Source organism: Curtobacterium sp. ME26 (assembly GCF_903970945.1).
Taxonomy (GTDB): Bacteria; Actinomycetota; Actinomycetes; order Actinomycetales; family Microbacteriaceae; genus Curtobacterium; species Curtobacterium citri.
Map to the genome: position 1 here is coordinate 1 of NZ_CAJCKG010000005.1, position 56423 is coordinate 56423.

The following is a 56423-nucleotide window of genomic DNA, read 5'->3' on the forward strand; positions in this document are numbered from 1 at the left end:
CGCACTCGCGCGACGCCGTGCGCCGACCCTCGGCACACCCGACAGCGGTGCTCCCCGAGCACGACGTCGCACCCCGGGTGCTGGCCCCAGCGGCGCGGGGGGACCGACCGGGGCGCCGCGGGTCGTGGGCGAGCGGCGCCCCGCCGGCCGCCGGACACGGGCGAATGCCGCCCCCCACCGGCCCGCCCAGCGCGCACCCCTCACCCCCACCCCCACCCAGCGCGCACCCCCCACCCCGCACCCCACCCAGGTACTCCCACGCCCCCTCACCCCGCCCCGCGCAGGACTAGCGTCGGACCCATGGAATTCAGGTACCTGGGCAACTCCGGACTCAAGATCTCCGAGATCACCTACGGCAACTGGCTGACGCACGGCTCGCAGGTCGAGAACGACGTCGCCACCCAGTGCGTGCGGGCAGCGCTCGACGCCGGCATCACCACGTTCGACACCGCCGACACGTACGCCAACACCGCGGCCGAGACCGTCCTCGGCGAGGCGCTCAAGGCCGAGCGCCGCCAGTCGCTCGAGATCTTCACGAAGGTCTACTGGCCGACCGGGCCGAAGGGCCACAACGACGTCGGCCTCAGCCGGAAGCACATCATGGAGTCGATCGACGGGTCGCTCGAGCGGCTGCAGACCGACTACGTCGACCTCTACCAGGCGCACCGCTACGACCACGAGACGCCCCTCGAGGAGACGATGCAGGCCTTCGCCGACGTCGTCCGGCAGGGCAAGGCCCTGTACATCGGCGTGAGCGAGTGGAACGCCGAGCAGATCCGCGCGGGTGCCGCCCTCGCGAAGGAGCTCGGCTTCCAGCTCATCTCGAACCAGCCGCAGTACTCGATGCTGTGGCGCGTCATCGAGGGCGAGGTCGTCCCCGCCTCGAAGCAGCTCGGCCTCAGCCAGATCGTCTGGTCGCCGATCGCGCAGGGTGTCCTCACCGGCAAGTACAAGCCGGGCCAGCCGGCACCCGAGGGTTCGCGCGCCACGGACGAGAAGGGCGGCGCGGACATGATCAAGCGGTTCATGCGCGACGAGGTCCTCGAGGCCGTCCAGCGCCTGCAGCCCGTCGCCGACCAAGCGGGCCTGACGCTCGCACAGCTCGCGATCGCGTGGACGCTGCAGAACCCGAACGTGGCCTCCGCGATCGTCGGCGCCTCGCGTCCCGAGCAGGTCACGGACAACGTCGAGGCCGCGGGCGTGACGCTCGACGCCGACGCGCTCGCCGCGATCGACGACGCGCTGGGGGACATCCCCGAGCGCGACGCCAGCAAGACGGCGAGCCCGGAGCGGCGTCCCGCGTAGCACGCGACCCCCAGGCGGACGGGAGGCGCGGTGCCAGCTGGCACCGCGCCTCCCGTCCGTCGTCGGTCCGTCCGAACGCGAACCCAAGCCGACCGTCCGGACGGACGGTCCACTCCACCGCTGACCAGCCGAAACCCTGACGGGTCGTTCACAGGTGAACGGCACGTGTCGCGGGCCTGGCAGCCTCCTGGCAGACCCTGTACCCCGACCAAACCGTCTCCCCACGTGCCCCCGAAGAGGGGGCATGACCCGAACCGACACCCCCGTTCTGGTGCCCCCCGGCACAGGCTCGGTGCCGACCCCCGTCGCGTCGTCCGCCCACCCAGCGGCGACCGGCACCCTCACGGCACCCGCCGTGCGGCCGGCCCTCGTCCCGCGGCTCCTCGCCACGGCGAAGCAACTCGCCTCCTTCGGCACCATCGGTGCCGTCTGCTTCCTCATCGACCTCGGCGTCTACAACCTGCTGCGCGCGACCGTCCTGCCCGACGGTCCGATCGCCGCGAAGATCGTCTCCGCCGTCGTCGCGACGGCGATCGCCTGGCTCGCCAACCGGTCCATCACCTTCCGCTCCCAGCGGCAGACCGGCCGGCGCGAGACCCTCCGCGAGGGGCTCCTCTTCGCGGCCACGAACGTCATCGGCCTCGGCATCGCCGCGGCCTGCCTGTTCGTCTCGCACTACGTCCTCGGTTTCACCTCCACCCTCGCCGACAACGTCGCCGGCAACGGGGTGGGTCTCGTCCTCGGCACCGTCTTCCGGTTCGCCGCGTACAAGGCCCTCGTCTTCCGTTCCACAGACGCTCACGCGAAGGAGCACGCCGCATGACCATCTCCGCCACGCTGCTGACGGCCGCCGGGCCGCTGCTGCAGCCGAACGAGGGGACGGGCCCGTCCGGGAACGTCCCGAACCGGGGCACCACGGACGTCCCGACGGGAGGCTCGGGGCAGGCCCCGCACGTCGCCTGGTCGCTGGGCGAGTGGATCGGCTACTCCGCGCTCATCGCCATCTCCGTGCTGCTCACCGTGATCGCACTGACGACGCTGTGGTGGATGCTGCACGCCTGGCGCTCGCGCGACGCCCTCAAGTCGACGAGCTTCAGCCAGACGCCGCGTCCGGCCGCCCACCGCTTCACGCTCCTCGTGCCCGGTCGGCACGAGCAGGACGTGATGGGCGAGACGCTCGACATGCTCGCGCGCCAGGACCACCCGGACTACGAGATCATCGCGATCGTCGGTGAGGACGACCCGGAGACCGACGCCGTCGTGCGCGCGGCCGCGGCCCGCCACCCCGAGCTGATCAAGGTCGTGGTGGACGACACCGCGCCGAAGAACAAGCCGAAGGCGATGAACCTCGCGCTGCAGTACGCGACGGGCGACATCGTGGGCGTGTTCGACGCCGAGGACGAGGTCTACCCGAAGCTGCTGTCGCTCGTCGACTCCCGCTTCCAGGAGACCGACGCCGACGTCGTGCAGGGCGGCGTGCAGCTCATGAACTTCAAGTCGAGCTGGTGGTCGCTGCGCAACGTGCTCGAGTACTACTTCTGGTTCCGTTCGCGCCTGCACTTCCACGCCGGGTCGAAGTTCATCCCGCTGGGCGGCAACACCGTCTTCGTGACGAAGGAGCGGCTCGAGTGGTCGGACGGCTGGGACGCGCACTGCCTCGCCGAGGACTGCGAGCTCGGTGTCCGGCTCTCCGCCGACGGCGCGAAGGTCGTCGTGGCGTACAGCCCCGAGGCGGTCACCCGTGAGGAGACCCCGCCCACGTTCGCGTCCCTGCTCAAGCAGCGGACGCGCTGGAACCAGGGCTTCCTGCAGGTGCTCGGCAAGGGGGAGTGGAAGAAGCTGCCCTCGTTCCGCCAGCGCTTCTTCGCCCGCTACATGCTGACGATGCCGTTCATCCAGGCCGCGACCGGTCTGCTGATCCCGCTCAGCGTCCTGATGATCCTGTTCGTCAAGGTGCCGACCCCGGTCGCCCTCATCTCGTTCATCCCGGTGGCGCCGACGCTCATGCTCCTCGCCGTCGAGGTCGTCGGGCTCAACGAGTTCGGCCGCATCTACAAGGAGAAGGTCCGCATCCGCGACTACGTGAAGCTCGTCCTCGGCCTGGTGCCGTACCAGGTGTTCCTCGCCGCAGCGGCCGTCCGTGCCGTCGTCCGCCACGTCAAGGGGCAGAACGGCTGGGAGAAGACCGAGCACACCGGCCAGCACCGCACGGCCTCCGCGACGCCCGAGGTCGTGGGCTTCGCGAACGCCGTCACCACCGACACCGACACGCAGCAGCGTGAGCTCGCCGGTTCGTCCGCAGGAGGTGCCCGATGACCGCCAGCATCACCCACACCACCGGGATCCCGGTCCGTGGCGCGGAGTCGTTCTCCGGCGTCCGCGGCTGGTTCCGCGTCCACGCAGCGAGCCTCGGCTGGCTGCTCCCCGTGCTCGCCGTCACGGTGATGGTGCAGCTCTGGAACATGTCCGGTACGCCGCAGCGCATCGACGACGAGGGCACGTACACCGCTCAGGCGTGGGCGATCACGAACCTCGGCGAGATCACCCACTACACGTACTGGTACGACCACCCGCCGCTCGGGTGGATCCAGATCGCGGCCTACACCTCGGTGACGGGGGCGTTCGCCCGCTACCCGTTCGCCGTCGAGGCCGCACGCGAGGCGATGGTCTTCTTCGCCGCGGTGTCGAGCATCCTGCTGTTCGTGCTCGCCCGCCGACTGGGCGCGGGCCGTGCGACCGCCGCGGCCGCTGGTCTCGTGTTCGCCCTGTCGCCGCTGGCCCTGCAGTACCACCGCACGGTCTACATCGACAACGTCGCGACGCCGTGGCTCCTCGCCGCGTTCGTCCTCGTCCTCAGCCGGCGCCAGCAGCTGGCCGGGTTCGCCGGTGCGGCCGCGTGCCTCGGCATCGCGGTGCTCTCCAAGGAGACCTACCTGCTCGCGCTGCCGTTCCTCATCTGGATCGCGGTGCGCCGGGCCGACAAGAGCACCCGTCGGTACACGCTGAGCGTCGCCGGTGCCGTCCTCACGGTCATCGGCGGTGGCTACCTGCTGCTCGCCGCGGTCAAGGGCGAGCTCCTGCCGGGCGCGGGCCGGGTCAGCCTGCTCGAGGGCATCACGTACCAGCTCGGTTCCCGCACTGCGTCGGGGTCGATCTTCGACGGCGGGAGCCTCGCGAACCAGGCCGCCGCGCAGTGGTGGGCGCTCGACCCGGTGTTCATCGTCCTCGGGTCGGTCGCCGCGGTCGTCGGGCTCTTCCTGCGCCGTGTCCGCCCGATCGCCGCGATGCTCGTGTTCCTGCTCGCGATGATGTTCCGCCCGAACGGGTACCTCCCGGTGCCGTACGTGATCATGCTCCTGCCGTTCGCGGCGCTGCTCGTCGCGTACACCGCCGAGCGTGCGGTCCTCGCGCTCGTCGGCCGGACGCGCTCGAACGCCCGGACCCGCGTCCGCGGTGCCGCTCGACGCGGCCTCGGGGCCACGTGGGCCGTCGTCACCGCAGCGGCCGTCGTCGTCGCGGTGCCGCTCTGGGGCACGCAGCTGCGCGGGTTCCTCCTCGGGAACCTCGACCTGCCGATGCAGCAGGCGGAGACGTGGGTCGGCGACAACGTCCCGAAGTCCTCGCGGCTCCTCGTGGACGACGCCATGTGGGTCGACCTGGTCCGGGACGGGTACAACCGGAACAACGTGATCTGGTACTACAAGCTCGACACCGATGCCGCCGTCCAGCGCCAGTCGCCGAACGGGTGGAAGGACTCGGACTACGTCATCACGACGGACTCGATGCGCACCGGCGGGAACTCCTCGCGGGACGTGTCGCTGGCCATCCAGAACTCGACGAGCGTCGCGACCTTCGGCACCGGCGACCAGCAGGTCGACGTCCGCCGCATCCACGCCGAGGGGGAGGCCGCCGCGAACGAGGCGATCACCACCGCGACGAACGGGCGGAAGACGATCGGCACCGAGCTCGCCGCCAACCCGGCCCTCGACGCGGACGCCGGCACGAAGTCGCAGTTCGGCGCCGGCCAGGTCGACTCGCGGGCGGTGCTCGCCCTCGGGCAGGTGCTCGCCGACCAGTCCGTCGAGGTGTCCCGCTTCACGCCGCTCACCGGCGAGACCGGTCAGCCCTTCCGTCGCCTGGTGCTCCAGGCCGGCGACCGGGCGGAAGCCGAGCGGGCGGCGGCCACGTTCCAGGCCATGAGCGGCGGACTCCGCCCGGCCGACGTCGAGCGGGACGGGGAGCGCGTCGTCGTGACGTACGCGCCGACCGACCCCACGACGACACCGACGAGCGCGTCCTGACCCGACCCGCCCGCCGCGAGCGGGCGGAACCGGAAGGCGCGGGGCGCGACCCCGCACCGGTTCCGCCCGCTCACCGGGCCGACCCGGGTCCGTCCCCGGCGCCACCGTCGCGAGCGGGCGGAACGGGAGGCACGGGGCGCGACCCCGCACCGGTTCCGCCCGCTCGACGGGTGGGTCCGACCGGCAGCCCCAGTACGACCAGGACCGACGCCGGCAGCGCCGGCAGCCCCACCACGACCAGCCCCACCACGACCAGCACCACCACGACCAGCACCAGCCAGCAGCACCCGACCCGAAGGAGCACCACGATGAACGCACGCACCTCCGCACGCAGCACGACGGGCACCGCCGCCCGCCGCACCGTCCGCCGCCCGGTCGTCGTCGGGGGGATCGCCGCAGCGCTCGTCGCCGCGACCGTCGGTCTCGCCACCCCGCAGACCGCCACGGCAGCCACCGCGGGTGACGAGGGCTGGCTCCGCGTCGGCCACCTCTCCCCGGACACGAAGGGCGTCGACGTCGAGCTGACCAGCCTGTCCGGCGGCAAGAAGGTCTTCGAGCTCGACGACGTCACGTACGGCCAGGTCAGCCCGTACCAGGAGCTCCCGGTCGGCACCTACGTCCTGTCGATGCGCGCCGCCGACGCCCCCGACTCCACCCCGGTCATCTCGACCGACGTGACGGTCCAGCAGGGCGACGCGAACACGGTCGTCGCCTACGGCAAGAACGACGACCTCAAGACCACGGCGTTCACCGACGACCTGCAGCAGCCCGGCGACGGCAAGGCCAAGCTCCGCCTCGTGCAGGCGGCGACCACCGCGAAGGAGGTCGACGTGAGCACCTCCGAGGGCACCGCCATCGCCGAGGACGCCGCCTTCGGCACCGCGACGAAGTACGCCACCGTCGACGCCGGCAAGTGGCAGCTCGACGTCTCGGGCAGCGGCCAGCGCGGCACGGCCGACGTCGACCTCGCGGGCAACACCGTCTCGACGCTGTTCGTCCTCGACGACAGCAAGGGCGACCTGACGGTCGTGCCCGTCACCGACGCGGCCGCCACCGCGGCCACCCCGGCCGGTGGCGTCCAGACCGGCGGTGGCGGCGCAGCCGCCGACCGCCCCTTCACCGAGTTCACGCACGCGGTCGTCAAGGCGTTCCGCTCGCTGTTCCACTGACGGGCGGGCCGCTGCCGGTCACGTGACCAGCAGCGGCCGTCCGGGAGGCGCGGATCACCGCCGCCGATCCGCGCACGTGCTCCGCGCCTCCCGTCCGACCTCCCCGACCACCCAGGAAGGTGCAGCCGGTATGACCCGCAGGACCTGGATCCCCATCACCGCCGCGGCGGCGCTCGTCGTCGCGGTCGGTGTCGCACTCGTCGCCGTGCGTCCGTGGAACGACGCCGCCCCGCAGGCCGGCGGGACGTCGAGCGCCACCTCGTCGCCCGCGCCCGACGTCGACCGCAGCGCGGCGCAGCTCCGCACGGACTTCCTCGACGACTACGTGCAGGGCGGCCGCGTCGTCCGCACGGACCAGGGCGGTGACACCGTCAGCGAGGGGCAGGCGTACGGCCTGCTCATCGCCTACGCGAACGACGACCGCGAGACCTTCGACCGGATCTGGTCGTGGACGCAGCGGCACCTCCTCACGGACGACGGGCTGCTCGCGTGGCGCTGGACGCCGGACGACGGCGTCGCCGACGAGCAGTCCGCGAGCGACGCCGACCTCGACGCCGCGCGTGCCCTCGTGCTCGCGGGGGAGCACTGGGGGGACGAGCGCCTGACCACGGCCGGCACGACGATGGCGGCCGCGATCCTCGACCACGAGACCGCGCAGACCGACCTCGGCACGATCCTGCTGCCCGGCCCCTGGGCCGACACCGAGCCGTACCGGTACAACGCCTCGTACGCGTCGCCGGCGGCCTTCCGCATCCTCGAGCGCGCGACCGGGGACCGTCGCTGGACGGCCCTCGAGGAGGGCTCCACCGCCGCGACCGCAGCGGTCCTCAAGGGCAGCGACCTGCCGAGCGACTGGTCGCAGGTGCACGCCGACGGCACCGTGGACGCGATGCCCGCGACCGGCGACCAGGGGAGCGTCGTCTACGGCTGGGAGGCCATGCGGCTGCCGCTGCGGTACGCCGAGGCGTGCTCGGCGGACGACCGTGCCCTCGCCGGGTCGATCGCCCCGACGCTCCGGCGGACCACGCAGCTCGCGGCACAGCTCGACCTCGGCGGCACCGCCGTCACCGGTGACACGAGCGGCCTGGCCTACGCGGCCCGGGCGGCGGCGGAGCACGCGGCCGGGTCGACGTCCGCGGCGACGGCGGACCTCCGACGGATGGACCGCACCGCGGCGACCACGCCGACGTACTACGGCGACGCCTGGGCGGCGCTCGGCGCGACGATGCTGACCTCGGACGTCCTCGGCGGATGCGCGACGGACGCGGGAGGCGCCTCGTGAGCGGGCGTCGTGCGGCGACCCCGTCGCCGCGCGGCACGCGCCGACCCGGAACCCGCCGGCTCGGACGCCGCGGCGTGGTGCTGGCCGGGGTCGTCGCCGCGGTGCTCGTCGGCGGCGGGATCGCCGGCGTGGCCGTCGCGACCACCGGCACCGGCCCCGCGGAGGGCCCGGTCGCCCGCAGCAGCGCCTCGGCGTCCACCGACCCGGGCGCGGCCGCGAACGGGTCCGGGACGGACGACACCTCCGGCTTCCAGGACCCGGCCGCACCGGCAGCGCGGTCGACCGCGACCCCGGTGCGCGTCGAGATCCCGGCGATCGGGGTGTCGTCCGGACTGGAGGACCTCGGTCGCGGTGCCGCCGGCGAACTCGACCCGCCGAAGGACTGGGACAGCGCGGGCTGGTTCGCCGACGGCATCGTGCCCGGGCAGGTCGGTCCCGCCGTCATCGCCGGGCACGTCGACAGCCCGACGAGCGCCGCGGTGTTCTTCCGTCTCGACGAGCTCGTCGCCGGCGACCAGATCCACGTCGGCATGTCCGACGGCACCACCCGCACCTTCACCGTCGAGCGTTCCGAGCGCGCCGCCAAGTCGGCGTTCCCCACGAGCGACGTCTACGGCAGCGCCCCCACCCCGCAACTCCGCCTCATCACGTGCGACGGCACGTTCGACACCGCGACCGGGCACTACACGGACAACCTGATCGTGTTCGCAGACCTCACGGCCGGCTGAGCACCGGTTCGCTGACACACTTGACCCGACCCGCAAGGAGCACCATGAGCACGTCCCTGGTCATCATCCCGACCTACGACGAGGCGGAGAACGTCCGCCCGATCGTCGCCCGCACCCTGGCCGCCACCGACGACAGCGTGCACGTGCTCGTCGTCGACGACAACTCGCCGGACGGCACCGGTGACATCGCGGACGAGATCGCGGCCAGCACCGACCGCGTCCACGTCCTGCACCGCACCGTCAAGGACGGGCTCGGCGGGGCGTACCTCTCCGGCTTCGCGTGGGGCCTCGAGCACGGGTACGACAAGCTCGTCGAGATGGACGCCGACGGCTCGCACCACCCCGAGTACCTGCCGTGGATGCTCGAGCTCGCCGACTCGAACGACCTCGTGCTCGGCTCGCGGTGGATCCCGGGCGGCGAGGTCGAGAACTGGCCGTGGTTCCGCGAGCTGCTCTCCCGCGGTGGCAACCTCTACACCCGCCTGGCGCTCGGCATCGCGGTGCGCGACGCGACCGGTGGGTTCCGCGTCTTCACGTCGCGGGCCTTCGAGCGCATCGACCTCGCCGGTGTCGCGTCGAAGGGCTACTGCTTCCAGGTCGACCTGTGCTGGCGCGCCCTCGAGGCGGGACTGCGCGTCGTCGAGACCCCGATCACGTTCACCGAGCGCGAGTTCGGCGTCTCGAAGATGAGCGGCAACATCGTGCGCGAGAGCCTGACGCTCGTGACGAAGTGGGGGATCGACCGTCGACTGCGCGAGCTCCGGTCGGTCGTGAAGGACCACCGCCGGCTGCCCTCGGTGCGGACGAACGCGCACGCGGTCGCCGACCGGACCGCCTGACGCCGGACCCGTCAGGACGCCGAGACCCCCGTGGACGTGTCCACGGGGGTCTCTCGCTGTCGCTGTCGCTGTGGCGTCCGGCGTCAGCGCACGACGACCACGCCGCGGGACGCGAACCGCACCACGCCGGCCTCGACCGTCGCCTCGCCGAAGCGGTAGAGCTCCTCGCCCGTCGAGTCCGGGACCGGCACCTCGGCGGCGTCGTCGGCGAGGTTCACCACGACGTGCACGGGCGCCCCGTCCGGTCCGAGCAGACCACGGGTGAGCACGAGCCAGCGCTCGTCCTCGTCGAAGCGCACGGCGTTCGCCTCGTAGCGGTGGTCGACGAACGCCTGCTCGGTCCGGCGGAGGGCGACGAGGACCCGGTAGGCCCGGAGGACCGTCGCACCCCGCTCCGAGGTCACGTCCGCCCAGTCGAGCTTCGAGTTCGTGAACGTGGTCGGGTCCTGCGGGTCCGGCACGGCGGACTCGTCCCACCCGTGCTCGGCGAACTCGGCGATGCGGCCCTTCGCGGTGGCCTCGCCGAGCGCCTTCTCCGGGTGCGAGGTGAAGAACTGCCAGGGGGTCGACGCCGCGAACTCCTCGCCCATGAAGAGCATCGGCGTGAAGGGGCCGAGCAGCGTCAGGGCGGCCGCGATGACGAGCGACTCGTCGTCGAGCGTGGCGGCGAGCCGGTCGCCGGCTGCGCGGTTGCCGATCTGGTCGTGGTTCTGGTTCGCGACCACGAGCGCCGTCACCGGTGAGGTGCCGCGGTCGATCGGCCGTCCGTGCCGCTTCCCGCGGAACGACGACCAGGTGCCGTCGTGGAAGAACCCGTGCTCGAGGACCTTCGCGAGGGCCGACAGCGGGGCGAAGTCGGCGTAGTAGCCGTTCGTCTCGCCGGTCAGCGCCACGTGCACGGCGTGGTGGAAGTCGTCGGACCACTGGCCGGTCAGGCCGTAGCCCGCGGCCTCCTGCGGACGGAACATCACCGGGTCGTTGAGGTCCGACTCCGCGATCAGGGACAGCGGACGGCCGACGAACTCCGAGTAGGCCTCGGTCTCCGACGCCATGTCCTGCAGCACGTGCGGCCGGGTGGTGTCGCGGATGGCGTGCACGGCGTCGAGTCGCAGACCGTCGACGTGGTGGTCGCGGAACCACATCCGGACGTTGTCGAGGACGTACCGGCGGACCTCGGGCAGCTCGACGTTGACCGAGTCGCCCCAGGTGTTGCCGAGCCCCTGCAGCAGGTACGGCCCGTAGAGGGGCAGGTAGTTGCCGGCGGGCCCGAGGTGGTTGTACACGACGTCCTGGATGACGCCGAGGCCGAGCGCGTGCGCGGTGTCGACGAAGCGGTCGTAGGCGTCCGGGCCGCCGTACGGGTGGTGCACGGCGAACCAGCCCACCCCGTCGTAGCCCCAGTTCCACTCGCCGTTGACGGCGTTGACCGGGAGCAGCTCGACGAACTCCACCCCGAGCTCGACCAGGTGGTCGAGCTTCGCGGCGGCCGCGTCGAGCGTGCCCTCGGGCGTGTAGGTGCCGATGTGCATCTCGTAGATCACGCCACCACGGACGGGCCGACCGGTCCAGGCGTCGTCGGTCCAGGCGAAGCGCTCGGGGTCGACCACCTCGGACGGGCCGTGCACGCCGTCGGGCTGGTACCGGCTGCGGGGGTCCGGTCGGACGTCCTCGTCGTCGTCGATGCGGAAGCCGTAGCGGGCGCCCACCACCGGGGCGACCTCGTCGGTCGACCACCAGTCGTCGTCGCCGTGGGTCATGGCGTACTCGGTGCCGTCGACGACCAGGCGCACGCGCTCCGGGTTCGGCGCCCAGACGGCGTAGCGGGCGGGAACGGTCATGCGTGACCCTCCAGGATCTCGATCTCGGCCTGCTGGTCGGAGACGGTGGCACCGTCGGGACCGGCGCCGGAGGCGGTGGTGGTGCCTGCGCCGGTGGACGCGGGGGCTGATGCGGCGACGGCGTCGCCCGGGGTCGTGCTGTCCGCGACCTCGGCCGGCACGAGCAGCGCCACCGGGAGGTCGGCGAGCAGGTCGGCGAGGGCGATGCCGCGCGACGCGGGGAAGCGGCGGCCGGTGAGCAGGTCGACGCGGTCGAGCGGGACGGGGTGGACGAGGGTGTCGGCCCACCCGCCCACGCGCTCCAGGCCGACGGGCAGCCGGGTCGCGACCGTGACGGCACCGCCGCGGTCGAACGCGAGGACGTGGTCGGCGGCGACACCCGTGGCCTCGAGGCCGAGGTAGCGGGTGAAGAGCTCCGGGTGGTCGCGACGCAACCGCAGGGCACGGCTGACGACGAGGAGCTTCGCGGCGCCGTCCGGCCCGACCGCCGGCAGCCGCTCGGGGCCGTCGTCCTCGGGTCCGTCGAGCGTGGCGAGCACGTGCCGGAGCTCGGCGTGGTCGACCGGACGACGGTTGTCGGGGTCGACGAGCGAGCGGTCCCACCCCTCGGTGCCCTGGTAGACGTCGGGGACGCCGGGCATGGTGAGCTGCACGAGCTTCTGCGTCAGGCCGTTCGACCAGCCCGCCGCGTCGACCGTGCGGTCGAGCTCGTCGAGGACGGCGACGACCTCGGGGTCGTCGAACGCGGCGTCGACGAGCGCGTGCATCTGCTCCTCGAAGGCCTCGTCCGGCTCCGTCCAGGTCGTGCTGTCGCCCGCCTCGCGCGACGCCTTCTCAGCGTAGGCGTGGAGCCGCTCACGGCTGGCGGGACGGGCGCCGACGATGGCCTGCCAGAGCAGGTCGGCGAACACGGCGTCGTCGAGCGGGGCGAGGGACTGCAGGCGCGCGAGGGCCGCGGTCCACTCGGACCCGAGCTCCGCGAGCACGCTGATGCGGGCGCGGGTGTCCTCGCTGCGCTTGGTGTCGTGCGTGGTCAGCGTGGTCATGGTGTGCGGCCAGCTGCCCTGACGGTCGCGCTGCGCCTGGTGGAAGTCCTCGACCGACACCGCGAACAGGCTCGGGTCGGCGCCGACCTCGCTCAGGGTGGTCAGGCGCGAGGTCCGGTAGTAGGCGGTGTCCTCGACGCCCTTGGCCATCACCATGCCGGAGGTCTGCTGCAGTCGGATCGCCGCGGCGTGGCCGGGGTCGACCAGGGCCGGCGCGATGCGGTCGATCACGTCGTCGAGGTCCGGACGCGACTCGGCGGCTCGCTCGAGCGCGTCGATGAGGTGGTGGACGCCCTCGGGCAGGTACGTGCGGTAGACCTCGAAGGACGCCACGACCTCGGCGACCGCGTCGACGATCCGGTCCTGCGGCAGGTCGGGGACCTCGGGGGCGAGCAGGCGCGCCAGGCGGGCGACCTCGCTGCCGAGGATGCCGTCGGCGATGCCGCGTCGGGTGTCGTGCGTCAGCTGCTGCCAGTCGGCGGGCTCCGCACCCGACGCCGCGGTCAGGGCCTCCTCACCCGCCGGGTCGACGAGCACCCGGTCGACCAGGGCCAGCGCGTCGTAGCCGGTGGTGCCGTCGACGGGCCACGACGACGGCAGCTGCTCGCCGGGCTCGAGGATCTTCTCGACCAGGGTGTAGGCACCGCCGGTCAGCTCGTGCAGGTCCTGCAGGTACCCGGCGGGGTCGTACAGGCCGTCCGGGTGGTCGATGCGGAGGCCGTCGACGAGTCCGTCGCGGAACCAGGCGCCGATCGCGGCGTGCGACGCGGCGAAGACCTCGGGCTCCTCGACGCGGATCGCCGCGAGCGTGTTCACCGCGAAGAACCGGCGGTAGTTCAGCTCGTGGTCGGCGCGCTTCCAGTGCACGAACTCGTAGTGCTGCCGGGCGTGCACCGTCTCGACGTCGTCGCCGTCCTGCACGGTGCCGGGTGCGGTCGGGTAGGCGGTCTCGCCCACGAACAGCTTGCCGTCGCGCAGTTCCACCGCGTCGAGCAGCCGGTCGTCGAGGACCGGGACGCGGATGCGGCCGTCGCCGGCCTCCCAGTCGACGTCGAAGGCCCACGCCACGGCGGAGCCCTGCCCGGACTCGAGCAGCGACCACCACCAGGGGTTCGCCTCGGGCGTCGCGACGCCGACGTGGTTCGGGACGACGTCGACGAGCACCCCGAGCCCGGCGGCGTGTGCGGCCTCGGCCAGGGCGCGGAACGCGTCGTCCCCGCCCCGTTCGGTGTCGACGTGGGTGTGGTCGACGACGTCGTAGCCGTGCTGCGAGCCGGGCTCGGCCTGCAGCACGGGCGACAGGTAGACCCAGTCCGCGCCGAGGTCGCGGATGTGGTCGACCACGCCCTGCGCCGTCGTGAGGTCGAAGTCCGCGGTGACCTGCAGACGGTAGGTGGACGTGGGGACGCGGCGTGCGGTCACCTGGTGGCTCCTGTGGTGTCGGGTTCGTCGTGCTGGTCGAGCTGGTCGTGCTGGTCTGGCTCGTCCGGGGACGCGGTGGTGGCACCGGGTGCACCGGCGACGGTCTGGTCCGTGGCCGACGCGGCGGGTGCCCCGGCCGGGTTCGTGGGCGTGGACTGCGGCGCTCCGGCCGACTCGTCGAGCGGCACGCTCCGGACCTCGTGGTCGGGCTCCGCTCGGAGCACGATCATCGAGCGCGCGGGGACGTCGAGCGGGGTCCCCGCGTCGAGGACCGTCTCGCGGGCACCCGGGTCGGCCGTGTCGATGCGCACGGTCCAGCCGGGGGAGTACTCCTCCGGGGGAAGGGTGAACGTCACGACGTCGTCGTGCGCGTTGTAGTAGGTCAGGAAGGCCACGTCGGTCACCCGCTCGCCCCATCGGTCCCGCCCGCGGATGCCGTCGCCGTTCAGGTACATGCCGACGCTCTTGCCGAAGCCGGAGTCCCAGTCCTCGGGGTCCATCGCGTCGCCCGAGGGGGTCAGCCACACCACGTCGGGCAGCGGCTCGCCCTCGCCGCGGCGGACCGGACGGCCGTTGAAGTAGCGGGTGCGCCGGAAGGTCGGGTGGTCGTGACGCAGCTTCACGACGTCGGCCGTGAACTGCACGAGGTCGTCGTCGGCGTGCTCCCAGTCGATCCAGCTGATGGCGGAGTCCTGCGCGTAGACGTTGTTGTTGCCGTGCTGGGTCCGCCCGAGCTCGTCGCCGTGGGCGATCATCGGCACGCCCTGGCTGAGCAGCAGGGTCGCGAGGAAGTTCCGCCGACGCTGCAGGCGGAGCGCCGCCACCTCGGGGTCGTCCGTCGGCCCCTCGACGCCGGAGTTCCACGAGCGGTTGTGGCTCTCGCCGTCGTTGCCGTCCTCGCCGTTGGCCTCGTTGTGCTTCTCGTTGTAGGCGACGAGGTCGTACAGCGTGAAGCCGTCGTGCGCGGTGATGAAGTTGATGCTCGCCTTGGGCGTGCGGCCGTCGTGCTCGTAGAGGTCGGCCGAGCCGGAGATGCGCGACGCGAACTCGCCGAGCGTCGACGGCTCGCCGCGCCAGAAGTCGCGGACGGTGTCGCGGTACTTGCCGTTCCACTCGGACCACTGGGGCGGGAAGTTGCCGACCTGGTAGCCGCCGGGGCCGACGTCCCACGGCTCCGCGATGAGCTTGACCTGCGACACGATCGGGTCCTGCTGCACCAGTTCGAAGAACGCGGCGAGCCGGTCGACCTCGTAGAACTCACGGGCCAGGGCAGCCGCGAGGTCGAAGCGGAAGCCGTCGACGTGCATCTCGGTCACCCAGTACCGGAGCGAGTCCATGATGAGCTGCAGCGAGTGCGGGTGCCCGACGTTGAGCGAGTTGCCCGTGCCGGTGGTGTCGTTGTAGTACCGCTTGTCGTCCTCGACCAGGCGGTAGTACGCGGCGTTGTCGATGCCCCGGAACGACAGGGTCGGCCCGAGGTGGTTCCCCTCGGCGGTGTGGTTGTAGACCACGTCGAGGACGACCTCGATGCCCGCACGGTGCAGCTCGCGGACCATCGCCTTGAACTCCTGCACCTGCTGTCCCCGGTCGCCGGAGGACGAGTAGTGCGAGTGCGGGGCGAAGAACCCGATGGTGTTGTAGCCCCAGTAGTTCGACAGCCCCTTCTCCTGCAGCGTGGAGTCGTTGACGAACTGGTGCACGGGCATGAGCTCGAGCGTCGTGACCCCCAGGCGCTTGAGGTGCTCGATGACCGACGGGTGCGCGACGCCGGCGTACGTGCCGCGCTGCTCCTCTGGGACGTCGGGGTGCGTCTCGGTCAGGCCCTTCACGTGGGCCTCGTAGATCACCGTCTCGCCGTAGGGGATGCCGGGTGACCGGTCGCCCTGCCAGTCGAAGAACGGGTTGATCACCACGCCCTTCATCATGTGCGGGGCCGAGTCCTGGTCGTCGGTCGAGTCCGGGTCGCCGAACGTGTACGAGAACAGGGCCTGGTCCCAGTCGATCTCACCGCTCGTCGCCTTGGCGTACGGGTCGAGGAGCAGCTTGTGCGGGTTGCCGCGCAGGCCGTTCTCCGGGTCGTACGGGGCGTGCACGCGGAAGCCGTACTCCTGCCCGGGCGCCACGTTCGGCAGGTAGGCGTGCCAGACGTGTGCGTCCACCTCGACCAGGTCGACGCACTCCTCGTTCCCCGCGTCGTCGAAGAGGCAGAGTTCCACGCGGTCCGCGACCTCGCTGAACAGGGCGAAGTTCGTGCCGCTGCCGTCGTAGGTCGCCCCGAGGGGGTACGGATTGCCGGGCCAGGTGTGCAAACGTTCCTCCAGGTGTGGGTTCCGCAAACGTATCGGCGACGCGCCTCCGCGTCCGCAGACAAGGCCCAGCAGTGGACACCGCACGGCGCGCCCCCGCCTGTGGAGGGACCGCCGAGTAGCCTCGCGCGCATGGCAGACATCGTGCAGCAGATCGCAGACAAGGTGCGCCCCGTGGGCGTCTCCACGAACTACGGGGAGCCGGTCGAGGTCGGCGACCAGACCCTCATCCCGGTCTCCCTCGGCTGGTACGGCTTCGGCGCCGGCGGCGACGGCGAGAACGGGGGCGGTGGCGGCGGTGGCGCGTCCATCCCCGTAGGTGCCTACGTGCGCCGCCCGGGCCAGGACCTGCAGTTCGAGCCGAACCTCATCTCGCTCCTCGCCGTCAGCATCCCCACCATCTGGGTGACCGGCAAGGCCCTCGCGAAGGTGGTCCGCGCACTGAAGAAGTAGCGCACCGACGGACGGGAGGCGCGGTGCCGGCTGGCACCGCGCCTCCCGTCCGTCACCTGGGTACGTCACGCGGTCGTGGCCGCGTCTAGACTGCTGGGACACACACGGGAGTCCGGGACCGCCGGGCTGAGAGGGAGCGAGTGGCGCTCCGACCGTCGAACCTGATCCGGGTCATGCCGGCGCAGGGAGGAGTCAGCAATGATGTCTGCGACCACGCAGTCCGCAGTCCCGTCCACCACCCCTCGGCGCTCGCTGCGCTGGCGGGTCGTGGACATCGTCGTCGCGAGCGTGCTCGCCGTAGCGATCGGCGTCGTCTTCAAGCTCTGGGAGTTCGGCTACGAGCCCCTGAGCACCGTCGCGGGTCTCGTCCTGCCCGGCACCCAGTCGCTGTTCGGCGGCGTCTGGCTGCTCGCCGGACCGGTCGTCGCGATCGTGGTCCGGAAGCCGGGCGCCGCGCTCTACGCCGAGATGGTCGCCGCCTCGGTCGAGGCACTGCTCGGCACCCAGTGGGGCTGGCTGACGCTCGAGGCCGGCTTCGTGCAGGGGCTCGGCGCCGAGCTCGTCCTCGCACTGTTCCTCTACCGGTCGTACAAGCTGCCCGTGGTCGTGCTCGCCGGTGCCGCCGCCGGGCTCGCGCTCGGCATCAACGACACGGTGCTCTGGTACCCGGGCCTCGACGCGGCGTTCAAGGCGGTCTACGTCGTGTGCGCGGTGATCTCGGGTGCCGTGATCGCCGGTGTCGGGTCGTGGCTGCTCGTCCGGGCGCTCGCCGCGACGGGCGTGCTGTCCTCGTTCGCGGCCGGTCGCGAGCACGCCGCCGGTGAGCGGACCAGGCGCGGACCCCGTTCCGCCGCGTGACCGTGTCGTCGTCGGCCGCGTCCTCGTCGTCGGCTGCGGCACGCGTCGCCTTCGCCGACTGGGGCTGGCGGTACGCCGGGCGTGACGCCTGGGCGGTCCGTGGGCTCGACCTCGTCGTCGAGCCGGGGGAGCGGGTCGCCGTCGTCGGCCCGTCCGGTGCGGGCAAGTCGACGGTGCTCCGGGCCGTGGCGGCCGTCCTCGCCGACGAGCCGGACCCCGACGACGACACCGCCGCTGCCGTGCAGGGCTCGGTCCTGGTCGACGGCGCCGACCCCCGCGCGGTCCGCGGGCGTGTCGGCCTCGTCATGCAGGACCCCGAGGCCCACACGGTCATGTCGCGGATCGGCGACGACGTGGCCTTCGGGTGCGAGAACACCGGGGTGCCGCGCGAGGAGACCTGGGACCGCGTCCGGCACGCGCTCCGGGTGGTCGGCCTCGACCTGCCGCTCGACCGCTCCACCGGCCGGCTCTCCGGCGGCCAGCGGCAGCGCCTGGCGCTCGCGGGGGTGCTCGCGATGCGGCCGGGCGTGCTCGTGCTCGACGAGCCCTGCGCGAACCTCGACCCGGACGGGGTGCGACAGGTGCACGACGCCGTCCGCGCGCTGCTCGACGACACCGGGGCGACCCTGCTCGTCGTGGAGCACCGGATCGGCACCTGGCTCGACCTGGTCGACCGGCTCGTGCTGCTCGCAGCCGGCGGCGGGGTCGTCGCCGACGGCCTGCCGGCGGCGGTGCTCGCGGAGCACGGCGACGCGCTGACGGCGGCGGGCGTGTGGGTGCCCGGTGCGGAGCCGTCGCGGGGGTCCTCCCGAACCGGCGCGCGCACGTCCCGCCCGCTCGTGGACGACCCGTCGGCGGATCGAGCGGGTGGAACCGTTCCCGACCCGTCGGCCCCTGCGCGCACGTTCCGCCCACTCGCGGGCGAGCGGGGCGGGCTCGGCGGCGACCCGGTGCTCCTCGAGGCGCGCGGGCTCGCGACCGCCCGCGGGGGCGTGCTCGGACGAGCGGGTGGTCCCCCGGTGGGCAGCGGCATCGACCTCGACGTCCGTGCGGGTCGGGTGCTCGCCGTGACCGGGCCGAACGGCGTCGGCAAGTCGACGCTCGGCCTGACCCTCGCCGGGCTCCTCCGACCCGCCGGCGGTGTCCTCCGCGCGACGCCCCACCTGACGGGGGACGCCGGCGACCGGCCCGTGCGCTGGACGAGCCGACAGCTCGCGCGGCGGATCGGTACGGTGTTCCAGGACCCCGCGCACCAGTTCGTGGCGCGATCCGTCCGCGAGGAGCTCGCCGTCGGCCCGCGCACCCTCGACCTCGACGACGTGGACGCCCGCGTGGAGGAGCTGCTCGACGCCTTCGCGCTCCGGCACCTCGCCGACGTCAACCCCTTCACCCTGTCCGGCGGGGAGCAGCGACGGCTCGCGATCGGTACGGTCGTCGCCGCGCGTCCGCCGGTCGTCGTGCTCGACGAGCCGACGTCGGGACAGGACCGGGCGACCTGGCAGGCGGTGGTCGACCGGCTCGGAGCGCTGGCGGACGCCGGGACCGCGGTGGTCGTGGTCACGCACGACCGCGACCTGGTCCGGGCGCTCGACGCCGACGAGGTCGTGCTCGCAGCGGACGGCGTCCGTGCCGTGCCGCTCGGCTCACCGGACGCGCCGCCGGACACGGTGCCGGACGTGCGGTCGGCGCCGGCCACGGGGGTGGCACGGTGACCGCCCCGGGGACCGCGGCCGGCGCGTCCGGACGAGCCGCGCCTCCCGTCCGCACGGAACGTGGCGTCCGCGGGGTGCAACCGGTCGCCTCGATGCTCGGCGTGCTCGCGCTCGGCCTGTGCCTCGTGCTGAGCCTCGACGTGGTGTCGGCCGCCGTCGCGCTCGTGCTCGAACTGCTGCTCCTGCCGCTGCTGCGCATCCCGGTCCGGACCCTGCTGCTGCGGACGTCCCCGGTGCTCGTCGCCGTGCCGCTGACCGCGCTGAGCATCGCGCTGTACGGACGGCCGTCGGGTCGGGAGTGGTTCGACCTCGGGTTCGCGCACGTGACCGACGGGTCGCTGGTGCTCGCCCTCGCGACCGCCCTGCGCGTGCTCGCGGTCGGGCTGCCGGCCGTCGCCCTGTTCGTCCGGGTCGACCCGACGGACCTGGCGGACGGGCTCGCGCAGCTGCTGCGGCTGCCGGCGCGCTTCGTGCTCGGTGCGCTCGCCGCGGTCCGGATGACGACGCTCCTCGGCGAGGACTGGCGCCAGCTGGCGATGGCGCGACGGGCGCGGGGGACCGCGGACCAGGGCCGGCTGCGGCGGGGCGCCTCGATGGCGTTCGCCCTGCTCGTGCTCGCGCTGCGGCGGGCGACGACGCTCGCGGTGGCGATGGAGTCACGGGGGTTCGGCGCGCCCGGACGCCGCACGTGGGCCCGGCAGGCGCGGTTCGCCGGGCCGGAGTGGACGATGGTCGCCGTGCTCGTCGGCATCGGCGTCGTGTCCGTCGGGGTCGCGGTCGCCGCGGGGACCTGGCGTGCCTGACGTCGACCGGGCGCTGGTCCAGGGGCTGGCCGCCGCCGCGTCGGGTGCGGCGACCGCGTCCGGGCGCCGGCTCGTCGTGCTCGTCGACGGACGGTCGGGCACGGGCAAGACCACGCTCGGAACGGCGGTGGCCGCGGAGCTCGGCGCGGCCGTCGTGCACCTCGACGACCTCTACCCGGGGTGGGACGGCCTCCGTGCGGCTGCCGACGCGGTGGTCACCGACGTGCTCGGTCCCCGGTCCGGGTACCGGCGCTGGGACTGGGTGGCCTCGGAGCCTGCCGAGTGGGTGTCGGTCGACCCGGACGTCCCGCTCGTGGTCGAGGGCTGCGGGGCGCTCTCGCGGGCCTCGGCCCCGCTGGCGTCGCTGCGCGTGTGGCTCGAGGCGGACGACGTGGTCCGGCGGGACCGGGCGATCGGCCGCGACGGCGAGGTGTTCGCGCGGGAGTGGGAGCGGTGGGCGGCGCACGAGCGGGCGTTCATCGCCGCCGAGGATCCGGCCGCGCTCGCGGACGTGGTGGTCCGGACGTAGCTGCGGCGCGGCGGCGCGCGAGCCTCGGCTGGGCGGACATCCCTCGTGGTCACGAGCCCGAGGAACGTCCGTCAGCGCGAGCCTCGGGCAACGCTCAACCGCTGCGCCCCCCGCTCGGCCCGCCGCGCGGCCGCCACCGGGTCCACCGCGGCGACGGCGGCCACGATCGAGAGCACCGCGTACACCCCGACGTAGGCGCAGAGGATCCACGGCGAGCCCCCGCCCACCTCGACGAACACGGCCGCGAGCAACGGCGTCAGCCCGACCGAGAAGATCGACCCGATCTGGTACCCGAGGCTCATCCCCGAGTAGCGACGACCGGTCGGGAACTGCTCGGCGAACCACGCGGCCTGCGGACCGTAGATGCTGTCGTGGAAGACGCACATCCCGACCAGCGCGACGAGCGGCAGCAGCACGAGGGGCCCGGCGTCGAGGAACGCGAAGAACGGCCAGACGAGCACACCGATCCCGACCGCCGACGAGATCGCCAGCACCCGCCGCCCGACCCGGTCGGACAGCCAGCCCCAGAACGGCGTCGACACGAGCGACACCGCCGAGACGACGAGCACGGCCTGCAGCCCCGCCGCCGACCCCTCCTCGCCGCGCTTCGCGAGCAGGTACGTGAGCGAGTAGGTCGTGAGGATCGAGTAGAGCGCCGGTTGCACCAGCCGCAGCCCCGCGGTGACGAGGATCGCCCGCGGGTGCCGTCGGATCGCCTGCCACACCGGGAACCGCTCGACCTGCCCCGATGCGCGCAGCTCCTGGAACACCGGCGCGTCCTGCACCCCGAGCCGGATGACGAGGCCGACCGCCACGATCACGGCCGAGAACAGGAACGGCAGCCGCCAGCCCCAGGCCAGGAACGCCTCGTTGCCGAGCAGCGTCCGCACGAGTGTGAAGACCCCGGTCGCCAGGAGCATCCCGCCCGCCGAGCCCATCTGCGTGAACGCCCCGAACAGCCCGCGGTGGCGCTCCGGAGCGTGCTCGACCGACAGCAGCGCCGACCCGCCCCACTCCGCGCCGGCCGCGATGCCCTGCAGCAGTCGCAGCACCACGAGCGCGACGACCGCGCCGACGCCGATCGTCGCCGCGGACGGGATCACCCCGATGAGCGTCGACGCGATGCCCATCAGCACCAGCGACGCGACGAGCAGCTTCTTGCGGCCGATCCGGTCGCCGAGGTGCCCCGCGACGATGCCACCGAGCGGCCGCGCGACGAAGCCGACACCGTACGTCGCGAACGACGCGATCACCCCGACCGCGGGCGTGACGGACGGGAAGAACGTCGGCGCGAACACGAGCGCGGAGGCCGTCGCGTAGAGGTAGAAGTCGTAGTACTCGACGGTCGTCCCGACGAACGACGCGAGGGCGACGCGACGCCGGGTCGCGTTGGTGGACGGTGCGGTGGGACGGACGGGAGGCGCGGCTGCGGTCGTCTGGGTCGGCATGCCTCAGGAGCATGGTCGCCGCCCGGCCGCGTCGGAAGACCGCCCGTAACGCGAGGTCACGTCACTGTCTCCGACCGGCTGCTCCCGGACACCATGGGACGCATGAGCGATGCACCGACCCGTCCGCTGCGCTTCGCGGCCTTCGTCATGAACACGACGTCGCACATCCAGCACGGCCTGTGGCGACACCCGGACGCCCGTCAGGCCGACTTCGACGACGTGACGCTGTGGACCGACCTCGCGAGGACGCTCGAGCGCGGGAAGTTCGACGCGATGTTCTTCGCGGACGTCGTCGGCACGTACGGCCCTGCGCGCGGCGACTACGCGACGAACCTCCGCGAGGGGCTGCAGATCCCCTCGAACGACCCGTCGGTGCTGCTCTCCGCGCTCGCCGTGTCCACGGAGCACCTCGGGCTCGCGTTCACGTCGAGCGTCATCCAGGCGCACCCGTTCGACTTCGCCCGCAAGGTCTCGACGCTCGACCACATCACCCGCGGCCGCATCGGCTGGAACGTCGTCACGAGCGCCCTCGACAGCGCGGCCCGGAACTTCGGCGCCGACCGGCTCGAGGAGCACGACGAGCGCTACGCCTGGGCCGAGGAGTACCTCGAGGTCTGCGCCAAGCTGTGGGAGGGCTCGTGGGAGGACGGCGCCGTGCTCAAGGACCCGGTGCGCGGGTACGCCGACCCGGAGAAGGTGCACCGCATCGACCACCACGGGAAGCGCTACGACGTGCAGGGGCCGCACCTGTCCGCGCCCTCGCCCCAGCGGACACCCGTGCTGTTCCAGGCGGGGTCGTCGCCGGCCGGGCGGGCCTTCGCCGCGCGGAACGCCGAGGCGCAGTTCATCCTCACCTCGAACCGCGATGCCACCGAACAGCTGATCCGCGAGACCCGCGACCTCGCCGTCGCGGCCGGAAGACGCCGCGACGACCTCGCGTTCTTCCTCGGCCTGACCTTCGTCACCGGCTCCACCGAGGCCGAGGCGAAGGCGAAGGAGGCGGAGATCGACGAGTACCTCGCGGCCGACGGCTTCCTCGTGCACTCGAACCTCGGCTTCGACCCGGACACCGGCGAACCGCTCGACCCGGCGACGCCCCTGTCCGAGGTCCGCACGCAGGCCGGGCAGTCGCACCTGCAGTGGCTCCGCGAGGCCGCCGGCGACCGTGAGCCGACCATCGCCGACCTTGCCCGGCTGTCCGCGAAGCTCCGCGCCCGGGTGGTCGGGACGCCCGAGCAGATCGCCGACGAGCTCGCTGCGTGGCAACGGGTCGGGGTCGACGGGGTGAACGTCATCAACTGGACGCTGCCCGGGTCGTACGAGGAGTTCGTCGACGACATCGCGCCGACCCTGCAGGAGCGGGGGCTCATGCAGTCCGAGTACCGGGAGGGCACCCTCCGCGAGAAGCTCTTCGGGCACCCGCAGCTGACCGACTCGCACCCGGCCCGGCGCTGGCGGGGCGCGTTCTCCGGCGGTGCGAACGGCACCGGCGCGGACGAGGCGCGCGACGCCGTGGGGGTGACCGCATGACGGACGCGACGACGACCGCCGGTGGCGGGCCGCGCCTCTCCCCACCGACACGGCCGGATCGCCGCTGGCGCGTCGATCCGGTACCGGCGGCGGGGGCCCAGTCCGATCGCCTGACGTCCCTGCGGGAGCGGTTCGCGCCGATCGTCGAGCGGATCCGGGCGGGTGCCGTCGACCGCGAACTCGCGTCGGGCACACCGGGCGAGCGCGAGCTGCCGCACACCGAGGTGCGGGCGCTGGCTGAGGCGGGCTTCGGGCGGTTGCGCGTCCCCGAGGACCGCGGTGGGTTCGGTGTGACGCTCGTCGAGCTGGTGCACCTCGTGGCGGACCTCGCCGCGGCGGACTCGAACATCGCGCACCTGTGGCGGGGGCACTTCGGGTACACCGAGCTCGTGCTCCTGCGACCGGATTCGCCCGCCCGTGACGAGTGGCTGCAGCGGATCGTCGACGGGGCGATCGTGGGGAACGCGACCTCGGAGCGGACCGGCACGACGCTCGCGGACATCTCGACGACCGTCGCCCCCGACGACTCGGGCACGTGGCGGCTCCACGGGCGGAAGTTCTACTCGACGGGCACCCTCTACGCCGACTGGATCTACCTGGCGGCGGACCGCGACGGCGAGCGCGTGACCTTCGCGGTGCCCACGGACACGCCGGGCGTGACCGGCATCGACGACTGGGACGGGTTCGGGCAGCGGCTCACCGCCTCGGGGACGACGGTCTTCGACGGCGTCGCGGTCGACCCGACGGTGGTCTCGGCGTACCGGGACGCCCCGCTGTCGCACATCCAGGCCTTCTACCAGCTGTACCTGCTGGCGGTCCTCGCCGGGATCGGGCAGGCGGTCGTCGACGACGCCGTGGCGTTCGTCCGGCCGCGCACCCGCACGTACATCCACGCGAACGCGGCGACCCCGGGTGACGACCCGCAGGTGCTGGCGGTCCTCGGACGGCTGTCGGCGGGAGCCTTCACGGCGCGGTCGCTCGTCGCGGCGGCGGCGGGGCTGCTCGACGAGGTGGTGGCGACGAACGAGCCCGGGGTCGGCGTCGACCACGCGCTGCTCGACGCTGCCGAGAACGCCGTGTACCAGGCGCAGGTCGAGATCGGGCCGCGCGTGCTGCGGTCGGCGTCGGAGTTGTTCGAGGTCGGTGGGGCCTCGGCGGCGGACCGGACACGGGCGCTCGACCGGCACTGGCGGAACGCCCGGGTGGTGGCGTCGCACAACCCGGCCGTCTACAAGGAGCGGCTCGTGGGGGAGTACGTGCTGCACGGGCGGGGGCCGGTGGACGCGTGGGAGCGGTACCACGAGGTGGGGCCGACGCGGTTCTGAGCGCTCGTCGCGGCGCCGAGCCCTGTCCTGTCCGCCCTACGCCCAGCCGAGCTCGTGCAGGCGCTCGTCGTCGATGCCGTAGTAGTGCCCGATCTCGTGGACGAGGGTGGTGTGCACCTCGTCCCGCAGCTCGTCCAGGGTGTCGCACTCCGCGAGGTGCTGCTTGCGGAACACGACGATCCGGTCCGGCAGCTCGCCGAAGCCGTACTGCCCGCGTTCGGTCGCCGCGACCCCGTCGTAGATGCCGAACAGGTCGGAGCCGTCCTCGGGTTCGTCCTCGACGACGAACACGACGTTGTCGAGCCCGTCGACCATCTCGTCGGGCAGCCGGTCGAGCTCGTCGGTCACGAGCTGCTCGAACGCGTCGGCAGACATCTCCATCACGATCCGATCGTGGCACACCGGGATCGGAGGACGACGAAGGCCCCGTCCGAACGGACGGGGCCTTCACGTACTGGGGTGAATAACGGGTCTCGAACCCGCGACCTCCTAGACCACAACCAGGCGCTCTACCAACTGAGCTATATCCACCATGTTCGAACCGGCGGACCGGCGCGACCACTCAATAGTAGTACACGCCGGAGGTCCCGCAGAACAGGCGTGTCGTCACTCGGTCGCGGGCTGGGCGAGTCGCGGTTCCCACCGCTCGACGACCTCGGCGGCGACGGCGCGCACGTCCTCGGTGGTCGGCCCGGGCTCCGCGACGAAGCCGGCACGGCGGTAGTACTCGAGCTCGCGGATCGACTCGAGGATGTCCGCGAGGGCACGGTGCCCGCCGTGCTTCTCCGGCGCGTTGAAGTACACGCGCGGGAACCAGCGGCGGCACAGCTCCTTGATGCTCGACACGTCCACGCTGCGGTAGTGCAGGTGCCCGTCGACGCGCGGCATGTACTTCGCCAGGAACGCCCGGTCGGTGCCGATCGTGTTGCCAGCCAGGGGTGCGCTGCCTTCGGCAGGGACGTGCTGGAGGATGTACTCGAGCACCTGGTACTCGGCGTCGGCGAGGGAGACCCCGTCCGGGATCTCCTCGATGAGCCCCGAGGTCGTGTGCATGTTCGTCACGAACTCGTTCATGTTGTCGAGCGCCGACTGGTCGGGCTTGATGACGATGTCGAAGCCGGCGTGCACGGGGACCAGGTCGAAGTCGGTGATGACGACGGCCACCTCGACGAGTTGGTCGACCTCGACGTCGAGGCCGGTCATCTCGCAGTCGATCCAGACGAGGCGGTCGTTCGCAGTTGCCATGCCCTCGATCCTATTCCGCGCCGGTGACGCTCCCGGTGCCGGACTGCCGTGCTGTGGAGGGTGCGCCGCTGCCGGCGTGCACGCGGGTCCCGCGAGCGGGCGGAACCCGCTCGCCCGGGCCGGCCAGGCGGCGGGATCTGCCTGCTCGTGCAGCGGGCGGTCCCGGTGGATGACCCGTGCCTCCCGTCCGACCGTCCGCCCGGAACCCGCGAGCGGGCGCAACGTGCTCGACCCAGCCCCCTCGGCCGCACGATCCGCCCGCTCGTGCAGCAGGCGGTCCCGATGGGTGACCCGTACCTCCCGTCCGACCGGGCGGAACCCGCGAGCGGGCGCAACTTGCGCTGCCGGAGCCGCTCGCACACCGCATCCGCCCGCTCGCAGGAGGGTAGCGGCCCCCCGGCGGTGGCCGTCGGCACACCCGGGCCCCGCCCAGGACGCGAGCGGGCGGAAGCGGCGCGCGTCACGACCGAGAGTCGCCGTTCCCGCCCGCTCGCGTCCCGCGGGTCAGCCGCACACACCTCGCGACCACGCGCGCGGACGAGACGGCCACCGACGACCGGAACGGGCAGTCGCGGACCCTGTCGGGAGGCTCGCCCCACCCTCCCCGTCGTCCCGCCCCCGCCAGCCGGTCACCTCGACCTCGCGAGCGGGCGGGAACAGTGCGCGTCGCGACCGCGACCAGCAGCTTCCGCCCGCTCGCGCCCCGACGGCTCGGGGCCCGAGCCCCTCGCCCCGAGCGCACGAGCGCGCCGCCTCCATGGGGCGCCCCCGAACGACGAACGGGCGGAACCGACCGCCGGACCTTCGGTCCGACCACCGGTTCCGCCCGTTCGCGGAAGGCCGCAGCTCACCCAGCAGCGTCTCCGCCCACGCCGCCCACACCGCCAGCCCACGGAGCCAGCCCACGTCCCCCGCACGCGCGAGCGCGCGCCCGCCCCGCCTCAGACCATCTCGCCCGCCGAGATCGCCTCGGCCTCGACCCGCTCGGGCTCCGCCCCGTCGTCCACACGTCGGAGCACCCGCGTCGTCACGACCACGACCACGAACGCCACGGCCACCGACACCCCGGCGAAGACGTACGCCGCCGAGGGGGAGTACGCGTCCGCCAGCAGGGTCGCCACGGGCGGGGCGATCGCACCGCCGATGAACCGCACGGCCGAGTACGCGCTCGACGCCACGGAGCGGGGGAGGTCCGTCGCCTCCATGACGCACTCGGTGAGCACGGTGTTGAGGACACCGAGCACGAGTCCGCCGATGACCACGCAGACGATCAGTCCGACCTGCGACGTCACGACGACCGCGGCGGCGAACAGGTCGAGGGCGAGCAGCGGCAGGGCGATCTTCAGCACGGTCGTCCGGCGCATCCGGGCGGTCAGGGCCGGCGCGACCCACACCGAGGTGATCGCGAGTCCGACGCCCCAGCCGAAGAAGGTGAAGCCGATGCCGAGCGCCCCGAACTCGAGCGGGAACGGCGTGTAGGCGAGCAGCACGAAGAAGCCGATGTTGTAGAAGAGCGCGGTGACGGCGAGGGCCGCGAGCGCCGGCTGTCCGAGCGCCCGGAACGGCGCCGAGAGCTTCGTGGGCGTCGGCTTCTCGAGCCCGGACGACTTCAGGAGCACCACGACCGCGATGAACGCGATCGCCATGAGGGTGGTGACGCCGAAGAACGGGCCGCGCCAGCTCACCGAGCCGAGCAGCCCGCCGACGAGCGGGCCGACGGCGATGCCGAGGCCGAGGGCCGCCTCGTAGAGGATGATCGCCGACGCGGTGCCGCCCGAGGCCGCACCCACGATCGTCGCGAGCGCGGTGGAGATGAAGAGCGCGTTGCCGAGGCCCCAGCCGGCGCGGAAGCCGATGATGTTCCAGACGCTGCCGGAGGTGGCGGCGAGCACCGAGAAGACGACGATGAGTGCGAGCCCGATGAGCAGCGTGTTCTTCGCGCCGATGCGGCTCGACACCCAGCTGGTGAAGAACATGGCGACGCCCGTGACCGCGAGGTAGCTCGTGAAGAGCAGCTCGGTCTGCGCAGCGGTCGCGTGCAACGAGGACGCGATCGCGGGCAGGATCGGGTCGACGAGGCCGATGCCCATGAAGGCGACGACGCAGGCGAAGGCGATCGCCCACACCGCGGACGACTGCTTGAGGATGCTGCCGGATGCAGCGGGTGCGTGGGCGTTCACGCGGGGATCTCCGTTCTGGTGGTGGTCGTGGCGGGCGTGCGTGCGGCGACGATGGCGGCCGCGCGGTGCAGCACGTCCCACTCGTCGTCGCCGAGGTCGGCGAAGACCGGCCCGACCGTCTCGGTGATGGTGGCGCGCCAGGTGTGGAGCCGGTCGCGCCCGGTGTCGGTGAGCTCGATGAGCTGGCCGCGGGAGTCGTCCGGGTCGACGCTGCGCGAGACCAGGCCGTCGGCGAGCATGCCGGCGACGAGCTTGGTCATGGTGGGCTGCGCAACGCGCGAGGCGGCGGCGAGCTCGCCGAGGCGGAGCGGCTGCTCGGTCTCGAGGATCCCGAGGGTCCGCCACACGGCGGCCGAGGTCGGGTTGCCGGTGGCTCGTGCGGCGGCGCGGATCAGCCGGTTGACGGAGACGAGGAGCGTCTCCACCGTCTGTGCCCTTGTTGATTCCACTCCGGAACTGTATAGCAAGGCTATGCATCCGTCAACAGGGGCGTCCTGGTAGAAGGGAAGCATGAGCGACATCACCATCTCCGAGGGCGACGAGTACACCGCGATCTTCCACGGCGGTCCCTTCGACGGCACGACCGACACCCGCACCGCCACCGGCGACGCGGTCGACGACGAGGTCACGGTGTACGCGGACGTCGAGGGCCTCCAGACGGCCTTCACCTACAAGGCCACCAAGTCCCGCCAGGTGCTCGACCAGACCTCGGTCGAGTACGAGTACGACGCCGCCGACTCCGACCCGGTCGACGACCTGCAGGACCGCGGCGACCGCAGCGGCGGGTTCGACCGGGAGTAGACCCGACGCCGCCCGCGTTGCACGAGCCGTGCGACTCGATCTCTGGACCTCCGCCTTCTGCGCCCCGTGCGCGGCCGCCCGCCGCGTGACCGGTGACGTGGCGGCGCTCGTCCCGGGGCTGCGGGTCACCGAGCGCGACGTGGCGGCACACCCCGACACCGCAGAGGACCTCGGCCTCCGTTCGACCCCCACGATCATCGTGCGGCGGGACGACGGGACCGAGGTCTTCCGTTCGCCCGGCGTCCCCTCGCGGGACCAGCTGCTGCTGGCGGTCGCCAAGGCGCTCTGACACCGACGCTGCCGCTGACGGCGTCCGGCCGGGAGGCGCGCCCCACCTCCGTCACGCGCGTCCGATCCGCGGGCGGCCGGCTCAGCCCCGTGGTCGCGCCCCGACGCCGGCCACCGGCTCGCCGTCCCGCTGCGACCGCGGAGCACCGACCTGCTCGGCCGTCGTCGGGACAGGGCGCACGATCCGCCGGAGCCGCCGCACGATCCGCTTGGCCGTCCGGACCGGCGTGCCGAGCCCGAGCGCGAGCGCCCCGAGCACCGAGCGGTCCGCCGACCCGAGGGCGTTCTTCCGCTCCCACGCGCGGCGGAGCGTCCCGCCGCGGCTCCGTCGCGCAGCCGGCCGGTCGACCAGTGCTCCCGCGTCGCGGAGCCGCATGAGCGCCTCCGTCCGTTCGGCCCAGTCGTCGTCGGCCGCCGGGTGGAAGTGGTTGTCGTGCATCCACTCCGGGCGGACGGTGCCGAAGCGTCCCTCGACGAGGTCGGTGGTGTCGCCCTCGAGGCCGCTGTCCACGAAGACCTCGTTGATGAGCGAGCGGGCGATCCCGAAGTCGGTCAGGGTGAGTGCCGGCACACCCCGCGCCACGGCCTCGAGCACGGCGGTCGAGCTCACCGTCACGAGCGCCACCGCCCGGTCGAGGTGCTGCGCCATGGATCCGCCGGCGACCACGAGGTTCGGCGGAGCGTCCGCCGGCAGGAGGTCGGGGTAGGGGTACTGCTCGCGGTGCGTCTGGTGCTCGCCCGCCGCCGCGCGGACCTTCACGACGACGCGCCACTCCGGGTGCCGCCGTGCGGTCTCGACGAGCCGGTCGACGATGCGGCGCCGGTCGTGCTCGTCGGCGGGCACGCTCGGCTGCGCCGCGAACACGACGGCGTCGCGGGGGTGTTCCTCGGCGCTCGGCGGGCGCGGCGAGCGGTCGACGGCGTCCGTCGCGCCCCGCCCCGTCCGCGAGCGGGCGAAGGGCAACGTCGCGAGGGCGAAGTGCGGTTCGATCCCGCCCGCTCGCGCGAGCTCGCGGTACGCGCGGACCTCGCGGTGGCTGTGCAGCACGAAGAGGTCGGCGCGCGCTCGGAAGAACACGCCCTTCCACTTGGCCGGGAAGGAGATGCCGGGGAGTCCGGTGACGAGGACCGGTCGGTGCGGGACACGACGCGACACCTCGTCGATCACGAGTTCGGCGACCGGACCGATGCACGCGACGAGCGCGGCGTCCGGCGGGTCCTCTTGCAGCCCACGGACGATCGCGTCCCCCTCGATCGGTTCCGGCGGCGCGGTCGCGAGGTGGGCCAGCCGTGCGTCGAGACCACCGAACGCCGCCCCGAGCTGTGCGCGGCTCGCGGACCGGGGCGTCGCGACGACCACGAGCTCGAGCCGCCAGTGCGCCGGTGCCGCGGCGAGCAGGTGCGCGCCCCACTTCGCGAACGAGTCCGTGTCGACCAGGCCGACCACGCGACGGACGCGGGGCGGGGTGCCGGACGGGAGGCGCGCCTCCCGTCCGTCCGTCGGCTCGCGCCGTCCGTCGCGCACCGGACCCGCGTGCTCGGTGGACCCCACCCGGTCAGGCGCCGACGCGGCGCAGCTTGGCCATCGGCGCGCGCTCGCCGGGGAACACGCGCTTGACGCCGTCCCCGAGGGCTGTCTCGATGATCCGGACGTCGCGCACCAGCGTCCGGAGCCCCTGCGGCTCGAGCGAGGCGGCGTGGTCCGAGCCCCACATGGTGCGGTCGAGCGTGATGTGCCGCTCGACGGCCGCGGCACCCAGCGCGACGGCGGCAAGCGAGATCTGGAGCCCGGGCTCGTGGCCCGAGTACCCGACCGGCACGCCCGCGTAGCGGAGTGCGAGCGTGTCGATCATCCGGAGGTTGGCCTCCTCGGCGGGCAGCGGGTACGTCGACGTGGCGTGCATGAGCACGAGTCGGCCGGTACCGAGGGTGTCGACGGCGCGGTCGATCTGCTCGAGGGTGGACATGCCCGTCGACAGGATCACCGGCTTGCCCGTCGCGGCGACGGCGGCGAGCAGCCCGAGGTCGGTCACCGACGCCGAGGCGATCTTGTACGCGACGACGTTCAGGTCCTCGAGGAAGTCGACGCTCGGCTCGTCCCACGGCGACGCGAACCAGTCGAGGCCGCGGAGCGTGGCGTGGTCGCCGATCTCGATGTACTGCTCGCGGTCGAACTCGACGCGGTGTCGGTACTCCAGGTAGGTCATCTCGCCCCAGGGGGTGCTTCGCGGGGTGGCCTTCATGTGCTCCGGCGTCGAGATCTCCGGCGTGCGCTTCTGGAACTTGACCGCCTGCAGGCCGGCGTCGGCCGCGACGTCGACGAGGCGCTTCGCGATGTCGACGTCGCCGTTGTGGTTGAGGCCGATCTCGCCGATCAGGTAGGCGGGGTGGTCGGCGCCGATGGTCGACGTGCCGATGGTGACGGTCATGGTGCTCCGTTCGCGGTCGGGGTGTGTGGGCGGTGCTCGGTCAGTGGGCGGCGACGGTGCTGGCGTGGGCGCGGGCGGCGAGGGCGTCCGCGTGGGCGCGGGCGGCGAGGGCGTCGGCGTGGGCGAGGTCGGCGAGGTCGTCGACGTCGACGGCGAGCGCGGGGTCGACGACCACGAACTCGACCCGTCCGTGGAAGCGGTGCCGGTGCTGCCGGAACGCATCCGCACGGAAGACGGTGAAGGCGCCCGTCTCGCGGTACTCCGGCTCACGGTCCTGCCGACGCGGGCGGGTAGCGGCGTCGTGGTTGACCGCGACCGCACCTCCGTCGGGAGCCGCCCGCCACAGGAACGCGTGCGACGGGGTCGCGGCGAACACGACGTCCGCGGCGCCGGACCGCACGCGGTCGACCGCACGGTCCAGGTCGGCCGGGTCCACGAACGGCGAGGTTGCCTGCAGGAAGACGACCACGTCGGGTGCGGTGCCGTCCGTCCCGAGGACGTCGAGCGCGTGCAGCAGGGCGGACTCCGACGAGGCCTCGTCGCCGGCGAGCTCCGTCGGACGCCGGACCACGGTCGCTCCGGCGTCTGCTGCCGCAGCCGCGATCGCGTCGCCGTCGGTGGAGACGACAACGGCGTCGATCGTCTCAGCGGCCCGGGCGGCGTCCACCGCGCGGCGCACGAGGGAGCGGCCGCCGACCGTGCGGAGGTTCTTGCCCGGGATGCCCTTGCTACCGGCCCGTGCCGGGATGATCGCCACGACGGATCCGGAGGAGCGCATGACCGGGACCGTACGGAGGGGCGGTGACCCTGAGACGAACTGCAGGAAGACGCGTGCCGAACCTTCCGCGACGGCGGTCCCCGGTCGCGCCCCTGCGCGTTCCCGACCGGAGGACCGAGCACGCGTCCTCCGTGCGGCCCCTCGGCGACCGACGGCGGTAGGATCGTCGCCGCCGGCCTCCGTAGCTCAGTGGATAGAGCAGGTGGTTTCTACCCACCGTGCCGCGGGTTCGATTCCTGCCGGGGGCACCGGAACGGACGAGGCCGCCATCCCCTCGGATGGCGGCCTCGCGCCGGTCGGCCTCGCACCGGTCGGCCTGAGGCCGGACCGGCAGTGGTGGTCGTGCTCAGTCGTCGTCGCCGGCTCGGCGTCGCAGCTCGCTGGCGCTGATCGGCTGCGTGTAGGGCGACGGTTCGTCGTCCCGCTCCGCCGCCGGCTCGTCCGCGTCGCCCGGGCGGGTGTCCTGGTCTGCCGTCCGGTCGAGGCCGGTCGCGGATCCGGAGGCTCGGTTGACGTGTGCGTCCGCCGCCGTGGGACTGGCGATGCGGGGTGACGACGGGGTCCGGTCCTGGTCGGTCGCGTCCACGTCGCGGGCGTCCGCGTCGTGGCCACCGACGTCGTGGCCACCGACGTCGTTCCGCGCGGCGGGAGCAGGGGTGCTCGGTCGACCCGGGGCGATGGGGGAGCCGAGCGGCGGTCGAACCGGAGCACCGTCGAGCGGCACGGTCTCGCCCTGGCCGTACGGGCGGGTGCGGTTGTCGGGGGCGGGGCGGAGGTCGTTGATCGGGGTCGTGGCGTCCTGGTCGCGGTCAGCCGACCCCGGTGCCGGCGCAGAGGGGGCGACGACGGGCTGTTGTTGCTGCTGCTGCAGCGTGGGGCGCAGTGCCGTCGTGGTCGGCGTGGCGGGCTGGGACGGCGCGTCGGCGTCCGCGGCACCGCGCTTCTGCTGCTGGTCCGCGTTCCAGTCCTGCTGACGGCCGATCAACTCGGCGTCCGGGTCCGGCGAGTCGAACTTCCAGCGCTCGAGGTCGGACTTGAAGAGCTTGCGCGCGCGGTTGGGCCGGGCGTTCCACTCGAGCAGACGGTCGCGCAGTTCTCCGAGCGACTGGTCCGTCGACGTGAAGGTCGACGAGTTGCGCTTGATGTCGGCGATCTCGTGCTGCGCCCAGTCGGCTGCGAGTGCCGCGCCGCTGACGGGCAACATGCGCAGGCGGATGTCGGCGTCCTCGGCGAGGTGGTCGGTGTACGCGCGTTCCTCGTGTCCGAGCGAGCCCCACCGCGATGCCTTCCGCGAGACCGAGACGATCCCGGCGACGGCGGCGTTCCGGCTCTCCCGGTCGTGCAGTGCGACGACGCGCTTCGTCGCCGCACGTCCGATCAGGGCGGCGATCACCCCGGCCACGACGATCGCGATGAAGGGGATGATCGCTCCGGAGAGCACCCGCCATCCCGTGTCGGACGCCGTCCAGTCGGTCAGGTCGTTCCACCAGTCCATGCGCGAACCCTACGCAGCGCGTGGGCGCGATCAGCGCAGGCCCGTCGGCGTTCCGCCGATCCCGACCGGCGGGACGTCCGTGCCGTGCCGTCGGGGCTCGTGCGCCTCAGCCCCAGCGGAGGAAGTCGACCGCGTCGTCCGCGGACCACGCGTTCGGCAGCTCCACGAACCGGCGCTCGGTGGCGACGTACCGTCGGGCGCGGTACGCCGTGCCGCCGGCGACGTCGAGGCGGTCGACGTACCCGACGATCTCGCCGTTCGCCCGCGTGACCCGGCTGAGGTCGTCGCGCACGTCGAGGACGCGGAGGTCGCCTCGGCTCCGCGCCACGGGCGTCGGGCGGGAGCGGAACGCGAGATCGGTGCTGAGCTGCACTGGTGCCTCCTTGTGGTCTGTCGTGTGGTGTACCAGCGACGGTACGGGCGACCACCGACACTCCCGAGGGCGTCGTGCAGCGCTGTGGAGGACACGTGGGGGGACACACGCCGTGCAGGACGACGACCCCGTTCACGGTCCGCCACGAGCCCGGCGAGGTAGGTTCTGCGCATGACGACGTTCGTGCTCGCAGGTGGCTGCTTCTGGTGTCTCGACGCGGTGTACCGCACGCTCCAGGGCGTGCAGGAGGTGGTGTCGGGCTACATCGGCGGCACCACGGACGCCCCGTCCTACGAGGCGGTCTGCACCGGCACGACCGGGCACGCCGAGGCGGTCGCAGTGACCTTCGACGAGTCCGTCATCCCCGCTGACGTCGTCCTCGACGTCTTCTTCACGCTCCACGACCCGCGGCAGCTGAACCGACAGGGTGCCGACGTGGGCACGCAGTACCGGTCCGCGATGTTCCCCGCCGACGCCGAGCAGGAAGCGCTGTTCCGTCGGGCGATCGACCGCGCCGGCACGATGTGGGACGGCGGCGTCGTCACGACGATCGAGGCGCCCGGGCCGTTCTTCCGTGCGGAGGAGTACCACCAGGACTTCTTCGCCAAGAACCCGGGCCAGGGCTACTGCTTGGCGGTCGCGCTCCCCAAGGTGAACAAGGTCCGCAAGGCCTACAGTCGGTACATCCTGGCGTCCTGAGACGCGGCGCCGGGGCCACGAGGAGGTGGTCGAACGATGATGGACAACACCGGGACCTGGGTGGCCGTCGGTCCGGCGGGCGCGGTCGGGAGCATCCGCCGTGCGTCGGACGGGTTCCACGTCGAGCTCTACGGTCGGACCGGACGAGGCGGCACCTACCCGTCGCTCGGGTCCGCCAAGGAGGCGGTCCACGCGGCGCTGGGTCCGTTCGCCGACCGGCCCGAGTTCCGCGCGCACTGACCACGGTCGGTCTGGAGGCGCGGGGGACTCCTCCTGCACAGCCGACGTGATCGAGATGACCGGTCACAGGACGAGGGCCGGGTCGCTGGTGTGCCCCGGCCCTCGCCGACGATCGAGTCATGAACGACACGATCACCGTCTGCGGCATCGTCGCGACCGAACCCCGCCACCTCGTCACCGACACCGGCATCGCCATCTCGAGCATGCGCCTGGCGTCCCCGTCCCGTCGCTGGGACCGCAGCACCTCGTCCTGGACCAGCGGCACCACCAACTGGTTCACGGTCACCGCATTCCGCTCCCTGGCCGCGAACGTCCACAAGTCGCTGAAGAAGGGCGACCGCATCGTGGTCACGGGGCGGGTCCGCATCCGCACCTGGGAACGGGACGGTCGCGGCGGGACCTCCGTGGAGATCGATGCCGAGGGCATCGGACACGACCTCGCCTGGGGCATCAGCAACTGGATCCGGGTGCCGCGACACAGCACCGAGTCCACTGCCGTTCCCGGCGACTCCCCGTCGGTCGACCCGCGGACGGGCGAGGTCCGCGGGCAGGTCGACCCGGACGCGGACGCGACCGCCGAGGACGAGCTGCCGGATCCTGCCGAGGCGGCACGGCACACCGCGTCCGCGCTGGGCGGGGACTTCGCCACGCCCTCGTCGCCGCTCGACGGGCCGGACGACCGTGCGCTCTCCAGCCGTGACGCGGCGTGAGCACCGGAGTCGCATCCGGCGATGTCGAAGAGAGGGGGCGCTCCGGGGCGCGGTGTCAGTAGACTTGCCGCGATATGGCTGAGTACATCTACCAGATGGTCCGCGCCCGCAAGACGGTCGGCGACAAGCTGATCCTCGACGACGTCACGATGTCGTTCCTCCCCGGCGCCAAGATCGGCGTCGTCGGGCCGAACGGTGCAGGCAAGTCGACGATCCTGAAGATCATGGCGGGTCTCGACCAGCCGTCCAACGGCGAGGCGAAGCTCACCCCGGGCTACACCGTCGGCATCCTCATGCAGGAGCCGGAGCTCGACGAGTCGAAGACCGTCCTCGAGAACGTGCAGGAGGGCGTCGGCGAGATCCACGGGAAGATCACGCGCTTCAACGAGATCTCCGCGCTGATGGCCGAGCCGGACGCCGACTTCGACGCCCTCCTGGCCGAGATGGGCACCCTCCAGGAGGACATCGACGCCGCCGACGCATGGGACCTCGACTCGCAGCTCGAGCAGGCCATGGCCGCGCTCCAGTGCCCGCCGGGGGACGAGCTCGTCACCCACCTCTCCGGTGGTGAGAAGCGTCGCGTCGCCCTCTGCAAGCTCCTGCTGCAGAAGCCCGACCTGCTCCTCCTCGACGAGCCCACCAACCACCTCGACGCCGAGTCCGTCCTCTGGCTCGAGCAGCACCTGCAGCAGTACCACGGCGCCGTGCTGGCCGTGACCCACGACCGGTACTTCCTCGACCACGTCGCGCAGTGGATCGCCGAGGTCGACCGCGGGCGCCTCTACCCGTACGAGGGCAACTACTCGACCTACCTCGAGAAGAAGCGTGCCCGACTCGAGGTCCAGGGCAAGAAGGACGCCAAGCTCGCGAAGCGTCTCTCGTCCGAGCTCGACTGGGTGCGGAGCAACCAGAAGGGTCGCCAGGCGAAGTCGAAGGCCCGTCTCGCCCGCTACGAGGAGATGGTGTCGGAGGCCGAGCGCACGCGGAAGCTCGACTTCGAGGAGATCGTCATCCCCGTCGGCCCGCGTCTCGGGTCGCAGGTCATCGACGCCGACAAGCTCCACAAGTCGTTCGGTGAGCGCGTCATCATCGACGACCTGTCCTTCACGCTGCCCCGCAACGGCATCGTCGGCGTCATCGGTCCGAACGGTGTCGGCAAGACGACGCTCTTCAAGACGATCGTCGGCCTCGAGCCGCTCGACGGCGGCTCGCTGAAGGTCGGCGAGACCGTCGACATCTCGTACGTCGACCAGAGCCGCGGTGGCATCGACCCGAACAAGAACCTGTGGGAGGTCGTGTCCGACGGACTCGACTACATCCAGGTCGGCAAGACGGAGATCCCGTCGCGCGCCTACGTGTCGCAGTTCGGCTTCAAGGGGCCGGACCAGCAGAAGCGCGCCGGCATCCTCTCCGGTGGTGAGCGCAACCGTTTGAACCTCGCGCTGACCCTGAAGCAGGGCGGCAACCTCCTGCTCCTCGACGAGCCGACGAACGACCTGGACGTCGAGACGCTCGGCAGTCTCGAGAACGCGTTGCTCGAGTACCCCGGCTGTGCCGTGGTGATCACCCACGACCGGTGGTTCCTCGACCGCATCGCGACGCACATCCTCGCGTGGGAGGGCCTCAACGAGGACGGGACGCCGAACTGGTACTGGTTCGAGGGCAACTTCGAGGCGTACGAGGAGAACAAGGTCGAGCGTCTCGGTGCCGACGCCGCGAAGCCGGGTCGGGCGACCTACCGCAAGCTCACGCGCGACTGATCCGTGGCGAGGCTCCACGTCCCGATCCGCCTGCGGTGGAGTGACATCGACGCGTACGGGCACGTCAACAACTCCGCGGTGCTGCGCCTCCTCGAGGAGGCGCGCATCGCGGGGTTCTGGGGACACGACCCGTCCGACGTCGACGAGGACGGCGACCTCGCGGCGCCGATCATCGACGGTCGTCCCGGATCGGGCACCATGACGGTGATCGCGGCCCAGCGGCTCGAGTACCTCGCCTCGATCCCGTACCAGCGTCGTCCGCTCGACGTGCAGCTGTGGATCGGGCGCACGGGTGGCGCGAGCATCGACGTCTCGTACGAGGTGTGGTCACCCGCGGGCGTCGAGCCCACCGTCTTGTACACCCGGGCGACCACGGCCCTGGTGATGGTCGACACGGCCACGGAGCGCCCGCGTCGGCTGACGGATGCGGAACGTGCCGCGTGCGCGCCGTACACCGAGCCGCCGGTGGTGTTCGCCCGCCCGTAGCGGAAGCGTCCGGCGCGCGCCGCCGCCACACAACGGGAAGCAGCTCGTGCCACGAGATCGCGTGGCGCGGGCTGCTTCCCGTTGTGCGCAAGCACTCCGAACCGCGAGTGTCGGCGCTCAGCGCGGGACGCGCAGCATGCCCTCCTGCGCCACCGACGCGAGCAGCCGTCCGTCGCGCGCGAACATCCGGCCGAACGCGAGCCCCCTCCCGCCCTGCGCGCTCGGTGACTCCTGCGCGTAGAGCACCCACTCGTCGGCCGGAGCGTCCCGGTGCCACCACATGGCGTGGTCGAGACTCGCGCTCTTCACGCCCGGGGTGCCCCAGGCGACGCCGTGCCGCCGCATGATCGGCTCGAGGATCGACATGTCGCTCGCGTACCCGAGCACGGCACGGTGCAGGGCCGGGTCCGCGGGCAGCGCCCCCTCGACCCGGAACCACACCGCCTGGTGCGGCACCCGCTCGCCCTGCACGTCGACGAACACCGGCCCCTCGACGTGCCGGAGGTCGATCGACCGCGCCGCCCAGGCCTGCGCGACCGGGTGGTCGATCGCCGAGAGGATCGACGCCGCGGACGGCAGGGTCTCCGGCTCGGGGACGTCCACGGGGAAGGGGTCCTGGTGCTCGACGCCCTCGTCCGGGCGCTGGAACGAGGCGATCATCGAGAAGATCGGCACCCCGCGCTGGTACGCCTGCACCCGCCGGGTGGCGAACGAGCGACCGTCGTGGATCCGCTCGACGGCGAAGGTGATCGGCAGCTCGGTGTCGCCCGGCCGCAGGAAGTAGCCGTGCATCGAGTGGATGTCGCGGTCCTCGATGGTGTGCTGGGCGGCGACGATGCACTGCGCGAGCACCTGGCCGCCGAAGACCCGTCCACCGGGCGACCAGTGGCTGGCACCCGTCAGGATCGTCTCACCCGTGCTCGCGCCGGTGTCCTGCAGGCGGAGGGTGCTGAGGAAGTCGGGTTCGCCGTTCACACCCGCAGTCTACGAACCCGCCGCCGGTAGGATCGGTGGCGACATGGGCACCTCGTTCACGCTTCCCGACACCGCTTCGCTCGGTGACCTCCGCACCTACCTCGGGCGGGCCGCCCGGATCGAGGACGGATCGGTCCGGCTCATCGCGGACTCGCGTGTCCTGGCGGTCTACACGGCGATCCTCTACCCGCTCGGCCTGCTCGACGAGCTGCCGACGGTGCTCGGGCTGCGGACGTTCTCGCTCACGCAGCCGGTCACGATCGACGCGGTCGTGCCGCTCGCCTCGCTGCAGGAACGCCTCCGTGTGCTCGCCGAGGAGCAGGACGCCGCCGGTGCTGACGGCGCGGACCCGACCCGCGCCACACCGGTCGAGGTCGAGCTGCCGCACGAGGTCAACACCGTCACCTGGGCTGCGATCTCGCCGCCCCGCGGCGGGTGGGTGCCGCTGCCCGACATCTCGCCGGAGCTGCTCCGTCGTGCCGCCCGTGACGGCATCGCCGAGGTCGCCGACGCCGTGCCGTCCAACGCCGGGGAGGCGATCGTGCGTCGTATCCGTGCCGAGGTGTGGGGTCGCCCGGTGCCTGGCATAGAGCACGTGCCGGCCGCCGCCGGGTTCGCGGGGGAGAGCCTCGGCTTCCTCGGCCACGACCCGGTGCGGCTGTTCGAGGCCGGTCGGTGGAGCCGCCTGACGACGTCCCGCGGTCACGTGCTGGTCAAGCGGCGCGCCTGGGGCCTCGCCGACTGACACCGGTCGACGACCGGTTCCTGTGGGTACCGGCCCTCCGTCCACAGGTGGTCCGCCCGCACCCCGGCGCCGGAGCGGTCGTGGTTGGGTGACTGCATGCAGGTCTTCCTCACCGGCGCGTCCGGCTACATCGGTTCCTCCGTCCTCCGCGCCCTCGTCGCCCACGGCGACCGGGTCACCGCGCTCGTCCGCTCCGACGAGAAGGCGCAGGCGGTCCGCGACGCCGGCGGCAGCGCGGTCGTCGGCGACGTGACGGACACGGACGTCGTCCGTCGTCTCGTGCACGACGCCGACGCGGTCGTGCACACGGCGTCGGCCGAGTCGGTCGACCCCGGGTTCACGGCGACCGTGCTCGAGGCGTTCTCCGGCTCGGCAGGACCGTTCGTCCACACCGGGGTGTCTTCACGTTCGGCGACTCCACCGACATCTCCGAGCAGTCACCCGTCTCGCCGCCGGCGCTCACCGCGTGGCGTGCTCCCGTCGAGGCGACGGTGCGAGCCAGCGACGTCCGCACCACGATCGTCGCGCCGGGCATCGTGCACGGCCGGGGCGCGGGGATCCCGGCGATGTTCGTCGGTGACGGGGAGCACGAGGTGCGGCTCGTCGGCGACGGTTCGCAGCGCTGGACGACCGTGCACGTCGACGACCTCGCCGAGCTCTACGTCCTGGCCGTCCACCGCGGTGAGCAGGACGGGTACGTCGTGGCGGCGAGGGGGGCCAACCCGACCGTGCGCGAGATCGCCGAGGCGGGGGCGCACGGTTCCCCCGTCGTCGCCGAGAGCGTCGATGCCAGCCGGGAGCGTCTGGGCACTGACTTCGCCGACGCGCTGCTCCTGCACCAGGAGGCGTCCGGCGCGCATGCACGCGCGGCCTTCGGCTGGCGACCGTCGCGGCCGTCCCTGCTCGAGGACCTGGCCGACGGTTCGTACGTCCGGTAGACCGCACGGCGGGTGGGCGGAGGCCGCGTCGTGGACTCCACCGCAGCCACCGGCCGGACGGGAGGCGCGTGGCGGGCGCGGCCCGTGCCTCCCGTCCGGCCTGTGGTCGCGTCCGGCCGGGAACGACGGCGACCACCGGGCCGAGACGCGTCGCGACGCGACGCGACCGTCAGTCGAAGGTGTTCGTCATCGCATGCGCCGCACGGTCGAGGTACGCCCACAGCTCGGCCTCGTCCAGCGGAGCCAGCTCGAGCGACTCGACGGCGTCGTGCATGTGGTGCAGCCAGCGCTCGCGGGCCTCCGACGTGATCCGGAAGGGGTTGTGGCGCATCCGGAGCCGGGGGTGCCCGCGCTCCTCGCTGTAGGTCCCGGGGCCGCCCCAGTACTGCTGGAGGAACGCGGACAGCCGCCAGATCGCACCCTCGAGGTCGTCAGCCGGGTACATCGGCCAGATGACGTCGTCCTGCTGCACGCCCTCGTAGAACCGTCGGACGAGCCGGTCGAAGGTCGGCGCGCCGCCGATCCGCTCGTACAGCGACCCCGTGGCGGCGGCGCCGCCCAGCCCCACGCGCAGCGTGATCGGCTGACCGGGGACAGGCGTGGTGGGGTCGCTCACTGGTGGTCCTTCCCGGACTCCTGGTCGTCGGTGCGGATGGCCCGCCCGAACAGGTTCCCACGCTTCCCGCGGGACTTGGTGGGTGCCGGCGTCGGCTGGGTGCGCACGGTGCGCAGGCCGTTGATGGAGGTGGCGTTCTCCCACCCCTCGGGCATGATCATCGCCATCGCCGGCAGCGTCACGCCGAGCTCGTCGACGGCGCGCTTCAGGCGGACGCGCATCTCGCGGCCGACGACGTCGAGTTCGGACGCGCGGGTCTTCACGACGAGCCGGAGCACCATGCCGGCGTCAGTGATGGACTGCAGCCCCCAGATCTCGGGCTTCTCGACGATCCGCTGCCGCCAGCGGGGTTCCTGGGACATCGCGACCGCCGTGCGGAGGAGTGCGTCCTGCACGGCGTCGATGTCGGTGTCGTAGGGCACCGTGATGTCGACGAGCACTCGTGACCACCCCTGCGACAGGTTGCCGACGCGCAGGATCTGACCGTTCGGGACGAACCACAGGATGCCGTTGACGTCGCGGATCTGCATCACGCGCAGACCGACGTTCTCGACCACGCCGGTCGCGGGGCCGGTGTCCACGACGTCGCCGACGCCGGCCTGGTCCTCGAGGATCATGAACACCCCGGACAGCAGGTCCTTCACGATGCTCTGCGCGCCGACCGCCAGGCCCGCGGCGACGACCGAGGCGCCACCGACGATGCCGACTGCGGCGGTCGGGAACGTCGTGGAGATGATGATCGCGAGCGCGATCACGGCGATGACCACCGTCGCGAGGTTCTCGAGCACGCTGCCGAGCGTGCGGGTCCGCTGCACCACGCGGGCGGTCTGCACCGGCGAGGCGATGAGCGCCTGGGTGTCGTCGGCGCCCTGCCGTTTCTTCACGCCGTTCACGATCCGGTCGACGACCTGCTTGATCGTGCGACGGAGCAGCAGCCGGACGATGATCGCCACGAGGATCGTGATGACGATCGTGATCGGGGTCTGCCAGGTGTCCACGAACTGGGTGAAGGCGTTCGACGCCCACTTCGAGACGTCGTCGGTCGTGTTCGCTGCCGAGTTCATCATCCGGACGATGCTAGAGGGCGGGGCCTCGGTGTCCCGTGAGGATCACCGAGGCCCCGCCCGCCGGCAGCGCGTGTCGCTCCGGTCAGGCGTCGGCCGCCTGGACCCGCAGCGCCCGCTCGGTACCGGCGACGTTCTCCGTCACGATCCGACGCAGCGCCGGGGTCTCCGGGTGCGCCTCGAGCCAGGCGTTCGCCGCGTCGCGGAGCTCGACCGAGGCGAGCGGCGCCGGGTAGAGCCCGGTGACGATCGTGTCGGCCATGTGGTAGCTGCGCTCCGCCCAGATGCGGGTGAGGGCGTCGAAGTAGCGGGACACCAGACCCTCGAGGACGACGGGGCTGTTCGTGTGCTGGAACCCGACGGTGGTCTGCCGGACGATCGCGTTCGGCAGCTCGTCGGAGTCGACGAGCGACGTGAACGCCGCGAGCTTGCCCTCGGCGGTCGGGATCGTCGCACGAGCACGTGCGGCGGCCTGCTCGCCCGACGCGGTCTTGTCCGCGGCAAGCTCGGCGTCGACCTCGGCGTCACCCGCGGCACCCGCGAGCACGAGGCCCTCGAGCAGCTCCCAACGCAGGTCGGTGTCGACCTCGAGACCCTGCAGCGTGACCGAACCGTCCCGGAGGCCCTGCAGCGTGGTCACGTGCTCCGGCGTCGAGGCGATCTGCGCGAAGAACTTCACGAACTGGAACTGAGCGTCCGACCCGGACTCAGCCGACGCGGCCAGCTGCCACAGCGTGTCGCCCACGGAGCGGACGGTGGCGTCGACCTTCGCCGGGGCGACGTAGTTGCGAGCGGTGAGCAGCAGCTGCGACAGCGTCGTGCGGATCGTCGTCGACTCGGTCTCGGTGGCGATGTTGCCGAGCACCAGGCGGACGTAGTCGCTCGCGGGCGACTCGGCGTCGCGCGTGGCGTCCCACATCGCGCCCCAGACGATCGAGCGGGCGAGCGGGTTCGCGATCGACGCGAGGTGCTCGATCGCCGTGCGGCGGGACTGCTCGTCGAGACGGATCTTGGCGTACGCCAGGTCGTCGTCGTTGAGCAGCACGAGGTCGCCGCGGTGCACGCCGACGAGCTCGGGGACCTCGGTGCGGGCGCCGTCGACGTCGATCTCGACGCGGTGCGCACGCTCGAGCTTGCCGCCCGACGACGCGGTGTCGGCGCCGAACGGTGCCTCCGCGTCCTGCTGGAACGCGTAGACGCCGATCGCGAGCCGGTGCGGGCGGAGCGTCGGATGGTCCGCAGGGGCTTCCTGCAGGACGGCGAACGAGGTGATCACGCCGGCCTCGTCGACCTCGATCTCGGGGCGCAGCGTGTTGACGCCGGCGGTCTCGAGCCACAGCTGCGACCACTCGGACAGGTCGCGGCCGCTCGTCGCCTCGAGCTCGACGAGCAGGTCGCGGAGCTCGGTGTTCGAGTGGTGGTGCTTCTTGAAGTACGCCGAGACGCCTGCGAAGAACGCGTCGATGCCGACCCACGCCACGAGCTGCTTGAGGACGGAGCCGCCCTTCGCGTACGTGATGCCGTCGAAGTTGACCTGGACGTCCTCGAGGTCGTTGATCGTCGCGACGATGGGGTGGGTCGAGGGGAGCTGGTCCTGCCGGTAGGCCCAGGACTTCTCCATGGCCTGGAAGGTCGTCCACGCCTCGGTCCACTCGGTGGCCTCGGCGGTGGCGATCGTGGAGGCCCACTCGGCGAACGACTCGTTCAGCCAGAGGTCGTTCCACCACTTCATCGTGACGAGGTCGCCGAACCACATGTGCGCGAGCTCGTGCAGGATCGTGACGACCCGGCGCTCCTTGATGGCGTCGGTGACCTTCGACCGGAACACGTAGGTCTCGGTGAAGGTGACCGCACCCGCGTTCTCCATCGCACCGGCGTTGAACTCCGGCACGAACAGCTGGTCGTACTTCTCGAACGGGTAGGCGACGTCGAACTTCTCCTCGAAGTACGCGAAGCCCTTCTTCGTCGTCTCGAACACGTACTCCGGGTCGAGGTACTCGGCGAGCGAGCGACGCGCGAAGACGCCGAGCGGGATCGTCCGGCCGTCGCGGCTGGTCAGCTCGTCGCGAACGACCTCGTACGGACCGGCGATCAGCGCCGTGATGTAGCTCGAGATGCGCGACGTCGCGGGGAAGACCCACGTCGCGACCTCGCCGTCGACGTGCGGCTCGGGCGTCGGGGCGTTCGAGACGACCTGCCAGCGGGCCGGGGCCGTCACCGTGAAGGTGAACTCGGCCTTGAGGTCGGGCTGCTCGAAGACCGCGAACATGCGGCGGGAGTCCGGCACCTCGAACTGCGAGTACAGGTAGACCTCGTCGTCGACCGGGTCGACGAAGCGGTGCAGGCCCTCGCCCGTGTTCGTGTAGAGCGCGTCGGCGACGACGACGAGCTCGTTCTGCTCCTGCAGCCCGTCCAGCTGGATGCGGACACCGTCGTTGACCGCGGCAACGTCGAGCGCGGCACCGTTCAGCTCCACCGAGTGCACGGCCTTCGTGATCGCGTCGATGAAGGTCGAGGCGCCGGGCGTCGCGGTGAAGCGGACACGCGTGGTGCTGCCGAACGTCTCGGCGCCGCGGGTCAGGTCCAGCTCGACGTCGTACGTCTGCACGGCGACGACCGCGGCACGTTCCTGGGCTTCGGTTCTGGTGAGGTTCTCTCCGGGCACGGACGCTCCAACTTCGCTTGCGGCGCGGACGATCGATGTCCGCGGTGAGGGGGAGTCCCGGCACGGCGTCGTGCGCCGTCGGGACGATGGGATCAGCCTAGCGAGCGCGCGTACGCTCGCACCGTGACCGAGACTGCTGTGGACAACACCGAGACCGTCCGTACCGCTGTGGAGTTCTGGTTCGACCCGAACTGCCCCTGGGCCTGGATGACGAGCCGCTGGGTCGACGAGGTCGCCCGCCACCGGGACCTCGACGTGACCTGGAAGGTGATGAGCCTGTTCGTCCTCAACGAGGACCAGGACATCCCCGAGGAGTACCGCGAGCGCATCCACAAGGGGCAGCTCTACCCGCGGATCGTCACCGCCGCGGCGCTCCGCCACGGCCAGGAGATCGTCAAGCCGCTGTACGACGCGCTCGGCGAGCACGTCCACCACCGCCAGGAGTCCGACCCCGAGCAGGTCGTCCCGGCCGTGCTCCGCGAGCTCGACCTCGACGCCGACCTGCTCGAGTACGCCTGGACCGACGAGGTCGACCAGGTCGTCCGCGCGAGCCACCAGGAGGGCATCGACCGCGTCGGCCAGGACGTCGGGACGCCCGTGATCGCCGTCGAGGGCACGGCCTTCTTCGGCCCGGTCATCTCCCCGGCGCCGAAGGGACAGGAGGCGGTGGACCTGTGGGACGGCGTCGTCGCCGTCGCGAAGTACCCCGGTTTCTTCGAGCTCAAGCGCTCGCGGACGGTCGGTCCGATCTTCGACACGGTCGCGTAGTCCGGCCTGCGTCGCGGACGCGACCAGCGGGCGGACTGGAGGCACGGTGCGGGTCCGCACCGTGCCTCCAGTCTGCTACGGTGCTGGCTGAACGCTGAAACATCACGAGCACGGGGGTCTCGATGGGGGAGCAGTACCGGGTCGACCGAGGGGCGACCGGACGGACGGTCGCGGACGTCCACGGCGCGGCCGAGGACGTCGCCGAACGGGCGGGGGCACTGGCCGAGGCGCTCGACGCCGTCACCTCGGCGGCGAGCGGTTCGGACGTCATCGCATCGGCCGTCTCGTCCTTCGCCGCTGCGCGCTCGGCCACCGCACCGCGGATCGGCGCGCACCTCGCGGCGGTCAGCGCGGTCGGCCGCGTCGCCCTGGCCGCGGTGGACGAAGCAGACGCGGAGATGGCCGTCCGGGCCGAGCGGGGCGCCGTCCGGTGAACGCGCCGGTGACCGCGGGGCTCCTCGACGAGATCCGTCTCGACATGGCGGCGGTCGTCGCCGCAGCCGGTGTGGCGAGCACTGCTGCGGAGCGCGTCCGGACCGCTGCCGCGGACGGCGAGCGTTCCTGGGCCGCCGTGCCGTCGGTCTTCGCGATGCCCGGGGTGAGCGAGGCGATGCCCGCGATGACCCGCCGGTCCAGCGATGCAGCCGACGGCCTGGCCGACAGCGTCACGGCCCTGCACCGGCTCCTCGACACGGCATCGTTCGAGTTCGCCGACCTCCGTTCCCGGCGGACTGCCCCTGGTGGAACGGATCGCGTCCTTCACGGGCGGGATCGGCGATGCCGTGGCGCAGCACGACGCCTCGCTGGCTGAACCACCGTCGGCGGCGACGCCGTGGCGGCAGGTTCCCGGCCTCGCCGCCGAGGACGCCGCGCTCCGATCGGCGGCGGATGCGTGGAACGAGCAGTGGCGGGAGTGGCAGCGCGACCTGGCCTCCCGCATCGGTCGGATCGACGGCGGGGACTCGACGGACGGGCTCGCCACCGACGAGACCGACGTCCGGAACGCGAGCTTGGTGGCGCCGATGCCGCTCCCCGGGTTCCCCTCGACGCCGTTCCAGTTCCCGTGGCCGTGGCTCGGCGCGGCCGGCGGCACGGCCGCCGGGGCGGGGAGCGCGGCAGCCGGACTGTCCGCGCTCGAGCTCCTCCGGATCCTGTTCGGTCTGAGCGGTGACACCGCGAAGCAGACCCCGGCGGACGCGATGCGGCAACGGATGGCGCAGGCGGACGCCGACGCGTGGTCCTGGGTGCACGATCCACTCACCGGCAGGCCGCGCGAAGTCGCCGGTGGCGCTGGCATCATGACGGATGCGGTCGGGCCGATGACCGGGCCGGAGGCGAACGAGCACATCCGTTCGATCGGTCGGCCGGGGAAGACCGAACCGCACCGAGAGGTGGACACGCCCGAGGAGGTCGTGGCGGCGTGGCGCGATCTGAGTCGTGGCGGGAAGCTCGTCACCGGGACCGCTCGAGATCGCATCCAGGTGGTCCTTCCAGATGGCACGAGGGTGCAGTACCGGCGTGACAGCGGAACCGGGGGACCAGTGGTCGAGGTGCACAACCCGAAGTCGTCGGAGTGGGACAACGTGAAGGTGCACCTGCCAGAGCGCGTCGATCGACCCGGTCCGCACGATCTTCCTGATGACGCTCTACCGGAGGGCTGACGATGAACGAGTTCACCTACTACTGCCTCGCCAGTGTCGAAGACGGGACGGGAGACGACCTGTGGGCATGGTCCGGCAACATTGAGAAGGGCCGCCATCGCCCTCTCGAGGACACTCGCTCGTGGCTCCTCCGACGCCTTCAGCAGCTCCTCGAGGGCGATCTCGTGGCGGTCGGGAACTTCGAGGACGGCGACTCGGGCAGAGCCGTATGGCGGCCGTGGACCGGCGACCCCGAGTCACTGGTCGAACGCATCGCTGCGATCTACACCGTTGATGTCGAGCCTGACGAGGTGCAGTTCTGGGATTGCTACCTGATGAGGACGGAGCACGGCTCGGAGATGTACACACGGGAACGTACGCGGCGTCTGTCCGCTGGTCGAGACACGCTCCCACGGCTTCGGAACGTCTGGGATGCCGACGGGAACGTCATCGAGCCACGCGGTGACGAGATCGCTGTCTGACGCCGAGCCGCGCACCCGCACGGACAGCCGATCCGGCGGTCAGACCATTGATGTCCACGCGAGCTCGAAGGACAAGATCAGGTTCCATCTCCCGAAGGGATCGGATCCACACGACCTACCGGAGGACGCCCGATGAACGAACTGACCTACCAACTCCTCGCCGACGTCGCGGACGGTCTGGGTACGGACCTCTACGGATGGCACGAGCCCATCGCCTACCGCACCGGCGAGGACGACGCGACCACGCGCTCCCGCGTGCTCGGCTGGATCCGGGCTTCGGTCGAGCAGGACATCATGGGGCTCGGGTCTCTCGAACCTGATGAGGAGGGGCGGGGACGGTGGTCGAACTGGGACGGCCCGGTAGCCGATCGTCTCGAGCGTGCTGGCGCACGGTACGGCGCGACCGGCACGCTCTGGAACGTCTTCGCGACCGAAACTCCTCGAGGGATGGATCTCTACGAGGCCGAGCGGAGTCGCCGCGAGGCAGCGGGCATCGATCCGGATGCGCACGTGGGTCATCACCTCGAGGGGATCTGGGACGCCGAAGGCAACGTCATCGAGCCGCATGGGGACGAGATCGTTGTCTGACGCAGGCCTTGAGTACGTGGCCTTCCCGACCATCGAGGTCCGGCAGATGCCCGACGGCTCGATCGCAGCGCTCCGCGAGCCGCTGCCCGGTCACTAGCAGTACATCGACGTGGTCCCACCCGTCGACGCCGAGGACCCGAAGGTGCAGCGGCGCAGTGTCCGGCGGGACGACGGCCTCCGACCGAGCGCCGAACCCGCACCGCGGACGCCCGAGGAACGGCTCCTGCTCGACGTCCTCGAGTTCGGCCGCAACGGGTGTGCCACGGACCTCCGCGCCGTGCACCGGCTGGCGCGGACGGACCACGAGCCGGACCCCGGCGCCGCCCGTGCGATGGCACTCCGGGCGCTCGAGGTCGGCCTCCGTCGGGGCCTGCTGACGAGCGGGATGTTCGTGCGGGCACAGGGCGTGCTGGCGTTCGTCGAGACCGACCGGACGATCGCGGACCAGGTCGCCACGCTGCAGTCCCGGTACGGGAGCGCGCCGGGAGTCGGTGATCCCGACGAGGACCTCGCTGCGACGCTGTGGCTCGTGAACACGACGGACGGCGAACGCCACGCACGGACGCACGGTGCGAGCGCACAGTCGTCCGGGCCGACGAGCACGGGGACCGCCGCGTCCGCCGCCGCCCCGGCCGTCGTGGTGCGGTCCGAGCGTGACGGATGGGACGACAAGAACCACGAGCTGCTCGCCGAGAACGTGTTCACCGAGCTCCGGTACGGCCAGCTCGCGTGGCACGCCGGCATCTACGAGCAGACCCTGAAGAGCGTGGCGTGGGGCATCGCTGCCGAGATCGTGTACGCCTTCGACGTCAGGTGGTCGCCGGACTGGGTGCCGGAGGGGCACCCACACCGCTGGCACGACGACGAGGGGTGGCACGCGCGGTGCAACGACTGCCTCACGGAGAGCCCCGCGGAGGCCGAGGAAGCGCTCGCGTGGGACTGGTTCGCCACCCATCGTGCCGTTGCGCACGGCGACACTGCCCCGGCGTTCCGTCCGTCTCCTCCGCCGATCGAGGTGCCGCTGCCCGGCAGCGAGTGACCTCCACCGGCCGTGCGCCTCAGGCGATGCGCAACTGCATGAGCGTCAGGTCGAGCCACCGGTCGAACTTCCGCCCGACCTCGGGCAGCACCCCGACGGTCACGAACCCGAGCCGCTCGTGCAGGGCGATCGAGCCCGTGTTCGACGAACAGATGCCGGCCATCACGACGTGCACGTCCGCCGCACGGGCGTGTGCGACGAGGGCGTCCATGAGCACGGTCGCGATGCCCCGGCCGCGGAACGCCGGCACGACGTAGACGCTGTGCTCGACCGTGTGGCGGTACCCCTGGTGCGGCCGGAACGCGCTGTAGGTGACGTAGCCGGCGACGACCCCGTCGACCTCGGCGACGAGCACGGGGAGTCCGGCGGCACGACGCTCGGCGAGCCACCCGTCGAAGTACTCCCGCGGATGCGGCTCCTCCTGCCAGATCGCCGTCGAGTGCAGCACGGCGTCGACGTGCAGCGCGTGGACGACGTCGAGGTCGCGCCGCTCGCAGTCCCGCACGGTGACGGGGGCAGGGCTACCCGTCGCATATGCTGTCGTCATGTCTCAGATCGTAGACGACGCGGGAGCGGCAACGGAACCGGCCGCGGAGCGCGCCGCCGGGAGCGCTGCCGAGACCGCCGACGACGCCGACCAGCGCCGACTCGGGGAACGCCTGCAGCGCCTGCGGACCGAGCGGAAGTGGAGTCTGACCGAGCTCGCCGAGGAGTCCGGCGTCTCCCGCGCGATGATCAACCGCGTCGAGCGCGGGGTGTCGAGCCCGACGGCCACCATCCTCGGCCGGCTGTCCGGCGCGTTCGGCCTCACGGTCTCGCAGCTCCTCGACGAGACGCTCGAGCACGACGTCCCGCGCACGGCCGACCCCGACGAGGCGCGCGGCGTGCAGCGCGGGGCGACCGCGGACTCCTGGACCGACCCGGAGACCGGGTACCGCCGACGTCCCGTCTCGAGTGCGGCGTTCCCCGCGGACGTCACCGAGGTGCGCCTCCCGGCCGGACGCGAGGTCGCGTACCCGGCGAGCGCCTACGCCTTCCTCCGTCACTGCATCTGGGTCGTCGACGGCGTCCTCGAGGTGGTCGTCGCGGGGGAGTCCACGCGGCTCGGCGCTGGGGACCGGATCGAGCTCGGCGACCCGGCGGACGTGGTCTACCGCAACCCGGGTGACGAGGCGGTCCGGTACGTCGTCGTCGTGGTCCGGGCGGCGTAGGCGCGGGAATAGGATCGAGGCCATGCGCATCCACCTCGGAACGGACCACGCCGGCCTCGAGTTCAACAAGACCCTCGCCCAGCACCTCACCGAGGCGGGGCACGAGGTGGTCGACCACGGTCCGACCGAGTACGACGCGCTCGACGACTACCCCTCGTTCTGCATCAACGCCGCGCACGCCGTGGTGCAGGACCAGCGCGCCGGTGTCGAGGCGCTCGGTGTCGTCTTCGGCGGTTCGGGCAACGGCGAGCAGATCGCGGCCAACAAGGTCGAGGGCATCCGGGCCGCGCTGGTGTGGAACGAGTCGACGGCCCTCCTCGCCCGCCAGCACAACGACGCGAACGTCATCTCGATTGGTGCCCGGCAGCACACCGAGGACGAGGCCATCCGCTTCGTCGACCTCTTCATCGCCGAGCCGTTCTCCGGCGAGGAGCGTCACGCCCGCCGCATCGCGCAGCTCGCCGAGTACGAGACGACGGGGCACATCGCCGGTCGGCAGATCGACGAGTAGTCCGGGTAGACAGGACCGATGCCAGAGGGTCACTCCGTCCACCGCATCGCGAACCAGTTCTCGCGGCACTTCGTCGGCAAGCGCTGCGAGGTGTCGAGTCCGCAGGGTCGCTTCGCGGCCGGTGCGGCGCAGCTCGACGGCAAGCGGATGACCGCAGCGCGGGCGGTGGCGAAGCAGCTGTTCCTGGAGTTCGAGGACGACCTGTTCCTCCGGGTGCACCTCGGTCTCTACGGAGCGTGGGACTTCGCGGGCGTGATCTCGTCGGCGGAGGCCCTGTCCGAGGACGGCGACGGCGAGGAGTCGCTCGCGTCGATCGGCGCCCCGCGGCTCGCCCGCTACCGCATGGCTGAGCAGGAGAAGGCCGAGGACCCGATCGAGTCCTTCCCGCCGGACCCGGTCGGCCAGGTGCGCGTGCGGATCCTCACCGAGGACACCGTCGCCGACCTGCGTGGTCCGACCGCCTGCGTGGTCGAGGACCCTGCCGGGGTGCAGAAGGCGCTGGACAAGCTCGGTCCAGACCCGATCAACGACGACGGTCCCGAGGCCGAGAAGACCTTCGTCGAGAACGTGCGGAAGCGCAACGTCGCGATCGGCCAGCTGCTGATGGACCAGTCGGTGGTCGCCGGCATCGGGAACATCTACCGCGCGGAGCTGCTCTTCCGGCAGCGCATCGACCCGTACAAGCCCGGCAAGAAGATCACCGTCAAGCAGGCGAAAGCGCTCTGGCAGGACTGGTCGAAGCTCCTGCACGACGGCGTGCGGGACGGGCTCATGCTGACGATGGACGACCTGTCCGAGGCCGACCACGCAAAGGCCGTCCGTTCGCGGAAGGACCGGCACTGGGTGTACCACCGCCAGGGGGAGCCCTGCCGGGTGTGCGGCACGGAGATCCGGATGGCGGACATGGCCGGTCGCAAGCTCTACTGGTGCCCGAAGGACCAGAAGTAGCGCGTCACACCGAGCGGTGCGTGAACCGCCCGGCGACGGCCGTCGCGAGCACCGGCATCGTCCGCAGCACGTCCGACGGCTCGGACACGGCGACCGCCAGCGGGTCCAGCGGCAGCAGCACGAGGTCCGCGGCGTCACCGACCGCGACCGAGACCCGGCCGTCGGTGGACCCCCTCCACGCGGCGAGCGCCGACATCCGCTGCTCGGGGTGCCACGGCTCGCGGCCGTCCCGGTCCCGTCCGACCGCGGCCGCCATCGACACCCACGGGTCGAGCGGCGCGACGGGCGCGTCCGAGCCGAGCCGCAGTTCGGCGCCGGCCCGCTCGAGCGCGGCGAACGGGAAGGCCCGGTCCGTCTCGCCCGCCCAGTGCCGGTCGGCGATGTCGCGGTCGTCCATCGCGTGCTCGGGCTGGACGGACGCGGCGACCCCGAGCCGGGCGAACCGGTCGAGGTCGGCGCCGTCGAGCAGCTGCGCGTGCTCGATCGACCCGCGCGCGCCGACGGCCTCGAACACGTCGAGTGCGAGCGTGTTCGCTCGGTCACCGATCGCGTGCACGGCCGGGACGAGCCCGGCGTCGACCGCCCGGCGGACCATCGCCACGAGCTCGTCGAACGCGTAGGCCAGGACGCCGTCGCCGGAGGCCATCGCCGCGGTCCGGGTACCGAGCGATCCGTCGGTGATCACCTTGAACGGGCCGGTCGACAGCAGTCCGCCGGTGCCGTCGACGACCGCGCCGGTGCGGAGTCCACGGGCGATCGCGTCCTCGAGCTCGTGCGGGTACACGCCGCACGCGACCCGGAGTCCGTCGGTGCCGGCTCGCACCCGTCGGGTCCAGCGGTCGAGGCCGGACCGCATCTCCAGGTCGACGACGCGGGTCACGCCGCGCGCCGTGGCCGCGTCGACGGCGTCGGACACGTAGCCGTCGAGCACGTCGTCGGGCACGCGGGAGAGCGTGGCCGTCACGTCGAACGCGTCCTGCTCGCGCAGCACCCCGTCGTCGCCCGTCACGAGCGGGCGGCCCACCGCCGCCGAGAACCGCTCGAGGGCGATCGCGTTGCACCAGACGGCGTGCAGGTCACCGCTGATGACGACGGCCGGGAGGCCCGGCGCGGCCCGGTCGAGCAGCTCGCGTCGCGCGGGGCGGGGCCAGAGCCCGTCCCGGTACCCGTGGCCGACGATCGTCGCGGCCGGACCGCCGTCCGGCACGGCGGTACGCGCCGCCCCGGCGAGCAGGTCGGCGGTTGCTTCCGCCGAGTCGCAGCCGGACACGTCGACGCGACGGCGGACGAGGGCCCACTGGTCGAAGTGGACGTGGTGGTCGACGAGCCCCGGACCGAGCCACGCGCCGTCGGCCTCGACGACCTCGACGTCAGCTGCGACGAGGGTGCCGGCGGGCGCGATCGCAGTGACCCGTCCGTCGACGATCCGCACGTCGGACGGGGCACCGGACGTTCCCACCCGCCGGACGGAACGCAGCAGGAGGTCGCTCATCGTGCCTCCCGGCTCTCCGCGCGCACGCGGTCCATCTCGTCGGCGAGCGCCGGCGACGCGTAGGGGCCGTCCCCGCGCAGGCCCGCGACGATGCGCTCGACCACCTCGGGTGCCTTGTTCTGCGAGAGCTTGGCGCGGGCGTCGGAGCGGGTGACCCGGATGCGGATCCCCACGGTGCCCTTCGCCACCCGTCGGGCGGTCTCCTCGTCGACCTCGAGCGAGACCGGCTCGGGCATGACACGCTCGAAGTGGTCGACGAGCTCGCCGAGCACGCGGAAGTTCTCCTCGTCGGACAGGATCTCCGGCGTGCCCCACAGGTGCGCGGTCACGTGGTTCCACGTCGGGACGAACTGCTCCGGCGGGTACCACGCGGGGGAGACGTAGCCGTGCGGCCCCTGGATCACGACGAGGACCTCGTGCTGCCCGAGCTCGTGCGCGACCTCGTCGGGGCGGCCGACGTGCGAGACGAGCACGATCGCGTCCGGGTCGTCGTCGGGGCCGGGCATCTCGAGGAGCACCGGGTAGTGCGACGCGACGATCCCGGCCGCGGTGTGGGACACGATCGTCGCCCACGGGTTCTCGGCGACCACGCGCCGCACCTCGGCGACGTCGGTCATCAGGAAGCGGGGTGTGTGGCGCATGCGACGAGCGTGGCACAGGTCGCCCGCCTTCGCGACGGGTGTCGTTTCCGGCTCGTTTCCGGGCGGTAAAGGTTTCAGAGATCAGTGAAAGGAACCTTGTGCTCGGGTTTGCGCGGCCCCTACCGTCTCGACCACGACGACCGGGCCCGAACCGGACGCGCTTCGACTCGAGGAGTTCAAGATGCGACGCAGGACGATCGCGGCGGTGGCCGCAGCGGCCACGCTGGCGCTGGTGGCCACCGGCTGTTCGGCCACCGGGAACGGGAACGGGGACGCCCAGGGCGGCTCCGGCGGGAGCCTGGTCTACGCGACCGGCGAGCCCGACCACCTGACCCCGGGCCGCCAGACGGTGGCCTTCACCCAGACGATGAGCCTGTTCGCGCCGCTCACCGAGACGGACGCGAAGGGCGAACTGCACGACGTCGCCGCGAAGAGCGTCGAGTCGAGCGACGCCACCACCTGGACGATCACGCTCCGCGACGGCTGGACGTTCCAGAACGGCGAGGCCGTCACGCCCGAGAGCTACGTCAAGGCCTGGAACCACACCGCGTACGGCCCGAACGCCTGGGAGAACAGCGGGCAGCTCGCCGCGATCGTCGGCTACTCGGACCTCAACCCCGCCTCGGGCACCCCGAAGACGAAGGAGATGTCGGGACTGAAGGTGACGGGCAAGGACACCTTCACGGTGACGCTCACCCACGCGGACAGCCAGTTCCCGCTCCAGCTCAGCCAGGCGCAGACCGCGTTCTACCCGATGCCCGAGGCCGCGTACAGCGACCTGAAGGCCTACGACGCGAAGCCGATCGGCAACGGTCCGTACGAGATGACCGAGAAGTGGACGGCGAACCAGCCGTTCACCGTCAGGGCGTGGTCGGGCTACGAGGGCACGAAGGCGAAGACGGAGGACGTCACCTTCAAGAGCTACGCCGACATGAACACCGCGTACACCGACGTGCTCGCCGGCAACGCCGACGTGCTGTTCCTGCCGACCGACAAGATGACCAGCGCCTCCGGTGACTTCGGGGACCGCCTGCACTCCTTCGACGCCCCGGGCATCGACTACCTCGGCTTCCCGCTGTGGGACGAGCGGTACGCCGACCCCGACGTCCGACGGGCCATCTCCATGTCGATCAACCGGAAGCAGGTCAACCAGGCCATCTACGGCGGCCTGTACGAGCCGGCCACCGCGCTCACCCCGCCGGGCATGTCCGGCACGCAGGAGGGCATCTGCGGCGAGGCCTGCGAGTTCTCGCCGTCGAAGGCGAAGGCGCTCCTGGCGAAGGCCGGCGGGTTCGACGGCTCGATCACCCTCGTCTACCCCGGCGGCAACGGCCTCGACTCGCTCTACCAGGCGTACGCGAACCAGATCCGGCAGAACCTCGGCGTCGACACCGAGGCGAAGGCCACCACCGACTGGGCGTCGTACTACTCGGAGCTGACCGACAAGAAGATCGAGGGACCGCACTTCGGGCACTGGGGTGCGCTGTACGCCAGCCAGCAGAACACCCTCCGCGCACTGTTCACCAGTGCGGGCGGCTGCGCGCCGTGCACCGGCTACTACCAGTCGGACGAGGTCGACTCGCTGCTCGCGAAGGCCGACTCCGCGGGGTCGCAGGACGAGGCGAACGAGTACTACGCGCAGACGCAGGAGGCCGTGCTGCGGGACTTCCCGGTCGTACCGACCTTCTTCGACAAGTACTCCTACATCGTGAGCGACAAGAT

At 72.1% G+C, this 56423-nt stretch carries 54 protein-coding genes, 2 tRNA genes, 1 pseudogene and 1 riboswitch (1 of these 58 running past the window's edge); of the genes and pseudogenes, 36 read left to right on the forward strand and 21 right to left on the reverse strand.

Annotation, left to right across the window (positions count from 1 at the left end; translation table 11 throughout):
* Positions 1 to 300 precede the first annotated feature (300 nt).
* The 8 genes from H7A69_RS02955 to H7A69_RS02990 all read left to right on the forward strand — a co-directional run bounded on the left by H7A69_RS02955 (position 301) and on the right by H7A69_RS02990 (position 9624).
* Entirely contained in the window at positions 301 to 1305 is a 1005-nt protein-coding gene (locus H7A69_RS02955) for an aldo/keto reductase family protein (RefSeq protein ID WP_182045689.1), read from the forward strand.
* A 271-nt stretch (positions 1306 to 1576) separates the two neighbouring features.
* Entirely contained in the window at positions 1577 to 2128 is a 552-nt protein-coding gene (locus H7A69_RS02960) for a GtrA family protein (protein ID WP_223246530.1), read from the forward strand.
* A complete protein-coding gene (locus H7A69_RS02965) occupies positions 2125 to 3621 on the forward strand; it encodes a glycosyltransferase (protein WP_182045690.1) in 1497 nt (498 codons plus the stop codon). Before H7A69_RS02960 ends, H7A69_RS02965 begins: the two co-directional genes overlap by 4 nt.
* Entirely contained in the window at positions 3618 to 5606 is a 1989-nt protein-coding gene (locus H7A69_RS02970) for an ArnT family glycosyltransferase (RefSeq protein WP_182045691.1), read from the forward strand. The genes H7A69_RS02965 and H7A69_RS02970 overlap by 4 nt, the downstream gene beginning before the upstream one ends.
* A 308-nt stretch (positions 5607 to 5914) precedes the next feature.
* A complete protein-coding gene (locus tag H7A69_RS02975) occupies positions 5915 to 6775 on the forward strand; it encodes a DUF4397 domain-containing protein (protein WP_069711579.1) in 861 nt (286 codons plus the stop codon).
* Between the two features lie 130 nt (positions 6776 to 6905).
* Complete coding sequence (locus tag H7A69_RS02980) at positions 6906 to 8057, forward strand: glycosyl hydrolase family 8 (protein WP_182045692.1); 1152 nt, start codon at positions 6906 to 6908, stop codon at positions 8055 to 8057.
* Positions 8054 to 8785, forward strand: coding sequence for a class F sortase (locus tag H7A69_RS02985; RefSeq protein WP_182045693.1), 732 nt, complete (start codon positions 8054 to 8056; stop codon positions 8783 to 8785). Before H7A69_RS02980 ends, H7A69_RS02985 begins: the two co-directional genes overlap by 4 nt.
* Before the next feature lie 44 nt (positions 8786 to 8829).
* Positions 8830 to 9624, forward strand: a complete 795-nt coding sequence (locus tag H7A69_RS02990; protein WP_182045694.1) for a polyprenol monophosphomannose synthase — start codon at positions 8830 to 8832, stop codon at positions 9622 to 9624.
* Positions 9625 to 9707: 83 nt separating this feature from the next.
* Here the strand turns inward: H7A69_RS02990 and treZ are convergent, their stop codons facing one another.
* The 3 genes from treZ to glgX are packed head-to-tail and all read right to left on the reverse strand — an operon-like array spanning position 9708 to position 16239.
* Complete coding sequence (treZ, locus tag H7A69_RS02995; protein ID WP_182045695.1) at positions 9708 to 11462, reverse strand: malto-oligosyltrehalose trehalohydrolase; 1755 nt, start codon at positions 11460 to 11462, stop codon at positions 9708 to 9710.
* The gene (treY, locus tag H7A69_RS03000; RefSeq protein WP_182045696.1) at positions 11459 to 13930 is read right to left on the reverse strand and encodes a malto-oligosyltrehalose synthase; all 2472 of its coding nucleotides are present in this window, start codon (positions 13928 to 13930) and stop codon (positions 11459 to 11461) included. Before treY ends, treZ begins: the two co-directional genes overlap by 4 nt.
* Complete coding sequence (glgX, locus tag H7A69_RS03005; protein WP_182045697.1) at positions 13927 to 16239, reverse strand: glycogen debranching protein GlgX; 2313 nt, start codon at positions 16237 to 16239, stop codon at positions 13927 to 13929. Before glgX ends, treY begins: the two co-directional genes overlap by 4 nt.
* Positions 16240 to 16368: 129 nt before the next feature.
* Between glgX and H7A69_RS03010 the strand changes: the two genes are divergently transcribed.
* The 5 genes from H7A69_RS03010 (at position 16369) to H7A69_RS03030 (ending at position 20591) form a co-directional block, all read left to right on the forward strand.
* Positions 16369 to 16689, forward strand: coding sequence for a hypothetical protein (locus tag H7A69_RS03010; RefSeq protein ID WP_182045698.1), 321 nt, complete (start codon positions 16369 to 16371; stop codon positions 16687 to 16689).
* 94 nt (positions 16690 to 16783) lie between these two features.
* Positions 16784 to 16895: riboswitch (TPP riboswitch) on the forward strand.
* Entirely contained in the window at positions 16891 to 17547 is a 657-nt protein-coding gene (locus H7A69_RS03015; protein ID WP_182045817.1) for an ECF transporter S component, read from the forward strand. (Overlaps the previous riboswitch by 5 nt.)
* Positions 17544 to 19259, forward strand: coding sequence for an ABC transporter ATP-binding protein (locus H7A69_RS03020; RefSeq protein WP_259346055.1), 1716 nt, complete (start codon positions 17544 to 17546; stop codon positions 19257 to 19259). The genes H7A69_RS03015 and H7A69_RS03020 overlap by 4 nt, the downstream gene beginning before the upstream one ends.
* 74 nt (positions 19260 to 19333) lie before the next feature.
* The gene (locus H7A69_RS03025) at positions 19334 to 20062 is read left to right on the forward strand and encodes an energy-coupling factor transporter transmembrane component T family protein (protein ID WP_259346056.1); all 729 of its coding nucleotides are present in this window, start codon (positions 19334 to 19336) and stop codon (positions 20060 to 20062) included.
* Positions 20055 to 20591, forward strand: coding sequence for an ATP-binding protein (locus H7A69_RS03030; RefSeq protein ID WP_259346057.1), 537 nt, complete (start codon positions 20055 to 20057; stop codon positions 20589 to 20591). The genes H7A69_RS03025 and H7A69_RS03030 overlap by 8 nt, the downstream gene beginning before the upstream one ends.
* Positions 20592 to 20662: 71 nt before the next feature.
* On the opposite strand, the gene H7A69_RS03035 is transcribed toward H7A69_RS03030, so the two are convergent.
* Entirely contained in the window at positions 20663 to 22039 is a 1377-nt protein-coding gene (locus tag H7A69_RS03035) for an MFS transporter (protein WP_182045699.1), read from the reverse strand.
* 102 nt (positions 22040 to 22141) lie between these two features.
* On the opposite strand from H7A69_RS03035, the gene H7A69_RS03040 reads away from it, so the two are divergent.
* Together H7A69_RS03040 and H7A69_RS03045 are read left to right on the forward strand one after the other, a co-directional pair.
* Positions 22142 to 23569, forward strand: coding sequence for an LLM class flavin-dependent oxidoreductase (locus H7A69_RS03040; protein ID WP_182045700.1), 1428 nt, complete (start codon positions 22142 to 22144; stop codon positions 23567 to 23569).
* Positions 23566 to 24894 (forward strand): acyl-CoA dehydrogenase family protein, encoded by a 1329-nt coding sequence (locus H7A69_RS03045; RefSeq protein WP_182045701.1) that lies wholly within the window; start codon positions 23566 to 23568, stop codon positions 24892 to 24894. The genes H7A69_RS03040 and H7A69_RS03045 overlap by 4 nt, the downstream gene beginning before the upstream one ends.
* 36 nt (positions 24895 to 24930) lie before the next feature.
* On the opposite strand, the gene H7A69_RS03050 is transcribed toward H7A69_RS03045, so the two are convergent.
* The 5 genes from H7A69_RS03050 to H7A69_RS03070 form a co-directional block, all read right to left on the reverse strand.
* The gene (locus H7A69_RS03050) at positions 24931 to 25275 is read right to left on the reverse strand and encodes a metallopeptidase family protein (RefSeq protein WP_182045823.1); all 345 of its coding nucleotides are present in this window, start codon (positions 25273 to 25275) and stop codon (positions 24931 to 24933) included.
* Positions 25276 to 25349: 74 nt separating this feature from the next.
* A tRNA-His gene (locus H7A69_RS03055) sits at positions 25350 to 25425 on the reverse strand.
* Positions 25426 to 25500: 75 nt separating this feature from the next.
* Positions 25501 to 26139: an oligoribonuclease gene (orn, locus tag H7A69_RS03060; protein WP_182045702.1), complete on the reverse strand. Its 639-nt coding sequence runs from the start codon at positions 26137 to 26139 to the stop codon at positions 25501 to 25503.
* 941 nt (positions 26140 to 27080) lie between these two features.
* On the reverse strand, positions 27081 to 28319 hold the full coding sequence (locus tag H7A69_RS03065) for an MFS transporter (RefSeq protein ID WP_182045703.1): 1239 nt from the start codon (positions 28317 to 28319) through the stop codon (positions 27081 to 27083).
* A complete protein-coding gene (locus H7A69_RS03070; protein ID WP_182045704.1) occupies positions 28316 to 28768 on the reverse strand; it encodes a MarR family winged helix-turn-helix transcriptional regulator in 453 nt (150 codons plus the stop codon). The genes H7A69_RS03065 and H7A69_RS03070 overlap by 4 nt, the downstream gene beginning before the upstream one ends.
* A 61-nt stretch (positions 28769 to 28829) precedes the next feature.
* Here H7A69_RS03070 and H7A69_RS03075 point away from each other — a divergent pair, with 61 nt between their 5' ends.
* The gene (locus H7A69_RS03075; protein ID WP_069711564.1) at positions 28830 to 29120 is read left to right on the forward strand and encodes a hypothetical protein; all 291 of its coding nucleotides are present in this window, start codon (positions 28830 to 28832) and stop codon (positions 29118 to 29120) included.
* Between the two features lie 28 nt (positions 29121 to 29148).
* Positions 29149 to 29409, forward strand: a complete 261-nt coding sequence (locus H7A69_RS03080; protein WP_069711563.1) for a thioredoxin family protein — start codon at positions 29149 to 29151, stop codon at positions 29407 to 29409.
* A gap of 81 nt (positions 29410 to 29490) precedes the next feature.
* Here H7A69_RS03080 and H7A69_RS03085 read toward each other — a convergent pair whose 3' ends face one another.
* From H7A69_RS03085 to H7A69_RS03095, 3 genes are read right to left on the reverse strand one after another with little or no spacing between them, the layout of a single operon-like run.
* Positions 29491 to 30933, reverse strand: a complete 1443-nt coding sequence (locus H7A69_RS03085; protein ID WP_182045705.1) for a DUF6716 putative glycosyltransferase — start codon at positions 30931 to 30933, stop codon at positions 29491 to 29493.
* 31 nt (positions 30934 to 30964) lie between these two features.
* Positions 30965 to 31837, reverse strand: a complete 873-nt coding sequence (locus H7A69_RS03090; protein WP_182045706.1) for an N-acetylneuraminate synthase family protein — start codon at positions 31835 to 31837, stop codon at positions 30965 to 30967.
* A 40-nt stretch (positions 31838 to 31877) separates the two neighbouring features.
* The gene (locus tag H7A69_RS03095) at positions 31878 to 32615 is read right to left on the reverse strand and encodes a cytidylyltransferase domain-containing protein (RefSeq protein WP_182045707.1); all 738 of its coding nucleotides are present in this window, start codon (positions 32613 to 32615) and stop codon (positions 31878 to 31880) included.
* Positions 32616 to 32790: 175 nt separating this feature from the next.
* On the opposite strand from H7A69_RS03095, the gene H7A69_RS03100 reads away from it, so the two are divergent.
* Positions 32791 to 32863 (forward strand) — tRNA-Arg (locus H7A69_RS03100).
* Between the two features lie 98 nt (positions 32864 to 32961).
* Here H7A69_RS03100 and H7A69_RS03105 read toward each other — a convergent pair.
* Together H7A69_RS03105 and H7A69_RS03110 are read right to left on the reverse strand one after the other, a co-directional pair.
* Positions 32962 to 34110: a hypothetical protein gene (locus tag H7A69_RS03105; protein WP_182045708.1), complete on the reverse strand. Its 1149-nt coding sequence runs from the start codon at positions 34108 to 34110 to the stop codon at positions 32962 to 32964.
* A 106-nt stretch (positions 34111 to 34216) separates the two neighbouring features.
* On the reverse strand, positions 34217 to 34483 hold the full coding sequence (locus tag H7A69_RS03110; RefSeq protein ID WP_182045709.1) for a hypothetical protein: 267 nt from the start codon (positions 34481 to 34483) through the stop codon (positions 34217 to 34219).
* A gap of 171 nt (positions 34484 to 34654) precedes the next feature.
* On the opposite strand from H7A69_RS03110, the gene msrA reads away from it, so the two are divergent.
* From msrA to H7A69_RS03135, 5 genes are all read left to right on the forward strand, one after another.
* Complete coding sequence (gene msrA, locus H7A69_RS03115; RefSeq protein WP_182045710.1) at positions 34655 to 35182, forward strand: peptide-methionine (S)-S-oxide reductase MsrA; 528 nt, start codon at positions 34655 to 34657, stop codon at positions 35180 to 35182.
* Positions 35183 to 35218: 36 nt separating this feature from the next.
* On the forward strand, positions 35219 to 35422 hold the full coding sequence (locus H7A69_RS03120; RefSeq protein ID WP_182045711.1) for a methyltransferase: 204 nt from the start codon (positions 35219 to 35221) through the stop codon (positions 35420 to 35422).
* A gap of 119 nt (positions 35423 to 35541) precedes the next feature.
* Positions 35542 to 36132: a single-stranded DNA-binding protein gene (locus tag H7A69_RS03125; protein ID WP_182045712.1), complete on the forward strand. Its 591-nt coding sequence runs from the start codon at positions 35542 to 35544 to the stop codon at positions 36130 to 36132.
* A gap of 74 nt (positions 36133 to 36206) precedes the next feature.
* The gene (gene ettA, locus H7A69_RS03130; RefSeq protein WP_182045714.1) at positions 36207 to 37892 is read left to right on the forward strand and encodes an energy-dependent translational throttle protein EttA; all 1686 of its coding nucleotides are present in this window, start codon (positions 36207 to 36209) and stop codon (positions 37890 to 37892) included.
* Between the two features lie 3 nt (positions 37893 to 37895).
* On the forward strand, positions 37896 to 38378 hold the full coding sequence (locus H7A69_RS03135; RefSeq protein ID WP_182045716.1) for an acyl-CoA thioesterase: 483 nt from the start codon (positions 37896 to 37898) through the stop codon (positions 38376 to 38378).
* Between the two features lie 117 nt (positions 38379 to 38495).
* Here H7A69_RS03135 and H7A69_RS03140 read toward each other — a convergent pair whose 3' ends face one another.
* The gene (locus tag H7A69_RS03140) at positions 38496 to 39353 is read right to left on the reverse strand and encodes an acyl-CoA thioesterase (protein WP_182045718.1); all 858 of its coding nucleotides are present in this window, start codon (positions 39351 to 39353) and stop codon (positions 38496 to 38498) included.
* Between the two features lie 43 nt (positions 39354 to 39396).
* Here H7A69_RS03140 and H7A69_RS03145 point away from each other — a divergent pair, with 43 nt between their 5' ends.
* From H7A69_RS03145 to H7A69_RS17375, 3 genes and pseudogenes are all read left to right on the forward strand, one after another.
* A complete protein-coding gene (locus H7A69_RS03145) occupies positions 39397 to 40098 on the forward strand; it encodes a hypothetical protein (RefSeq protein WP_182045720.1) in 702 nt (233 codons plus the stop codon).
* A 96-nt stretch (positions 40099 to 40194) separates the two neighbouring features.
* Positions 40195 to 40398: pseudogene (locus H7A69_RS17370) on the forward strand (NAD(P)H-binding protein); the annotation flags it as partial.
* Positions 40399 to 40589: 191 nt separating this feature from the next.
* Positions 40590 to 41036, forward strand: coding sequence for an NAD-dependent epimerase/dehydratase family protein (locus H7A69_RS17375; RefSeq protein WP_259346058.1), 447 nt, complete (start codon positions 40590 to 40592; stop codon positions 41034 to 41036).
* Between the two features lie 169 nt (positions 41037 to 41205).
* Here the strand turns inward: H7A69_RS17375 and H7A69_RS03155 are convergent, their stop codons facing one another.
* The 3 genes from H7A69_RS03155 to pepN form a co-directional block, all read right to left on the reverse strand.
* Positions 41206 to 41616, reverse strand: a complete 411-nt coding sequence (locus H7A69_RS03155; RefSeq protein ID WP_411469345.1) for a globin — start codon at positions 41614 to 41616, stop codon at positions 41206 to 41208.
* A gap of 32 nt (positions 41617 to 41648) precedes the next feature.
* Complete coding sequence (locus tag H7A69_RS03160; RefSeq protein ID WP_259346059.1) at positions 41649 to 42719, reverse strand: mechanosensitive ion channel family protein; 1071 nt, start codon at positions 42717 to 42719, stop codon at positions 41649 to 41651.
* Positions 42720 to 42801: 82 nt separating this feature from the next.
* Positions 42802 to 45381 carry an aminopeptidase N gene (gene pepN / locus H7A69_RS03165; protein ID WP_182045722.1) on the reverse strand — a complete coding sequence of 860 codons (2580 nt, stop codon included), beginning with the start codon at positions 45379 to 45381 and terminating at the stop codon, positions 42802 to 42804.
* Between the two features lie 207 nt (positions 45382 to 45588).
* Here pepN and H7A69_RS03170 point away from each other — a divergent pair, with 207 nt between their 5' ends.
* The 6 genes from H7A69_RS03170 to H7A69_RS03195 all read left to right on the forward strand — a co-directional run bounded on the left by H7A69_RS03170 (position 45589) and on the right by H7A69_RS03195 (position 49898).
* The gene (locus H7A69_RS03170) at positions 45589 to 46149 is read left to right on the forward strand and encodes a disulfide bond formation protein DsbA (protein WP_259346070.1); all 561 of its coding nucleotides are present in this window, start codon (positions 45589 to 45591) and stop codon (positions 46147 to 46149) included.
* Between the two features lie 122 nt (positions 46150 to 46271).
* On the forward strand, positions 46272 to 46583 hold the full coding sequence (locus H7A69_RS03175; RefSeq protein ID WP_182045724.1) for a hypothetical protein: 312 nt from the start codon (positions 46272 to 46274) through the stop codon (positions 46581 to 46583).
* 306 nt (positions 46584 to 46889) lie between these two features.
* Complete coding sequence (locus H7A69_RS03180; RefSeq protein WP_182045726.1) at positions 46890 to 47810, forward strand: hypothetical protein; 921 nt, start codon at positions 46890 to 46892, stop codon at positions 47808 to 47810.
* 2 nt (positions 47811 to 47812) lie between these two features.
* On the forward strand, positions 47813 to 48271 hold the full coding sequence (locus H7A69_RS03185) for a hypothetical protein (protein ID WP_182045728.1): 459 nt from the start codon (positions 47813 to 47815) through the stop codon (positions 48269 to 48271).
* Positions 48272 to 48403: 132 nt separating this feature from the next.
* Complete coding sequence (locus tag H7A69_RS03190) at positions 48404 to 48859, forward strand: hypothetical protein (RefSeq protein ID WP_182045730.1); 456 nt, start codon at positions 48404 to 48406, stop codon at positions 48857 to 48859.
* Between the two features lie 109 nt (positions 48860 to 48968).
* The gene (locus H7A69_RS03195; protein ID WP_182045731.1) at positions 48969 to 49898 is read left to right on the forward strand and encodes a hypothetical protein; all 930 of its coding nucleotides are present in this window, start codon (positions 48969 to 48971) and stop codon (positions 49896 to 49898) included.
* A gap of 19 nt (positions 49899 to 49917) precedes the next feature.
* On the opposite strand, the gene H7A69_RS03200 is transcribed toward H7A69_RS03195, so the two are convergent.
* Positions 49918 to 50445: a GNAT family N-acetyltransferase gene (locus H7A69_RS03200; RefSeq protein ID WP_182045733.1), complete on the reverse strand. Its 528-nt coding sequence runs from the start codon at positions 50443 to 50445 to the stop codon at positions 49918 to 49920.
* Here H7A69_RS03200 and H7A69_RS03205 point away from each other — a divergent pair.
* From H7A69_RS03205 to H7A69_RS03215, 3 genes are read left to right on the forward strand one after another with little or no spacing between them, the layout of a single operon-like run.
* Entirely contained in the window at positions 50444 to 51109 is a 666-nt protein-coding gene (locus H7A69_RS03205) for a helix-turn-helix domain-containing protein (protein WP_182045735.1), read from the forward strand. The two genes, H7A69_RS03200 and H7A69_RS03205, sit on opposite strands and share 2 nt — an antisense overlap.
* 22 nt (positions 51110 to 51131) lie before the next feature.
* Complete coding sequence (locus tag H7A69_RS03210) at positions 51132 to 51620, forward strand: ribose-5-phosphate isomerase (protein WP_069711540.1); 489 nt, start codon at positions 51132 to 51134, stop codon at positions 51618 to 51620.
* 18 nt (positions 51621 to 51638) lie between these two features.
* Positions 51639 to 52568, forward strand: coding sequence for an Fpg/Nei family DNA glycosylase (locus H7A69_RS03215; protein ID WP_182045737.1), 930 nt, complete (start codon positions 51639 to 51641; stop codon positions 52566 to 52568).
* A gap of 4 nt (positions 52569 to 52572) precedes the next feature.
* On the opposite strand, the gene H7A69_RS03220 is transcribed toward H7A69_RS03215, so the two are convergent.
* Together H7A69_RS03220 and H7A69_RS03225 are read right to left on the reverse strand one after the other, a co-directional pair.
* On the reverse strand, positions 52573 to 54060 hold the full coding sequence (locus tag H7A69_RS03220; protein WP_182045739.1) for an amidohydrolase: 1488 nt from the start codon (positions 54058 to 54060) through the stop codon (positions 52573 to 52575).
* Positions 54057 to 54701: an FMN-binding negative transcriptional regulator gene (locus tag H7A69_RS03225; RefSeq protein WP_182045741.1), complete on the reverse strand. Its 645-nt coding sequence runs from the start codon at positions 54699 to 54701 to the stop codon at positions 54057 to 54059. The genes H7A69_RS03220 and H7A69_RS03225 overlap by 4 nt, the downstream gene beginning before the upstream one ends.
* A gap of 181 nt (positions 54702 to 54882) precedes the next feature.
* Here H7A69_RS03225 and H7A69_RS03230 point away from each other — a divergent pair, with 181 nt between their 5' ends.
* Positions 54883 to 56423 carry the 5' portion of an ABC transporter substrate-binding protein gene (locus tag H7A69_RS03230; RefSeq protein WP_259346060.1) on the forward strand. 58 nt of this gene lie beyond the right edge of the window, so 1541 of the gene's 1599 nt are visible here — the first part of the coding sequence; its start codon is at positions 54883 to 54885; its stop codon lies beyond the right edge, outside the window.

What these genes read in the sequence shown, in the direction of transcription:
- H7A69_RS02955 (WP_182045689.1), top strand. Translation starts at nt 301, where the DNA reads ATGGAATTCAGGTACCTGGGCAACTCCGGACTCAAGATCTCCGAGATC.
- H7A69_RS02965 (WP_182045690.1), top strand. Translation starts at nt 2,125, where the DNA reads ATGACCATCTCCGCCACGCTGCTGACGGCCGCCGGGCCGCTGCTGCAG.
- H7A69_RS02970 (WP_182045691.1), top strand. Translation starts at nt 3,618, where the DNA reads ATGACCGCCAGCATCACCCACACCACCGGGATCCCGGTCCGTGGCGCG.
- H7A69_RS02975 (WP_069711579.1), top strand. Translation starts at nt 5,915, where the DNA reads ATGAACGCACGCACCTCCGCACGCAGCACGACGGGCACCGCCGCCCGC.
- H7A69_RS02980 (WP_182045692.1), top strand. Translation starts at nt 6,906, where the DNA reads ATGACCCGCAGGACCTGGATCCCCATCACCGCCGCGGCGGCGCTCGTC.
- H7A69_RS02990 (WP_182045694.1), top strand. Translation starts at nt 8,830, where the DNA reads ATGAGCACGTCCCTGGTCATCATCCCGACCTACGACGAGGCGGAGAAC.
- treZ (WP_182045695.1), bottom strand. Translation starts at nt 11,462, where the DNA reads ATGACCGTTCCCGCCCGCTACGCCGTCTGGGCGCCGAACCCGGAGCGC.
- H7A69_RS03010 (WP_182045698.1), top strand. Translation starts at nt 16,369, where the DNA reads ATGGCAGACATCGTGCAGCAGATCGCAGACAAGGTGCGCCCCGTGGGC.
- H7A69_RS03015 (WP_182045817.1), top strand. Translation starts at nt 16,891, where the DNA reads ATGTCTGCGACCACGCAGTCCGCAGTCCCGTCCACCACCCCTCGGCGC.
- H7A69_RS03035 (WP_182045699.1), bottom strand. Translation starts at nt 22,039, where the DNA reads ATGCCGACCCAGACGACCGCAGCCGCGCCTCCCGTCCGTCCCACCGCA.
- H7A69_RS03040 (WP_182045700.1), top strand. Translation starts at nt 22,142, where the DNA reads ATGAGCGATGCACCGACCCGTCCGCTGCGCTTCGCGGCCTTCGTCATG.
- H7A69_RS03045 (WP_182045701.1), top strand. Translation starts at nt 23,566, where the DNA reads ATGACGGACGCGACGACGACCGCCGGTGGCGGGCCGCGCCTCTCCCCA.
- H7A69_RS03050 (WP_182045823.1), bottom strand. Translation starts at nt 25,275, where the DNA reads ATGGAGATGTCTGCCGACGCGTTCGAGCAGCTCGTGACCGACGAGCTC.
- orn (WP_182045702.1), bottom strand. Translation starts at nt 26,139, where the DNA reads ATGGCAACTGCGAACGACCGCCTCGTCTGGATCGACTGCGAGATGACC.
- H7A69_RS03075 (WP_069711564.1), top strand. Translation starts at nt 28,830, where the DNA reads ATGAGCGACATCACCATCTCCGAGGGCGACGAGTACACCGCGATCTTC.
- H7A69_RS03090 (WP_182045706.1), bottom strand. Translation starts at nt 31,837, where the DNA reads ATGACCGTCACCATCGGCACGTCGACCATCGGCGCCGACCACCCCGCC.
- H7A69_RS03095 (WP_182045707.1), bottom strand. Translation starts at nt 32,615, where the DNA reads ATGCGCTCCTCCGGATCCGTCGTGGCGATCATCCCGGCACGGGCCGGT.
- H7A69_RS03105 (WP_182045708.1), bottom strand. Translation starts at nt 34,110, where the DNA reads ATGGACTGGTGGAACGACCTGACCGACTGGACGGCGTCCGACACGGGA.
- msrA (WP_182045710.1), top strand. Translation starts at nt 34,655, where the DNA reads ATGACGACGTTCGTGCTCGCAGGTGGCTGCTTCTGGTGTCTCGACGCG.
- H7A69_RS03120 (WP_182045711.1), top strand. Translation starts at nt 35,219, where the DNA reads ATGATGGACAACACCGGGACCTGGGTGGCCGTCGGTCCGGCGGGCGCG.
- H7A69_RS03125 (WP_182045712.1), top strand. Translation starts at nt 35,542, where the DNA reads ATGAACGACACGATCACCGTCTGCGGCATCGTCGCGACCGAACCCCGC.
- ettA (WP_182045714.1), top strand. Translation starts at nt 36,207, where the DNA reads ATGGCTGAGTACATCTACCAGATGGTCCGCGCCCGCAAGACGGTCGGC.
- H7A69_RS03145 (WP_182045720.1), top strand. Translation starts at nt 39,397, where the DNA reads ATGGGCACCTCGTTCACGCTTCCCGACACCGCTTCGCTCGGTGACCTC.
- H7A69_RS03160 (WP_259346059.1), bottom strand. Translation starts at nt 42,719, where the DNA reads ATGATGAACTCGGCAGCGAACACGACCGACGACGTCTCGAAGTGGGCG.
- H7A69_RS03170 (WP_259346070.1), top strand. Translation starts at nt 45,589, where the DNA reads ATGACGAGCCGCTGGGTCGACGAGGTCGCCCGCCACCGGGACCTCGAC.
- H7A69_RS03175 (WP_182045724.1), top strand. Translation starts at nt 46,272, where the DNA reads ATGGGGGAGCAGTACCGGGTCGACCGAGGGGCGACCGGACGGACGGTC.
- H7A69_RS03185 (WP_182045728.1), top strand. Translation starts at nt 47,813, where the DNA reads ATGAACGAGTTCACCTACTACTGCCTCGCCAGTGTCGAAGACGGGACG.
- H7A69_RS03190 (WP_182045730.1), top strand. Translation starts at nt 48,404, where the DNA reads ATGAACGAACTGACCTACCAACTCCTCGCCGACGTCGCGGACGGTCTG.
- H7A69_RS03205 (WP_182045735.1), top strand. Translation starts at nt 50,444, where the DNA reads ATGTCTCAGATCGTAGACGACGCGGGAGCGGCAACGGAACCGGCCGCG.
- H7A69_RS03200 (WP_182045733.1), bottom strand. Translation starts at nt 50,445, where the DNA reads ATGACGACAGCATATGCGACGGGTAGCCCTGCCCCCGTCACCGTGCGG.
- H7A69_RS03210 (WP_069711540.1), top strand. Translation starts at nt 51,132, where the DNA reads ATGCGCATCCACCTCGGAACGGACCACGCCGGCCTCGAGTTCAACAAG.
- H7A69_RS03215 (WP_182045737.1), top strand. Translation starts at nt 51,639, where the DNA reads ATGCCAGAGGGTCACTCCGTCCACCGCATCGCGAACCAGTTCTCGCGG.
- H7A69_RS03220 (WP_182045739.1), bottom strand. Translation starts at nt 54,060, where the DNA reads ATGAGCGACCTCCTGCTGCGTTCCGTCCGGCGGGTGGGAACGTCCGGT.
- H7A69_RS03225 (WP_182045741.1), bottom strand. Translation starts at nt 54,701, where the DNA reads ATGCGCCACACACCCCGCTTCCTGATGACCGACGTCGCCGAGGTGCGG.